At 69.3% G+C, this 55,316-nt stretch carries 55 protein-coding genes and 1 pseudogene (2 of these 56 running past the window's edge); 25 read left to right on the top strand and 31 right to left on the bottom strand.

Going from position 1 to position 55,316, the window contains the following annotated elements; all coding sequences use genetic code 11:
• Positions 1-978, top strand: the 3' portion of a protein-coding gene (locus AMYAL_RS0142505) for an ROK family transcriptional regulator (RefSeq protein WP_051137613.1). The gene continues 204 nt to the left of window position 1, outside the view; 978 of the gene's 1,182 nt are visible here — the last part of the coding sequence; the start codon falls outside the window, past its left edge; it ends in the stop codon at positions 976-978.
• On the opposite strand, the gene AMYAL_RS0142500 is transcribed toward AMYAL_RS0142505, so the two are convergent.
• From AMYAL_RS0142500 to AMYAL_RS50680, 3 genes are all read right to left on the bottom strand, one after another.
• Positions 975-1,574: a TetR/AcrR family transcriptional regulator gene (locus AMYAL_RS0142500; RefSeq protein WP_020637406.1), complete on the bottom strand. Its 600-nt coding sequence runs from the start codon at positions 1,572-1,574 to the stop codon at positions 975-977. The two genes, AMYAL_RS0142505 and AMYAL_RS0142500, sit on opposite strands and share 4 nt — an antisense overlap.
• On the bottom strand, positions 1,555-2,415 hold the full coding sequence (locus AMYAL_RS0142495; RefSeq protein ID WP_020637405.1) for an alpha/beta fold hydrolase: 861 nt from the start codon (positions 2,413-2,415) through the stop codon (positions 1,555-1,557). Before AMYAL_RS0142495 ends, AMYAL_RS0142500 begins: the two co-directional genes overlap by 20 nt.
• 106 nt (positions 2,416-2,521) lie before the next feature.
• Positions 2,522-2,701 carry a DUF7455 domain-containing protein gene (locus tag AMYAL_RS50680; protein ID WP_016332937.1) on the bottom strand — a complete coding sequence of 60 codons (180 nt, stop codon included), beginning with the start codon at positions 2,699-2,701 and terminating at the stop codon, positions 2,522-2,524.
• Between the two features lie 339 nt (positions 2,702-3,040).
• Here AMYAL_RS50680 and AMYAL_RS0142485 point away from each other — a divergent pair, with 339 nt between their 5' ends.
• Genes AMYAL_RS0142485 through AMYAL_RS0142475 form a run of 3 tightly spaced genes read left to right on the top strand, consistent with a single transcriptional unit; the run spans position 3,041 to position 4,951 of the window.
• Positions 3,041-3,835 (top strand): EamA family transporter, encoded by a 795-nt coding sequence (locus AMYAL_RS0142485; protein ID WP_020637404.1) that lies wholly within the window; start codon positions 3,041-3,043, stop codon positions 3,833-3,835.
• Between the two features lie 46 nt (positions 3,836-3,881).
• Entirely contained in the window at positions 3,882-4,298 is a 417-nt protein-coding gene (locus AMYAL_RS0142480; RefSeq protein WP_020637403.1) for a GNAT family N-acetyltransferase, read from the top strand.
• Positions 4,298-4,951, top strand: a complete 654-nt coding sequence (locus AMYAL_RS0142475; RefSeq protein ID WP_020637402.1) for a DUF6885 family protein — start codon at positions 4,298-4,300, stop codon at positions 4,949-4,951. Before AMYAL_RS0142480 ends, AMYAL_RS0142475 begins: the two co-directional genes overlap by 1 nt.
• Here the strand turns inward: AMYAL_RS0142475 and AMYAL_RS0142470 are convergent.
• From AMYAL_RS0142470 to AMYAL_RS0142460, 3 genes are all read right to left on the bottom strand, one after another.
• A complete protein-coding gene (locus AMYAL_RS0142470) occupies positions 4,926-6,365 on the bottom strand; it encodes an APC family permease (RefSeq protein ID WP_039794960.1) in 1,440 nt (479 codons plus the stop codon). The genes AMYAL_RS0142475 and AMYAL_RS0142470 overlap by 26 nt on opposite strands.
• Positions 6,366-6,655: 290 nt before the next feature.
• Complete coding sequence (locus AMYAL_RS0142465) at positions 6,656-7,318, bottom strand: response regulator (protein WP_020637400.1); 663 nt, start codon at positions 7,316-7,318, stop codon at positions 6,656-6,658.
• Complete coding sequence (locus tag AMYAL_RS0142460; protein ID WP_020637399.1) at positions 7,315-8,514, bottom strand: sensor histidine kinase; 1,200 nt, start codon at positions 8,512-8,514, stop codon at positions 7,315-7,317. Before AMYAL_RS0142460 ends, AMYAL_RS0142465 begins: the two co-directional genes overlap by 4 nt.
• 110 nt (positions 8,515-8,624) lie before the next feature.
• Between AMYAL_RS0142460 and AMYAL_RS0142455 the strand changes: the two genes are divergently transcribed.
• The gene (locus AMYAL_RS0142455) at positions 8,625-9,212 is read left to right on the top strand and encodes a hypothetical protein (protein ID WP_026467912.1); all 588 of its coding nucleotides are present in this window, start codon (positions 8,625-8,627) and stop codon (positions 9,210-9,212) included.
• On the top strand, positions 9,209-9,418 hold the full coding sequence (locus tag AMYAL_RS0142450; RefSeq protein WP_020637397.1) for a hypothetical protein: 210 nt from the start codon (positions 9,209-9,211) through the stop codon (positions 9,416-9,418). Before AMYAL_RS0142455 ends, AMYAL_RS0142450 begins: the two co-directional genes overlap by 4 nt.
• Here the strand turns inward: AMYAL_RS0142450 and AMYAL_RS0142445 are convergent.
• Together AMYAL_RS0142445 and AMYAL_RS0142440 are read right to left on the bottom strand one after the other, a co-directional pair.
• A complete protein-coding gene (locus AMYAL_RS0142445; RefSeq protein ID WP_020637396.1) occupies positions 9,410-10,609 on the bottom strand; it encodes a hypothetical protein in 1,200 nt (399 codons plus the stop codon). The two genes, AMYAL_RS0142450 and AMYAL_RS0142445, sit on opposite strands and share 9 nt — an antisense overlap.
• Positions 10,606-11,397: a class I SAM-dependent methyltransferase gene (locus AMYAL_RS0142440; protein WP_020637395.1), complete on the bottom strand. Its 792-nt coding sequence runs from the start codon at positions 11,395-11,397 to the stop codon at positions 10,606-10,608. The genes AMYAL_RS0142445 and AMYAL_RS0142440 overlap by 4 nt, the downstream gene beginning before the upstream one ends.
• Before the next feature lie 63 nt (positions 11,398-11,460).
• Here AMYAL_RS0142440 and AMYAL_RS0142435 point away from each other — a divergent pair, with 63 nt between their 5' ends.
• On the top strand, positions 11,461-11,838 hold the full coding sequence (locus tag AMYAL_RS0142435; protein ID WP_020637394.1) for a hypothetical protein: 378 nt from the start codon (positions 11,461-11,463) through the stop codon (positions 11,836-11,838).
• A gap of 46 nt (positions 11,839-11,884) precedes the next feature.
• A complete protein-coding gene (locus tag AMYAL_RS0142430; RefSeq protein WP_245193349.1) occupies positions 11,885-13,084 on the top strand; it encodes a hypothetical protein in 1,200 nt (399 codons plus the stop codon).
• A gap of 134 nt (positions 13,085-13,218) precedes the next feature.
• Here the strand turns inward: AMYAL_RS0142430 and AMYAL_RS0142425 are convergent, their stop codons facing one another.
• From AMYAL_RS0142425 to ppgK, 3 genes are all read right to left on the bottom strand, one after another.
• Positions 13,219-13,737 (bottom strand): pyridoxamine 5'-phosphate oxidase family protein, encoded by a 519-nt coding sequence (locus AMYAL_RS0142425; RefSeq protein WP_020637392.1) that lies wholly within the window; start codon positions 13,735-13,737, stop codon positions 13,219-13,221.
• 92 nt (positions 13,738-13,829) lie between these two features.
• Positions 13,830-15,230: an RNA polymerase sigma factor gene (locus tag AMYAL_RS0142420; protein ID WP_020637391.1), complete on the bottom strand. Its 1,401-nt coding sequence runs from the start codon at positions 15,228-15,230 to the stop codon at positions 13,830-13,832.
• Between the two features lie 245 nt (positions 15,231-15,475).
• Positions 15,476-16,237 carry a polyphosphate--glucose phosphotransferase gene (ppgK, locus tag AMYAL_RS0142415; protein WP_020637390.1) on the bottom strand — a complete coding sequence of 254 codons (762 nt, stop codon included), beginning with the start codon at positions 16,235-16,237 and terminating at the stop codon, positions 15,476-15,478.
• 67 nt (positions 16,238-16,304) lie between these two features.
• Here ppgK and AMYAL_RS0142410 point away from each other — a divergent pair, with 67 nt between their 5' ends.
• Positions 16,305-17,123: an inositol monophosphatase family protein gene (locus tag AMYAL_RS0142410; RefSeq protein ID WP_020637389.1), complete on the top strand. Its 819-nt coding sequence runs from the start codon at positions 16,305-16,307 to the stop codon at positions 17,121-17,123.
• Positions 17,124-17,126: 3 nt separating this feature from the next.
• Here the strand turns inward: AMYAL_RS0142410 and cei are convergent, their stop codons facing one another.
• Complete coding sequence (gene cei, locus AMYAL_RS0142405) at positions 17,127-17,810, bottom strand: envelope integrity protein Cei (RefSeq protein WP_020637388.1); 684 nt, start codon at positions 17,808-17,810, stop codon at positions 17,127-17,129.
• A 454-nt stretch (positions 17,811-18,264) separates the two neighbouring features.
• Here cei and AMYAL_RS0142400 point away from each other — a divergent pair, with 454 nt between their 5' ends.
• Positions 18,265-18,573 carry a DUF4193 domain-containing protein gene (locus tag AMYAL_RS0142400; RefSeq protein WP_005164528.1) on the top strand — a complete coding sequence of 103 codons (309 nt, stop codon included), beginning with the start codon at positions 18,265-18,267 and terminating at the stop codon, positions 18,571-18,573.
• Between the two features lie 106 nt (positions 18,574-18,679).
• On the opposite strand, the gene AMYAL_RS0142395 is transcribed toward AMYAL_RS0142400, so the two are convergent.
• Entirely contained in the window at positions 18,680-19,174 is a 495-nt protein-coding gene (locus tag AMYAL_RS0142395; protein WP_026467911.1) for a DUF3093 domain-containing protein, read from the bottom strand.
• Positions 19,175-19,198: 24 nt separating this feature from the next.
• Between AMYAL_RS0142395 and dut the strand changes: the two genes are divergently transcribed.
• Together dut and AMYAL_RS0142385 are read left to right on the top strand one after the other, a co-directional pair.
• Positions 19,199-19,681, top strand: a complete 483-nt coding sequence (gene dut, locus AMYAL_RS0142390; protein ID WP_026467910.1) for a dUTP diphosphatase — start codon at positions 19,199-19,201, stop codon at positions 19,679-19,681.
• A complete protein-coding gene (locus AMYAL_RS0142385; protein ID WP_020637385.1) occupies positions 19,681-20,334 on the top strand; it encodes a DUF3710 domain-containing protein in 654 nt (217 codons plus the stop codon). The genes dut and AMYAL_RS0142385 overlap by 1 nt, the downstream gene beginning before the upstream one ends.
• Here AMYAL_RS0142385 and AMYAL_RS0142380 read toward each other — a convergent pair.
• On the bottom strand, positions 20,331-21,038 hold the full coding sequence (locus tag AMYAL_RS0142380) for an alpha/beta fold hydrolase (protein ID WP_209447286.1): 708 nt from the start codon (positions 21,036-21,038) through the stop codon (positions 20,331-20,333). The two genes, AMYAL_RS0142385 and AMYAL_RS0142380, sit on opposite strands and share 4 nt — an antisense overlap.
• A 102-nt stretch (positions 21,039-21,140) precedes the next feature.
• Here AMYAL_RS0142380 and AMYAL_RS0142375 point away from each other — a divergent pair, with 102 nt between their 5' ends.
• Complete coding sequence (locus tag AMYAL_RS0142375; protein WP_020637383.1) at positions 21,141-21,521, top strand: OB-fold nucleic acid binding domain-containing protein; 381 nt, start codon at positions 21,141-21,143, stop codon at positions 21,519-21,521.
• A gap of 9 nt (positions 21,522-21,530) precedes the next feature.
• Positions 21,531-22,274 (top strand): DUF3159 domain-containing protein, encoded by a 744-nt coding sequence (locus tag AMYAL_RS0142370; protein WP_020637382.1) that lies wholly within the window; start codon positions 21,531-21,533, stop codon positions 22,272-22,274.
• A gap of 9 nt (positions 22,275-22,283) precedes the next feature.
• On the opposite strand, the gene AMYAL_RS0142365 is transcribed toward AMYAL_RS0142370, so the two are convergent.
• Both AMYAL_RS0142365 and AMYAL_RS0142360 read right to left on the bottom strand, forming a co-directional pair.
• Positions 22,284-22,940 (bottom strand): potassium channel family protein, encoded by a 657-nt coding sequence (locus AMYAL_RS0142365; protein WP_007033567.1) that lies wholly within the window; start codon positions 22,938-22,940, stop codon positions 22,284-22,286.
• Complete coding sequence (locus AMYAL_RS0142360; RefSeq protein WP_020637381.1) at positions 22,940-23,605, bottom strand: potassium channel family protein; 666 nt, start codon at positions 23,603-23,605, stop codon at positions 22,940-22,942. The genes AMYAL_RS0142365 and AMYAL_RS0142360 overlap by 1 nt, the downstream gene beginning before the upstream one ends.
• 97 nt (positions 23,606-23,702) lie before the next feature.
• Here AMYAL_RS0142360 and AMYAL_RS0142355 point away from each other — a divergent pair, with 97 nt between their 5' ends.
• The 3 genes from AMYAL_RS0142355 to AMYAL_RS0142345 all read left to right on the top strand — a co-directional run bounded on the left by AMYAL_RS0142355 (position 23,703) and on the right by AMYAL_RS0142345 (position 27,602).
• Entirely contained in the window at positions 23,703-25,730 is a 2,028-nt protein-coding gene (locus tag AMYAL_RS0142355; RefSeq protein WP_020637380.1) for an APC family permease, read from the top strand.
• Positions 25,727-26,932 (top strand): class I SAM-dependent RNA methyltransferase, encoded by a 1,206-nt coding sequence (locus AMYAL_RS0142350; RefSeq protein ID WP_020637379.1) that lies wholly within the window; start codon positions 25,727-25,729, stop codon positions 26,930-26,932. Before AMYAL_RS0142355 ends, AMYAL_RS0142350 begins: the two co-directional genes overlap by 4 nt.
• Positions 26,933-27,248: 316 nt before the next feature.
• Positions 27,249-27,602 (top strand): hypothetical protein, encoded by a 354-nt coding sequence (locus AMYAL_RS0142345; RefSeq protein ID WP_245193348.1) that lies wholly within the window; start codon positions 27,249-27,251, stop codon positions 27,600-27,602.
• A gap of 82 nt (positions 27,603-27,684) precedes the next feature.
• Here the strand turns inward: AMYAL_RS0142345 and AMYAL_RS0142340 are convergent, their stop codons facing one another.
• Positions 27,685-28,926 carry an HNH endonuclease signature motif containing protein gene (locus tag AMYAL_RS0142340; protein WP_020637377.1) on the bottom strand — a complete coding sequence of 414 codons (1,242 nt, stop codon included), beginning with the start codon at positions 28,924-28,926 and terminating at the stop codon, positions 27,685-27,687.
• A 281-nt stretch (positions 28,927-29,207) separates the two neighbouring features.
• Here AMYAL_RS0142340 and AMYAL_RS50675 point away from each other — a divergent pair.
• Positions 29,208-29,627, top strand: a pseudogene (locus AMYAL_RS50675) (transposase); the annotation flags it as partial.
• Positions 29,628-29,798: 171 nt separating this feature from the next.
• Here AMYAL_RS50675 and AMYAL_RS50925 read toward each other — a convergent pair.
• From AMYAL_RS50925 to AMYAL_RS0142310, 5 genes are all read right to left on the bottom strand, one after another.
• Positions 29,799-30,746 carry a cold-shock protein gene (locus AMYAL_RS50925; protein WP_026467908.1) on the bottom strand — a complete coding sequence of 316 codons (948 nt, stop codon included), beginning with the start codon at positions 30,744-30,746 and terminating at the stop codon, positions 29,799-29,801.
• A gap of 114 nt (positions 30,747-30,860) precedes the next feature.
• The gene (locus AMYAL_RS0142325; protein WP_020637375.1) at positions 30,861-31,430 is read right to left on the bottom strand and encodes a DUF1062 domain-containing protein; all 570 of its coding nucleotides are present in this window, start codon (positions 31,428-31,430) and stop codon (positions 30,861-30,863) included.
• Positions 31,431-31,650: 220 nt separating this feature from the next.
• Positions 31,651-33,204, bottom strand: coding sequence for a GMC family oxidoreductase (locus AMYAL_RS0142320; RefSeq protein ID WP_020637374.1), 1,554 nt, complete (start codon positions 33,202-33,204; stop codon positions 31,651-31,653).
• Positions 33,201-34,712, bottom strand: a complete 1,512-nt coding sequence (locus AMYAL_RS0142315; RefSeq protein WP_020637373.1) for an APC family permease — start codon at positions 34,710-34,712, stop codon at positions 33,201-33,203. Before AMYAL_RS0142315 ends, AMYAL_RS0142320 begins: the two co-directional genes overlap by 4 nt.
• A 16-nt stretch (positions 34,713-34,728) precedes the next feature.
• Entirely contained in the window at positions 34,729-36,216 is a 1,488-nt protein-coding gene (locus AMYAL_RS0142310; RefSeq protein ID WP_020637372.1) for an aldehyde dehydrogenase family protein, read from the bottom strand.
• 216 nt (positions 36,217-36,432) lie between these two features.
• Here AMYAL_RS0142310 and dxs point away from each other — a divergent pair, with 216 nt between their 5' ends.
• A complete protein-coding gene (gene dxs, locus AMYAL_RS0142305) occupies positions 36,433-38,337 on the top strand; it encodes a 1-deoxy-D-xylulose-5-phosphate synthase (protein WP_020637371.1) in 1,905 nt (634 codons plus the stop codon).
• A 476-nt stretch (positions 38,338-38,813) separates the two neighbouring features.
• Here the strand turns inward: dxs and AMYAL_RS0142300 are convergent, their stop codons facing one another.
• Positions 38,814-39,452, bottom strand: coding sequence for a DJ-1/PfpI family protein (locus tag AMYAL_RS0142300; protein WP_020637370.1), 639 nt, complete (start codon positions 39,450-39,452; stop codon positions 38,814-38,816).
• Positions 39,453-39,530: 78 nt separating this feature from the next.
• The gene (locus AMYAL_RS0142295; RefSeq protein WP_020637369.1) at positions 39,531-40,058 is read right to left on the bottom strand and encodes a TetR family transcriptional regulator; all 528 of its coding nucleotides are present in this window, start codon (positions 40,056-40,058) and stop codon (positions 39,531-39,533) included.
• 91 nt (positions 40,059-40,149) lie between these two features.
• On the opposite strand from AMYAL_RS0142295, the gene AMYAL_RS0142290 reads away from it, so the two are divergent.
• Positions 40,150-40,965 (top strand): oxidoreductase, encoded by an 816-nt coding sequence (locus AMYAL_RS0142290; RefSeq protein ID WP_020637368.1) that lies wholly within the window; start codon positions 40,150-40,152, stop codon positions 40,963-40,965.
• On the opposite strand, the gene AMYAL_RS0142285 is transcribed toward AMYAL_RS0142290, so the two are convergent.
• The 5 genes from AMYAL_RS0142285 to AMYAL_RS0142265 are packed head-to-tail and all read right to left on the bottom strand — an operon-like array spanning position 40,962 to position 47,896.
• Positions 40,962-42,389: a purine-cytosine permease family protein gene (locus AMYAL_RS0142285; RefSeq protein ID WP_020637367.1), complete on the bottom strand. Its 1,428-nt coding sequence runs from the start codon at positions 42,387-42,389 to the stop codon at positions 40,962-40,964. The two genes, AMYAL_RS0142290 and AMYAL_RS0142285, sit on opposite strands and share 4 nt — an antisense overlap.
• 21 nt (positions 42,390-42,410) lie before the next feature.
• The gene (locus AMYAL_RS0142280; protein WP_020637366.1) at positions 42,411-43,817 is read right to left on the bottom strand and encodes an aminobutyraldehyde dehydrogenase; all 1,407 of its coding nucleotides are present in this window, start codon (positions 43,815-43,817) and stop codon (positions 42,411-42,413) included.
• Positions 43,814-45,469 carry a thiamine pyrophosphate-binding protein gene (locus tag AMYAL_RS0142275; RefSeq protein ID WP_020637365.1) on the bottom strand — a complete coding sequence of 552 codons (1,656 nt, stop codon included), beginning with the start codon at positions 45,467-45,469 and terminating at the stop codon, positions 43,814-43,816. Before AMYAL_RS0142275 ends, AMYAL_RS0142280 begins: the two co-directional genes overlap by 4 nt.
• Positions 45,466-46,419, bottom strand: coding sequence for an agmatinase (gene speB / locus AMYAL_RS0142270; RefSeq protein ID WP_020637364.1), 954 nt, complete (start codon positions 46,417-46,419; stop codon positions 45,466-45,468). Before speB ends, AMYAL_RS0142275 begins: the two co-directional genes overlap by 4 nt.
• Before the next feature lie 25 nt (positions 46,420-46,444).
• Positions 46,445-47,896, bottom strand: coding sequence for a sodium:solute symporter family protein (locus tag AMYAL_RS0142265; RefSeq protein WP_020637363.1), 1,452 nt, complete (start codon positions 47,894-47,896; stop codon positions 46,445-46,447).
• A 111-nt stretch (positions 47,897-48,007) separates the two neighbouring features.
• Between AMYAL_RS0142265 and AMYAL_RS0142260 the strand changes: the two genes are divergently transcribed.
• The 4 genes from AMYAL_RS0142260 to AMYAL_RS0142245 all read left to right on the top strand — a co-directional run bounded on the left by AMYAL_RS0142260 (position 48,008) and on the right by AMYAL_RS0142245 (position 52,480).
• The gene (locus tag AMYAL_RS0142260) at positions 48,008-49,489 is read left to right on the top strand and encodes a PucR family transcriptional regulator (protein WP_020637362.1); all 1,482 of its coding nucleotides are present in this window, start codon (positions 48,008-48,010) and stop codon (positions 49,487-49,489) included.
• Positions 49,490-49,839: 350 nt separating this feature from the next.
• Positions 49,840-50,517 (top strand): response regulator transcription factor, encoded by a 678-nt coding sequence (locus tag AMYAL_RS0142255; RefSeq protein ID WP_007033550.1) that lies wholly within the window; start codon positions 49,840-49,842, stop codon positions 50,515-50,517.
• Entirely contained in the window at positions 50,514-51,641 is a 1,128-nt protein-coding gene (locus AMYAL_RS0142250) for a sensor histidine kinase (protein ID WP_020637361.1), read from the top strand. The genes AMYAL_RS0142255 and AMYAL_RS0142250 overlap by 4 nt, the downstream gene beginning before the upstream one ends.
• 14 nt (positions 51,642-51,655) lie before the next feature.
• The gene (locus tag AMYAL_RS0142245) at positions 51,656-52,480 is read left to right on the top strand and encodes an aldo/keto reductase (protein WP_020637360.1); all 825 of its coding nucleotides are present in this window, start codon (positions 51,656-51,658) and stop codon (positions 52,478-52,480) included.
• A 268-nt stretch (positions 52,481-52,748) separates the two neighbouring features.
• On the opposite strand, the gene AMYAL_RS0142240 is transcribed toward AMYAL_RS0142245, so the two are convergent.
• Positions 52,749-54,356, bottom strand: coding sequence for a CehA/McbA family metallohydrolase domain-containing protein (locus AMYAL_RS0142240; RefSeq protein WP_026467906.1), 1,608 nt, complete (start codon positions 54,354-54,356; stop codon positions 52,749-52,751).
• Between the two features lie 151 nt (positions 54,357-54,507).
• Between AMYAL_RS0142240 and AMYAL_RS0142235 the strand changes: the two genes are divergently transcribed.
• On the top strand, positions 54,508-54,828 hold the full coding sequence (locus AMYAL_RS0142235) for a hypothetical protein (protein ID WP_020637358.1): 321 nt from the start codon (positions 54,508-54,510) through the stop codon (positions 54,826-54,828).
• Between the two features lie 199 nt (positions 54,829-55,027).
• Here the strand turns inward: AMYAL_RS0142235 and AMYAL_RS0142230 are convergent, their stop codons facing one another.
• Positions 55,028-55,316: the 3' end of a 3-hydroxyacyl-CoA dehydrogenase NAD-binding domain-containing protein gene (locus tag AMYAL_RS0142230; RefSeq protein ID WP_020637357.1), read on the bottom strand. 1,823 nt of this gene lie beyond the right edge of the window; 289 of the gene's 2,112 nt are visible here — the last part of the coding sequence; its start codon lies off the right edge, out of view; its stop codon occupies positions 55,028-55,030.

The following is a 55,316-nucleotide window of genomic DNA, read 5'->3' as shown; positions in this document are numbered from 1 at the left end:
AGGCCGGGACGAGGGGCGGGCCGCCCCTCGCTCCTGGTCCTGCCGCAGCCGCACGCGGCGGTGGTGCTCGCGGTCGACCTCCAGGTCGAACACGTGGCGATCGCGCTGGTCGGGTTCGGCGGCCAGATCCTCGGGCGCAACAGCTGGAACCTCCGCGGCCGGATGCGGGAGGCCGACGAGGTGATCACGCACGTGATCGAGTCGACCACCGTGCTGGCGGGCGATCTCGGCGTGCAGCCGATCGCCGTGGGGGTGTCCGTGCCCGGCGTCGTCCGCCGGGCGGACGGGCACGTCCACGAGGCGCCCAACCTGCGCTGGACCGACGTGGCGCTCGGGGAACGGCTCGGCGGTGTGCTGCGCGTTCCCGTCCTGGTCGGCAACGACGCCGAACTCGGCGCCATCGCCGAACACCTGCGCGGTGCCGCGCGGGGCTCCTCCGACGCCGTGTACGTCTCCGCCGACGTCGGTGTCGGGGGAGGGATCATCGCGGACGGCTCGTCGCTGCGTGGCGGTGCGGGCTATGTCGGCGAGATCGGGCACATGGCGATCCGGCCGGGCGGCCGTCCCTGCTACTGCGGGTCCAGCGGCTGCTGGGAGACCGAGGTCGGCGAAGCGGCGTTGTGCCGCGCGCTCGACCTGCCCGAGGACACCCCGCGCGGGGCGATCCTGTTCGAGCTGCGTGAGCTGGGCCGCGACCCCCGCGCGGCCGAGGAACGGCTCTCGGAGTTCGCGGAATGGCTGACGCTGGGCCTGGTGAACGTGGTCAACCTGCTCGGCCCGCAGCTGGTCGTGCTGGGCGACCTGCTCACCGTGCTGCCCGATTCGGTCGTGCGGACGGTGGCGGCCGAGGTCCGGCGGCGGAGTCTCGTCAGCCGCGCCGTCGGCGGGACTCAGATCGTGAGCTCGGCGCTCGGCGCGGACGTGAAGCTGCTGGGCGCGGCCGAGGCGGCGTTCGAAATGATCCTGGACACCGTCTAGGTCTTCACCAGACCCGAGAGCAGGGCCACCAGAGCGGCGAGGGACTTCTCCTTCGCCGCTTCGGGGTCTTCGGCGTGCGCGATCATCAGCGCGGCCTCCGCGCAGGCGCTCAGCACCAGCTGCGCCAGTTCCGGGATCGGCCCGTCGATCAGCCGCCCTTCCGCGGCGACGGACTCCAGGAACTCCGTGATCAGGCCCAGTCCGTACCGGTTCTCCAGCTCGCGCCATTCCGGCCAGCCGAGGACGGAGATGGCGTCGGTGAGCGAGATCCGCACCACCTCGGGCCGCAGGCACAGGTCCAGGAAGTGGCCCAGCGCGCCGATGGCCGCCGACCACGGATCGTCCACCGACCGCGCGAACGCCTTGAGCTCCTCGGTGATCTCCGTTTCGATCTGCTCGATCACCGCGCGGAACAGGCCCTGTTTGTCCCCGAAGTGGTGGTACAGCGCGCCACGGGTGACGCCTGCCGCCCGGACGATCTCGTCGGCGGGCACGGCGGCGTAACCGGGGTCGGCGAACAGCTTCCGCGCCGCGGTGATCAACGCGGTCTGCGTCGACCGCGATCGTTCGGTCTGGCTACGTCGTGGCGTGGGCACGCAGGAATTCCACCACCAGGTCGCTCAGCCGCTCCGGCTGGTCCTCCGGCACGAACGTGTACGAGTCCTCGATCGTCTTCAGTTCGGCGTTCGGCAGGACCCCGGCGAGCTTGCGGCCCAGCCACAGCGGGAAGTGCCTGTCCTCGGGCGCCCAGACCAGCAGCACCGGCTTCCCGAACGCGGGGAGGCGCTCGGCCGCGGTCAGCGTGTAGCGCTTGTCGACGCTCGCCATGAAGCGGCACAGATCGTCGCGGATCTCCGGGCTCCGGCGGCTGGGCAGCAGGTACGCGTCAAGGACGTGGTCCGGGACCGGACGTTTGGTCAGCCAGAGGAAGTCCGTCGTCTTCAGCAGCCACCGCCAGCGCAACGCCTGGACCACCACCTGCGTGCCGCCGGGGATCCGCGCCAGCGGGCCCAGCGCCGAGAACGCCGGCGGCAGGAAGTGGTCGAAGCAGTCCGACGGGGTCAGCACGACCCGGCCCACCCGCTCCGGGGCCGTGGTCATGAGCAGCTGCGTGAGCGCGCCGCCGGTGTCGTTCGCGATCAGGGTGACGTCGGTCAGGTCGAGCAGTTCGAGGAACCGCGCGATGAGCGCGGCGCCCCCCGGCGGGGTCAGGTCGGCGCCGGGGACCGGGATCTCGTGCGAGCCCAGCGGCCAGTCCGGGGTCAGGCAGCGGAAGCCCGCGTCGGCGACCGCGGGGGCCACCTTGCGCCAGAGCAGGCCGTTGGTCAGCAGTCCGTGCACGAAGACCACGGGCGGGCCCTCGCCGAGGTCGCGGTAGCGGATGCGGGCGCCGTCGAGGTCCACCTCGTGCGTCTCGCCAAGGATGTCAGTCGTCATGGCCACTAACATACATGCAGTCCGTATGTTTTCGAGAGCGAAAAACAGGGCGGCCGGCTCTCTCCCTGGGGAGTAGCCGGCCGCCGGGTGGTCGTGGACTGGTGGACTACCGCTGAATGTCCGCGGACATTTCTTTGAGCTTCGTTTCGTGTGCGCGGGCGTGGTGACCACAGAAGAGCAACTCGCCACCGGTGCTGAGAATGGCTCGAACCTGGGCTGCAGCTCCACACCGGTCGCATCGGTCGGCAGCGGTCAGTTCGGGGCGGGTGAGCGTCGGTGAAGTCATTGGAGTCTCCCTCCGTCCCGGCACCGGTGACCCGGTGCCATCGATCCAGCTACGACCACTTCGGCACTGATGCCGGAAACGTTCGTTCCCGGCCCCGCCGTGTTCGTGCTTCCACTCTTCCAGACGTTTGGCGGCCCGCAAGTGTTCCCGTGCGGGTGTCTCATTTGTCACTGGTAATTACCTCGGATGTCGTAGCGTAATCACGCAACGTAGGAGAAGACTCCCCGCCGAACCGCCTTTTCCCACGTCAGGCACCATGCGAGGGTGGCTATCGCAGTCGTCCGGAACCGCCTCCCGAGCCTGCCGGCACCGATCTTGTTCGTTCTCAGCGGAATTTCGATGTACGCGGGCGCGGCCATCGCCGTAGGTCTCTTTTCGGTCGCCTCCCCCGCGGGGGTGGCCTGGCTTCGCTGTCTCGGCGCGGCGGTGATCCTCCTCGCGTGGCGCAGGCCACCCCGCTCGGCGTGGACCGGGCGCACGTTCCTGCTCGCGGGCACTTTCGGGATCGTCACCGCCGGGATGAACGTGCTCTTCTACGAGGCGATCGCGCGGCTGCCCCTCGGTACCGCGGTCGCCCTCGAGTTCGCCGGGCCCGTGGTGGTGGCGGCGTTCGGTTCGCGGACCCGGCGTGACGTCTTCGCGCTGCTGCTGGTGGCGGCCGGGGTGCTCGCCATCGCGGACGTCCGGCTCGAAGGCAGCCTGCTCGGCGTGCTTTTCGCACTGGCCGCGGCGGCCGCCTGGGCCGGGTACATCCTGCTCGGGAAGCGGGTCGCGGACGGCGGGAACGGCATCGACGGGCTGGCCGTCGGGTTCGCCGTCGGCACCGTGGTGCTGTCGCCGCTGGCCTTCAGCGTCGGCGCGGTGTGGGGTTCGCCACGTCTGCTGCTGCTCGGCGCCGGAGTGAGTGTGCTCGCGACCGTCGTGCCGTACGCACTCGATCAGGTGGTCCTGCGCAAGGCGGGGCAGACGCGGTTCGCGCTGTTGCTCGCGTTGCTGCCGGTCACGGCCGGGGTGATCGGGTTCCTCTGGCTCGGGCAGGTCCCGGCCCTGCCCGAGGCGCTCGGCACGCTGGCCGTCGTCGCCGGGGTGGCGCTGCGCTCTCCGGTGAAACGTGATGACTCGGCGCCCCTCTGAACGGGATACTGACCAGCCTGTGGCGCTTCGAGCACCGGGAGGACACGTGGCCGAGATCCGGCGGGCCAGTACCGTCGAAGAGGTCGTCGCCGCCGAGCACCTGTTCGACGGGCCCGCGCGGCCTGCGGCGTCCGCGAAGTTCCTCGAGGGGGAGGAGAACCACCTCCTGATCGCCTACGAGGACGGCGAACCCGCGGGGATGATCACCGGCACCGAGGTGACGCATCCGGACAGGGGCACCGAGATGTTCCTCAACGAACTCGACGTCAGCCCGGACTACCAGCGGCGCGGGATCGGCCGCGATCTGGTCGACGCGCTGGCCGGGATCGCGCGGGAGCGCGGCTGCAGCGGGATGTGGGTCGGCGTCGAAACGGACAACGACGCCGCGCTGGCCACCTACGCCGCGGCCGGGGCGGCGAACGAGGGCCCGTTCATCATGCAGTCGTGGACGTTCGAAGACTGATGTCGTCCGGAATCGACGGCGACCGGACGGGTCTGTCCGGTCGCCGCTGGCTGCCCGGCGGCGAGCATCTCGTCGCCGTCGCGCGGGCCGAACTCCCGCAGCAGGACGGGCTCGCCGGGCCGTTCACGGCGCTGGCCGCCCTGCGCGCGGCGGGGTTCGACGTCGCCGGTCAGGACGAGGTCGCGGCACTGGCGGGCGCCACGCCGGAGGGTCTGTCGCGGGCGATCGGGACGCTGTCGGGCGGACGGCTCGTGGCGGTGCCCGCGACCGGTGAGTGGGCGCCGCAGTCGTTGTTCATGCTCCTGGCCGCGCTGTGGCCGCTGCCGAGGGTCGCGGTGATCGCGGAGGTCGACCCGGCCGAGTTCGGCGCGCACGACACACCAGAGCGTGCGCTGCTCGACTACCTCGACACCGGTATCCCGCCGCTGTGGTCGTCCCGCTGGCGGCCGGCCGAGACGCAATTCGTTCTGGTGGCCGGGATGCGGATCGGCACCGAGGGAACTCTGGTGTCCATTATGGATAGTCGGCACGGACTGCACGACCAGCCGGTGGAATGGCTGGCCGCGGCGCTGAAGCGGATGCTGGTCGTGGTGGACGACGGCGACACCGAGTCCGCCGTCGCCGCGATCACGACGGCCGGTCTGTGGAGCTGAGGCCGTCCTTCGCGAAGCGGGAATGCTTACGGCCGTAGAAGACGTAGATCAGCAGACCGAGCAGCAGCCACGCGGCGAACCTCAGCCACGTCATCACGTCCAGGTTGAGCATCAGATAGAAGCACGCCAGCGCCGCCACGATGGGCAGGTACGGCGAGAACGGCACGGTGAACGGGCGCTCCAGATCCGGACGGCGCTTGCGCAGCACCGGGACGGCCACCGCGACGATGATCATCGCCGACAGTGCGCCGATGCTGACCATGTCGGCGAGTTCGGAGATCGGCACGAACGCGGCCAGCACCGCGATCAGCACGGCACCGGCGATGGTCATCCGGTGCGGAGTGCCCCAGCGCGGATGCGCGGTACCGAACTTCTTCGGCAGCAGGCCGTCGCGGCCCATCGCGAACCCGATCCGGCCGATCGTCACCAGTTCCACCATCATCACCGACGTCAGCCCGGTGACCGCGCCGAGCGAGATCAGCGCGCCCACCCAGTGCTGCCCGACCCGGTCGAAGGCGTCGGCGAGCGGGGCGCCCGTGTCGATCTCGGCGAACGGCACCATCCCGGTCAGCACCAGCGAGACCCCGATGTAGAGCAGCGCGCAGACACCGAGCGCGCCGAGGATGCCGACCCGCAGATCGCGTTTCGGGTTCACGGTCTCCTCGCCGAGGTTGGCGAGCGCTTCGAAACCGGTGTAGGCGAAGAAGACGACGGCGGCGGCCGTCACCATCCCGGCGATGCCGTAGACGGATTGTTCGAGTCCGAGCGCGGCTTGCACGATCGGCTGGTGCAGGGTTCCGGCCGTCTCGGTCGGCGGCTGGGCGGGCGGGATGAACGGAGTGAGGTTCTCGCCGCGGATGTAGAACACGCCGACCGCGAGGATCAGCACGCATACCGCGACCTTGACCAGCACGAGCAGATTCGTCACCCGCGCCGACTCCTTGATCCCGATGACGGCGATCACGGTCAGCACGGCGATGATCGCGACCGCGCCTATGTTCACCTTCGCGTCTTCGCCGAACCACTCGGGGGAGAGCCCCATCAGATTCGCGAGATAGCCGGACCAGCCGCGCGACACGACGGCCGCGCCGAGCGCGAACTCCAGCAGCAGATCCCAGCCGATGATCCAGGCGAAGGTCTCGCCGAGGGTGGCGAAAGCGTAGGTGTACGCGCTGCCCGCCGTCGGCACGCTGGAGGCGAGTTCGGCGTAACAGAGGGCGGCCATCCCGGCCACGACGGCGCCGAGCACGAACGACAGCGTGACCGACGGGCCCGCGTGGGACTTCGCCTCGACACCGGCGAGGGTGAAGATCCCGGTGCCGATGATGATGCCGACCCCGAACCCGATCAGGTCGCGCGCTTTGAGGCGGCGTTTCAGCTCACCCGAGTCCTGCCGTTTCAGGACCTCGTCCACGTCCAGAGTTCGCCGCATGAAGGCTCACGCTAGAAGATCGCCGCCCACCTCGCAGATCGGTGGGACTTCAGTCCGTCCAGGACGGGGTGGGCTCAAGACCCACCCCGGTCCAGCGCGCTCCGGCAGTGCCGGGTGTCGCGAAAGCCACTTTCGAGACACTGGACGTCCCGAAAGTGGCTTTCGCGACACCCGGAACCGGCAAACGTGCCGGCAGCCGAGCGCGAAAGCCTGCGGGATGGGGTTGTGAAAGCCACTTTCGCAACCTCGGCTTCCGGTCGCACGAAGGGAGTTCAGCCCTCCAGGACGACGCCGTTCTCCTGCGCCAGGATCGCCGCCTGCACCCGCGACCGCAGTTCCAGTTTCGTCAGCACCCGCGAGACGTGCGTCTTCACCGTGGTCTCGCCGATGTGCAGCCGCGTGCCGATCTGCGCGTTGGACAGTCCGCCGCCCAGGCACGCCAGCACTTCGCGTTCGCGTTCGGTCAGGTCGTCGAGCCCGTCGGGGACGAGGGAGGGTTCGCGGGTCCCCGCGGCGAACGCGGCGATCAGTTTCCGCGTGACCTGCGGCGCGAGCACCCCTTCGCCTGCCGCGACCAGTTTCACCGCCTCGATCAGCCGTGACGCTTCCACCGACTTCAACAGGAACCCGGCCGCGCCCGCCCGCAGCGCGGCGTGGACGTACTCGTCGAGGTCGAAGGTGGTCAGCACGAGGACTTCGCACAGACCCTCCGCGATCAGTTCCCGTGTCGCCGCGATGCCGTCGACGCCGGGCATCCGGACGTCCATCAGCACGACGTCCGGCTTCAGCGCCTTCGCCTGGCGGACGGCGGTGGCGCCGTCCGCGGCCTCGCCGATCACCTCGATGCCCTCGGCGTTGCCGAGGATCATCATCAACCCGGCACGGATCGCGCCGTGGTCGTCGGCGACCAGCACTTTGATGTTCCCGTCGCTCAAGACCCCTCCAGAGGCAGTTCGGCGCGGACCAGCCAGCCACCGCCGGACGGCCCGGCGGCGAGAGTGCCGCCCACCGCGGCGGCGCGTTCCCGCATGTTCAGCAGGCCGAGTCCGGTCCCGCCGTCGTCACCCGAGCCGGAGCCGGGACGAAGATCGTTGCGTACTTCGACGGTGAGTATGCCTCCGCCGGCACGGATGTCGAGTACGGCCCGGCCGCCCGCGGCGTGTTTGGCCGCGTTGGTGAGCGCCTCCTGCGCGATCCGGTACGCGGTCAGGTCGACCGCGGCGGGCAGGTCGCCGGACCGGTCCGGCACGGAACCGATCTCGACCTCCAGCCCGCTCGCCCGCGCCGATTCGACCAGTTTGGACAGTTCGGCGAGCCGGGCGGGCGCGGTCGGTTCGATCTCGGCGTCCCCTGTGGAGGGATCCGCGCGCAGCAGCCCGATCATCGCGCGCATCTCGTCCAGCGCGCTCACACTGTTCTCCCGCACCGATTCCAGGACCTTCCTGGACAGTTGCGGGTCGGCGGTGGCCATCGACAACGCGGCCTCGGACTGGATCGCGATCGCCGAAAGATGCCCGGCGATGACGTCGTGCAGATCCCGCGCCATCTTCGAGCGTTCCCCCGACACGGCGGCCTTCCGGTCCAGTTCGCCGATCGTGGCCAGCTGCACCGCGTTCGCCCGCTCGCTGTCGGCGATGTCCCGCTGCTGGCGCACGTTGGCCGCCCACCACACCGGGGTGACCAGGAACGGCAGGAGGGCGAACGCGGCCAGCACCGCCGTGCGCCACTGGTCGGCGAAGATGAGCGCCACGCAGACCACCGCGATGGTCCCGATCGCGGCGACGCCGATCATCAGCCTGCTGGTGCGCCGCGAACCGTAGAGCGTCGTCGCGTAGAGGAAGTCGGTGAAGACGATGAGGATCGGGAGCGAGGGGCCGAACGTGATGTCCACGGCGAGCACGGCCAGCGCGCAGAGCAGCGCCAGCGGGACCTTGCGGCGCAGCATCTCCAGCCCGCACAGCACGGTCAGCTCGGTCAGCCGGATCCACAGCGGCGTGTCGTCGCGGCCTGCCAGCAGTACCTGCATCCCGCTCACGTAGACCAGCACGCCGAGGACCCACGTGCCGAAGGCGATGACGAGGTCCTGTTTCCATTCGGCGAGGTGGTTCAGGCGCGGGACGAACGTGGGCACCGCCCCATCCCAGCACACCCGGACGCGCGGCGGGGTCCTACTAACTGATGACGGTGATCTCGGTCCGTACGCCGACGCGACGAGGCGCCGGAGTGGGCGAGGCTTACCCGGTGAACAAGATCTGGGACTTCATCGCGGAAAACCCCATGGCGGCCGTGGTCGCCGGCGGGGAGATCGGCTTCTGGGTCGCCATCGTCGCCGGCCTCGTGGCCCGTTACCTGCTCAAGCTGAAGCGGACGAGTGTCCTGCTGCTGCTCCTGACCCCGGTGATCGACCTGGTCGTCCTGGTCGCGACGGTCATCGACCTGCGCAACGGCGCCACGGCGAACTTCGTGCACGGCCTCGCCGCGGTGTACCTGGGCTTCAGCGTGGTGTTCGGCCACTCGATGATCAAGTGGGCCGACGCGCGCTTCGCTCACCGGTTCGCGGGCGGGCCGCCACCGCCGCCCAAGCCGACGGGACGGGCGAAGCTGCGCGCCGAATGGCGTGACTGGTTCAAATGCGTGCTGGCCTGCGGGCTCGCCGCCGGCGTGCTGCTCCTGCTGATCTTCATGGTCGGTGACACCGAACAGGTCGCGCCGCTGTGGGACTGGCTGCCGAGGATGGGGGTCGTGACGGCCATCTGGTTCGCCACCGGACCGCTGTGGCAGGAGTTCTCCAAGAACGACGACCGGGTCAAGGAAGGAGCGCGACGATGATCGAACTGCTGGGAATCCTCCTGCTGGTGCAGGGCGGGGGCGGGCTGATCAACCGGCTGCTGGGCAGCAGCGAACCGAGCTGGTTCGTCCAGCTGCACGTGCTCCCGCCGGGGATGCACGTGATCGCGAGCGCGCTGATGGTGGCCGCGGGCGTCGGGCTGCTGTTCGCCGAACGCTCCCGCAAGCAGCGCCGCCGGTCAGAGTGACACGAGCACCTGCAGGATCCCGAGGACGATGGTGACGACCGTCAGCACGACGGTCACCACGGTGAGCCGCGTGACCCGCGAGCTCACCGTGTTCTCGTAGGCGTACCTGGTCTCTTCGTCCATCGCCTCGGCCTGGCGGTCGAGCTGGGCGATGATCCGCTCCACGCCCATGCTGGTGACCAGGCGGCGCTCCAGAGAATCGACCTCGGGCGGCAGTACGGAATGCAGCATTTCGAGGATGTCGTCGAGTGAGCCCCGGAGCAGCCGGGTGCGGCTCGTGGAGTTCTTCATCGACACCAGCCACTGGTCGGCCAGTGCCATCCGGATCAGGACCCGTTCGAGGATGAAGAGCATCCCGTGGTCGAGCCCGCCGATGTCACTGTCGATGCCGAAGTACGGTTCGGCGGCGCCGAACGGGCCGCTCATCAGCTCGCCCTGCTGCTCGACGTAGTCGGCGTCCTTGCTGTTGAGGCAGACGATCCCGCCCGCCATCGTGTAGGCGGCGACGAAGGAGCGCGTGCCCCACGACGGGCCGAGCGCCTCCCTGGCGACTTCGCGGGGCACGAACCGCCAGCCCTCGTCGCTGGTCGCCATGCCGTAGTACGGCCGGGGATCGGCGGCGACCCGCTGGGCGGGCGGGTGCCCGTCGTGGGACCGCAGTTCGACGCACCAGCCCTTGCGGCCGAGCCCTTCGGTCAGGCCGCAGCCCCTGGTCAGGTCCTCGAAAATGTGGGTGACGGCCTTGAGGAGCGAGGGGAAGGTCTTCTCGCCGTAGCCGCCGTGCAGCCCGTTCGTCCCGCTGGTCGTCTCGCGGCCCTGAAGGCTCTGCAGGACGGCGATGGCGAGATCGAATTCGGCCGCGCCGCCCGCTGCCGGTCCGGTGATCGTGGTGGCGAGGACGAGCGTCATCGCGTGATAGGCCGGATGCCAGGTGACGACGAGTTCGCACGGCAGGCTGACCGCGCCGACGCGGATCGACAACCGGGAACCACCGGTGCGCTTGCGCAGCACCCGGCGCCGTGGCGGGGTCGTGTAGCTGGCGAGGAAGTTCTCCGCGGCCGTCCATTCCTCGCCGAGTTTCCCGTCGAGGTGGGCCAGCAGCCCGCGGTCCCGGCCGCCGTCCAGTACCTTCTCCGCCTCCTGCCCGGACAGCGGGACCGCCCAGGCGAAGGTGAGGAGGACCGCGGTCATGCGCGGCGCAGCAGGGTGATCAGGTCCCGGCCGAGGTGACGGCGCAGCGGGCCGGAGGCGTTGACCAGTTCGTCGCGGTCGATGTGCTCGTCGGCGGGGCCGAGATCGTCAAGGACGTGGTACGTCCACTCCCACTCGGTGCGCCAGCCCGCTTCGGCGGCTTCGGCGGCGACCTCCGCCGGGTCCAGGTAGCGGACCGGGAGCACCGGGCCGCCGTCGCGTAGCGCTTTGTCGAACGTTTCGCGTGACACGCGGCGGGAGCGGACCTCGCCGCCGTCGTCGACGCTGTCGAGGCTGAACGCGCCCCGCCCGATCGGCGACCGGCTGTGGGCCAGCACCAGGACGCCGCCGGGCGCGGTGATCCCGGCAAGCCGCCGCAGGATCGGCGCCACGTCCGGCGTCGGCACGTGCTGGACGACGTGACTGCACAGCACGAGGTCGTACGGTCCGCCGTCCAGTTCGGTGATCGGCGAGACGGTGAAGGAGAACTCGGTGTCCTCGACGGCGGTCTCGCGGGCCTTGGCCAGCCTGTCCGGGTCGGGGTCCGCGGCGGTGACGTCCGCGGAGAACCGGGCGAGCCAGGGGAGGAGGCGGCCTTCGCCGCAGCCCGCGTCGAGTGCCTTGACCTTCTCGCGCGGGCCGAGGATCGCGGTGAGCTGTCCGGCGACCTTGCCGAGAGCGCGGTCTTCGCTGGCCGTCCAGTAGCCGTCGTAGGGCTCGTGCCGTCGGATGAACATCCCGGTGACGTGGTCGCCGGTGTCCGGGTAGCGATAGCTCTCGGTCAGCACAGTCGCGAATATAGCCCGGATTCGCGGGTTCTCCGGTGCTCCGCTCGGGGATTACCATGAGTCATGGCCATCGGGCCGGTCGCGCTGTACACCGTTGTCGCCGTGGCGCCGTCGGTGCTCTTCTGGTGCGCGCTGAAGGTGCCCGCCGTCCTGCGCCGATGGCGCCGCCGCCGCGAACCGGAGATGCCCGCCGGGCCGCCCATCGAGAAGCTCGCCGCCGACCTGCGCCGGGTGCACCGGCTGCTGGCGGAACTGCCTTCCGGCGCTTCCGCGGTCAAGCGGCACGGCACCAGGCAGGCGTACGACGCGCTGCTCGTCCAGGCCTGCCGGGAGGTCGAAGTCGACCATCGGCTGGACGAACTGCCGGAGGGTTTCGACCGCGGGATCGAACGGCTGCGCGTCGAGGAATCCTTGGCCGAGCGTGGAGTTTCCGTGTCCTGACAAGGTTTGTATCGAACTTATGCGCGCGGCGGGGAACCTCGCGGGCATGAAGAGGCTGGGACTGCTCGCTTCGCTGCTGCTGGTGTTCGCCCTCATCCCCGGAGTCGCCTCCGCCGCGGCCGCCTTCCCCCGGATGGACGCGGCCACGGTCGACGGCTTCCGCTGGACGTCCGGGACGACCTTCGACGTCTACGGCGCGCGGATCGCCGCACTGGAGAAGAAGCTCCCGGCGCGTGGCCTGCCGGAGATCCTGTCGACGGCGAACCGGAAGGCGCGGCCGCTGTGCCACGGCACGTATCTCGCGGCGGCGCTGAAACCGGCGGGATTCTGCTGGGAGGACGCCAATGACGACAAGACCAACGACTGGATCCCGCAGGGACTGACCGGGTCCGGCGACGCCGACGCGGCGACCGGGAAGGTCGGCGGCAAACGGGTCGTCGCGACGTCGTGGCACACCCCCGGCGACACCATGGTCCGGCTGTCCTTTGTGGACGCGACCGGGCTGGGCTACCGGCACGTGCTGCTCGTCGAGCCGACGTCGGACGACAACTTCGCCGTCGTGCAGGGACACGGGCACGGCATGACCTGGATCGGGAACCGGCTGTTCGTCGCGACCACCGGCGGTGTGGTGCGGGTCTTCGACACGACGCATTTCTGGAAGGTCGACGACAGCTCCGGCGTCGTCGGGAAGGGCCCGGACGGCAAGTACCACGCGGCGTTCTACGACTACGCCATGCCGCAGATCGGCGCGTACTGGTACCCCGGCGGCGGGTCCTGCACCAACGCGCCGGGGCCGCGGCCGTGCCTGTCGACGATGTCCTTCGACCACGGTGACGGCTCGATCGTGACTTCCGAGCACATTTCCAACGCGGCCGGGAGCCGGGTGCTGCGCTGGCCCTTCGACCGCGCGACCGGCCTGCCCAAGGTGTCGGCCGACGGGACCGTGCACGCGAAGGAAGGGTTCGTGTCGCCGGTGTGGGGCATGCAGGGAGCGGTGGCGCGCAACGGATACTTCGTGATGACCGGGGTGTGCCCCGAGTACGCCGGGGTGGCGGGCGACCACCCGTCGTGCCTGCACGGCGGGGTCGGCGGCACCTCGACGTCGCGGCTGAGCGGCCAGGCGCCGGTGAACTCGCAGAACCTGTCGTACTGGCCCGCGACGGGGGAGCTGTGGCTGATGAACGAGCAGCTCCGGGAACGGGTGACCGTGCACGTCCCCTGGACCACCTTGACCGGCCGCGCGTGATCGGAGCCGTGACTCGCGTGCTTGAAGGCGGAACTCGTGTGATCAGAGGCGGAACTCGCGTGACTGGCTGCCGCACACCCGAGTTCCGTCTCCAAGCACGCGAGTTACGTGCCTGATCACGCGAGTCGCGGGAGTCAGGGGGCGAAGTCCCAGCGGGTGGCGCCGTGCGGTTCGGCGCCCGCGACGCCGATGGCGCGGTGCAGGGTGAGGCGGTACAGGTGCCAGGGCGGCGGGCCCGCGCTGGGCGCGCTGAAAGGAGCCGTGAGCGCGTCACCCTCCACCGTCGCGGGCCAGCCGCCGGTCCGGTAGACCGCCGCCACCTTCTCCAGGGTCGCGGCGTCGGTGACGCGGTGCGCCTCGCCCTCCAGCGTGAGGTCGATACCCCGTAGCCGCACCGAAACGGCGCACGCCGGGTTCACCGCCAGGTTCCGGGAGCGTCGGGTGCCGGGCCCGCCCTTGAAATACAGGGCGCCGTCCACCCAGACCGCCCCGACACCCGCCGAGTGCGGACGACCGTCGGGTCGCACGGTCGTCACGAAGAAGGTCAGGTCGGCGGTCGGCGTGTCCTCGGCGAGGATGTCGCGCGGGCGGCTCCACGGCAGTTCCGCGGAGCCGTAACGGTCGAGGTTCTTGGTCGCGTGAGGTTTCGTCATACCCACGCGTCGAACGGGAAGGCCGCGTTTCGACACCGGACGCAGAAAACCCCGCCACCGAAAGGGTGACGGGGTCTTTCGCGAACTAAAACTCAGTCCAGGTAGTCGCGCAGCACTTGCGAACGCGACGGGTGACGCAGCTTCGACATCGTCTTCGACTCGATCTGCCGGATGCGCTCACGGGTCACCCCGTACACCTGGCCGATCTCGTCGAGCGTGCGCGGCTGGCCGTCGGTGAGGCCGAACCGCAGCCGCACCACTCCCGCCTCACGTTCGGACAGGGTCTGCAGCACCGACTGGAGCTGGTCCTGCAGCAGCGTGAACGACACCGCGTCGACCGCGACGACGGCCTCGGAGTCCTCGATGAAGTCACCGAGCTGCGAGTCGCCCTCGTCGCCGATGGTCTGGTCGAGCGAGATCGGCTCGCGGGCGTACTGCTGGATCTCGAGGACCTTCTCCGGGGAGATGTCCATTTCCTTCGCGAGCTCTTCGGGAGTGGGCTCGCGACCGAGGTCCTGCAACAGCTCACGCTGTATACGGCCGAGCTTGTTGATGACCTCGACCATGTGCACCGGGATACGGATGGTGCGGGCCTGGTCGGCCATCGCGCGGGTGATCGCCTGCCGGATCCACCAGGTGGCGTACGTGGAGAACTTGTAGCCCTTGGTGTAGTCGAACTTCTCGACCGCGCGGATCAGACCGAGGTTGCCTTCCTGGATCAGGTCCAGGAACGCCATGCCACGGCCGGTGTAGCGCTTGGCCAGCGAGACCACGAGCCGGAGGTTCGCCTCCAGGAGGTGGTTCTTCGCCCGCTCACCGTCGCGCACGATCCACTTGAGGTCGCGCCGCATCTGGGTGACGAGCTTCTCGCCCTCCTCCTCGGCGTTGCGGACGCGTTCGGCGGCGTAGAGCCCGGCCTCGATGCGCTTGGCGAGCTCCACCTCCTCCTCGGCGTTCAGCAGGGCGACCTTGCCGATCTGCTTGAGGTACGCGCGGACCGAGTCGGCCGAAGCGGTGAGCTCGGCGTCCTTGCGGGCCTGGCGCAGCGCCTCGGACTCTTCCTCGTCCCAGACGAAGTCCGGGTTGTCGGAGGTCTTTCCGGCGTTCTTGTCGGTCGACGTGCGGCGTCCGCGGGCGGGCGTCTCTTCGACGTCCTCCTCGGACTCCGCGTCCTCTTCCGTCTCCTCGGTGACCGTCGCGTCGACGACGTCCACCTCGACCTCTTCGAGGTCCGATAGATCCGGGGTTTCGAGGTCGGCTTCGTCGAGCTCGCCGGGACCGTCTTCCGGGTCGCCGTCTTCGGTCTTGGCACCCTTGGTGGTGGGTTTCTTGGCCGGAGCCTTCTTCGCCGGGGCCTTCTTCGCGCCTGCCGCCTTGGCGGCGGTCTTGCGCGCAGCGGGCTTCGCCTCGCCGGTGGCTGCCTCGTCGGCCGGCTCGCCGGTTGCGGTCGCTGTCTTCGTCCCGCTTCGGGTTGCGGTTCTTGCGGCTGCCACTTACGCCCTTTCGCAGCGGTCGATCATGACGAGCCGAGGCGTGATGGTCTCGGCTGCCTCAAACTTCGGGGAACACCCTCGGCCTGCGGTTTCCCTCGTTCTCGTGGGTGCCGCCGCCGTGGGCCGTGTTCCATTGTAACGACGATACGTGACAGCGTCGCGGCGCGGACCACCACCCGGCGGGCGCGACACGCCGTCCGACCCGCCGAAGTGACATCCATGGCGCGGATGTCAACCCGGTCGCGTCAGTGCTCGATGCCCTCCGCGGCGGCGGCCGCCGCGCCGACGATGCCCGCGTTGTTCTGCAAGGACGCGACGAGCACCGGCGTGCGGATCTCCAGCAGCGGGACCCACTTGTGCGACTTCTTGCTGACGCCGCCGCCGACGATGAACAGATCCGGCCAGATCAGGTTTTCCAGCACGGAGAGATACCTGTTCACCCGTTCCGCCCATTGGGGATACGAGAGTTCCTCGTTGTCCTTCACCGACGCGGCGGCTTTCTTCTCCGCGTCGAACCCGTCGACCTCGATGTGGCCGAACTCGGTGTTGGGCACGAGTTTGCCGTCCTGGAAGACCGCGCTGCCGATGCCGGTGCCGAAGGTCAGCAGCGCCGTCACGCCGCGCCGCGCGACCGGGTCGCCCCAGCGGATCTCGGCCATTCCGGCGGCGTCCGCGTCGTTGAGCATCGCGATCTGGTCCACGCCGCGGCCGAGCCGTTTGGCGAACAGGGCGTCGGCGTCGGTGCCGATCCACTTGCGGTCGATGTTGGCCGCGGTGTGCGCGACCCCCTTCTTGACGACCGCGGGCAGGGTGACCCCCACCGGGCCGTCCCAGCCCGCCTGGCCGGTGATCTCCGCGACCACGTCCGCCACCGCCTCGGGCGTCGACGGCTTCGGCGTGTCGATCCGGATCCGGTCGCCGATCAGCTGTCCCTGCATCAGGTCGACCAGCGCCCCCTTGATCCCGCTGCCGCCGATGTCGATACCGAAACCTCGGGTCGCCTCCACCACGGACGTGGTCCCTTCTCGCACGATTCAGAAGCCTGCCTCGGAGACTTTAACCGGATGTGGTGACATGGCGGACGTGGGAGTTGACGAGACGTTGCTGAAGAGTGTCGCCGAGCGTGTCGCGGGCGAGGCCGCCGAGCTGGTCCACGAGGCCTGGACCGGGATGAACGCGGGCCGCGAGGTGCGGGTGGACACCAAGTCCGCCGACACCGACGTGGTGACCGCGGTGGACCACGAGTCGGAACGGCTGGTGCGCGCCCGGCTCGCGGAGCTCCGGCCGGACGACGCCGTGCTGGGCGAGGAGGGCGGCGGGAGCGCCGGTGACGGGGTGACCTGGGTGGTCGACCCGATCGACGGGACGGTGAACTTCCTGTACGGGCTGCCGTGGTTCGCCGTGTCGGTGGCCGCGCAGGTCGGCGGGGTGTCGGTGGCGGGCGCCGTCGTCGAACCGGTCAGCGGACGCCGCTGGAGCGCCGCGCGCGGGCAGGGCGCGTTCCTCGACGGGCGGCGGCTGTCGGTCAACGCCCCCGAACGGCTCGACCTGACCCTCGTCGGCACCGGGTTCGCCTACAAGGTGGAACGGCGGGCGAAACAGGCCCGGTTCGTCGCCGGACTGGCGACCAGGGTGCGGGACGTCCGGCGCAACGGGGCCGCCTCACTGGACCTGTGCGCGGTCGCGGCGGGCTGGCTGGACGCCTACGTCGAGCACGGCCTCGGACAGTGGGACTGGGCCGCAGGCGCGCTCATCGCCGCCGAAGCGGGAGCACTGGTGTCGCTGCCGGGGGAGGACATCGAACTCGGGCCGGACGCGACCTTCGCGGTGGCGCCGTCGATCGCGGCTCCGCTGCGTCAGGCGCTCATCGACTCGGGAGCGGCCTCCATCTGAGGATCAGCAGGGCGCTTCGCGGGCGGCCTTCAGCAGTGCCTGGTCGATGACCGGGGCACCGCCGCCCGCGGACTGCTCGCCGCCGCCGCTGCCCTGCTGCGCCTTCGACCACTGGGTGAGCTGCTCGAGGACCTTGCGGGCCTCCGTCTTCGGGCGGATGTCGCCGAGCAGGGTGCCGGTGGTGAGCGTGACCGAAGCGTCCTTGCGGTTGTCCTTGACCAGTTCGGCGCATGGGATCACGAGGCTCAGCGTGCGGGCCGCGGCCGCGCCGTTCTCTCCGAAGCGGATCTGGCCGCGGCACTTGGCTTCCGCGTTCTTGTAGGCCGGGTCGCTGGCGGGTTCGAGAATCTGGGTGAAGCCCAGCTCCCGGAGCGTGTTGGTGGCGATGCCGCCCTGGCCGCGGACCTGGGAGCCGTTGAGCACCTGGACGGCGACCTTGTCCGGCGGCACCGGCGCGCGGTCGTCGAGACCGTCGTGCGCCAGCGGCGTGTAGGTGACACCTTGCTGCGGGACGGGCGGCGGATCGCAGCGGACCTTGGCGTCGACGTCGGCGCCGCTCGCCACGACGTTCACCCAGACGATCACCGCGCCGAGCGCCAGCACCCCGATCACGATGAGAGCGGGCAGCGGCTTGTGCTTGCGATACGGCCTCGCCCCGCGGTCCCCGATGCCGTTCCCCGACGCCACCTGCCAGTCCCTTCCCCAAAGCCCGGATCCCCGGACGGTGCGTTATCTCACCGTCGTGTCCGATCAGCCTATGCGTTGCGGCGGAGGCGATCGGCGCGGGCCTCCGGATAGCACCACGTGATGGCCACTCCGGGCAAGCGGCCGGGCCCAAGGGGTGAGGTACCCGACGTGGGGGCAACCCATTCGGACGACAGGCGTCTTGACAGCAGGGTTCCCCCTGTTGGGTGACGTAATCGCAGCTATGTCTGACTCGTTGCAGAGCCGGTATCGACGTGAGCTACCCTTCGCGGGCTCAGGCGGCAGTAAGAGGCGCAAAAGAGAGACCTCGCTCACTGCCCAGCCGGGCACAAACAGGGGCGCTGGGACGTTAACCAGCGGCACGAAGGACTCACGAGCCGCGCGCTCGCGGGTCCGGGCCATCTGACATCGAAAGCATCGCAGGGGTGAGGGACTAATGGCGACCGACTACGACGCTCCGCGCCGCAGCGAAGCCGACGAGCTGGCCGAAGACTCGTTGGAAGAGCTGAAGGCACGGCGCAACGAAAACCAGTCCGGCGTCGTGGACGTCGACGAGGACGCGACCGCCGAAAACTTCGAACTGCCGGGCGCGGACCTCTCCGGACTTTCCGGTGAGGACCTGACCGTGAAGGTCGTGCCCAAGCAGGCCGACGAGTTCACCTGCTCCGTCTGCTTCCTGGTGCATCACCGCAGCAGGCTGGCCGAGGAGAGTGGCGGACGGCTCATCTGCCGCGACTGCGCCTGAGCCTACGGGCACAGGGGACGGCGCGACAGGGGTTTCGGGGACTGAACAGGAATAAGGGGGCCGGCCACAGTGGCCGGCCCCCTTTCCGTCGTCCAGGGCTTGTCGTCTAGGGCTTGGAGGCGGGCTGACGGAGCAGCGCCGCCACCTTCTCCGGATGCCGGGTGCTGAACAGCCAGTACGGCGTCGGGTCCTCCGGGTCGGTGAGCCAGACCCGCACCACCGGGCCGACCCAGCCCCGGTGCAGCACGAAGGCGGCCGGATCGGCGTCGCGGCCGAGCGCCTTGCGCTTCGCTTCCTTGTCGATGACCTCGACGTCGCCGACGAACTTCACCGGCAGATGCGCGTCGCGCAGCCACAGCTCCGGCTCGGCGCCACCGGTCACCCGGACACGGGACCGGCCGAGGGAGACCATCAGCGCGATCACCGCGGGGATCAGCACCACGTACGGCAGCCAGCCGCGGAGACCCGGATAGCCCATGTCGATCTCCGCCGACAGCAGCCCACCGCCCAGCAGCGGCAGCGGCCAGCCCCACCACGGGACGTAGAGCCGCTCTGAATGCTTGACGGCGGCGCCTTCGGCCGTGTTCACGCTTTCACCCACGTGTTCAGGGTAGTCTCGCCGCCCGTGTCCACCGTTCAGGTACTGCTTTCCCGGATCGATCCATCGGTCCCCCTCCCCGCCTACGCGCGCCCCGGCGACGCGGGCGCAGACCTCGTCACCACTTCGGATCTCGTCCTCGCGCCCGGCGAACGCGGCGTGGTCGGGACAGGCGTCGCGATCGCGCTGCCGCCCGGCTACGCGGGCTTCGTCCATCCGCGCTCGGGTCTCGCGGCCCGTGTCGGCCTCTCGGTCGTCAACACCCCTGGCACGATCGATTCCGGGTACCGCGGTGAGATCCGCGTCTGCCTGATCAACCATGATCTCTCCGAGAAGGTCGTGCTCACCCGCGGCGACCGGATCGCGCAGCTGGTCGTGCAACGGGTCGAACAGGCCGAGTTCGTCGAGGTCGCCGAACTCGAGTCGTCCGAGCGCGGCGAGGGAGGGTATGGCTCCACGGGCGGACACGCCACACTGGGAGCCGGAGCCAGGGAAGGAACGGAGAACTAGTGGGGATTTTCGGACGCAAGCGCGAGGCCAAGCCGAGCGGACGGCACGCCGCGCCCGAGGTCGAGGAGCGCACCGGGGACGACGGCGCCGAGGAGATCGAGCCGCAGCTGTCGGAGACCGCGGACGGCCCGTTCGACCTCGCCGACGCGCCCGAGGACGGCATCCCGCGGATCGACCTCGGTTCGGTGAAGGTGCCGGTGCCCGACGGTTCCCAGGTCCAGGTAGAGATGGACCCCGACAGTGGCGGCGTCCGCGCGGTGCACGTCGTCACGGAACAGGGCCAGATCACCGTCAGCGGCTACGCGGCGCCCCGGTCCGGCGGCCTGTGGAAGGACGTCAGCACCGAGCTCACCGAGCAGCTGCGGGCCGACGGCGCCAAGGTCTCGGTCGGCATGGGGGAGTGGGGACTGGAGCTGTCCGCGATCGTCGGCGACGTCGCGTTGCGGTTCGTCGGGGTCGACGGCCCGCGCTGGATGCTCCGCGGCGTCATCGCCGGGCCGCAGTCGCAGGCGTCGCAGGCGCCCGCGGTGCTGCGCGAGATCGTGCGGCACACCATCGTCGACCGCGGTGACGCGCCGATGCCGGTCCGCACCCCGCTGACGATCACGCTGCCCGACGCCGTCGCGCAGCACATCGCGGAGCAGCAGGGCTAAAGAGCCCGCAGCCAGGCCAGCACGGTCGCCCGGCCCAGGGATTCCCGGTCCGCGCCGAGGGCGGTGAGCGTCGACTCGCCGACCTCGGCGCGGGGCAGGGCGGCCGCCCACGCGCGGGCGACCTCCGCCGGGTGGATCGGATCGTCCGCACACGCGCCGATCCCCGCGGGCACGTCGAGCCCCGCGAGGTCCTCCAGCGCCGGGGCGGGACGGGACGCGGCCGTGCGCAGACTCGCCGCCAGTCCGTCGCCGTGCCGTCGCCACGCCCGGCCGAGTTCGGCCGAAAGCCACTCGGGGACGCCGTCCGACGATTTCGCCAGCGCCCCGTCGACCCCGTTTTCGGCCACCAGATCCGCTGACAGCCGCGCGGCGAGCGACGCGGGTGCTCGCCCGGCCGGGCCGTTCCAGGCCGGGAGCGCGGCCAGCAGGCCCGTGCAGCGGCCGGGATTGCGTGACGCCCACTCCGCCGAGAGGTGCGCGCCGAACGAGATGCCGCCGACGAGCAGCGGACCGTGCTCGCCGGACAGCCTGTCCAGCTCTTCGAGGAAGCCGTCCGCGAGCCGGTCTCCCGGAGGCGGCGGCGGGGCGAGCAACCGGATGCCGAGTGCCCGCAGCGGGCCGGAGAACACGCTGCGCACGAACACTTCGTCGGACCCGGTGCCGGGGAGTACTACTGCCGTCGTAGGCGGAATAGCGGAGGTCACGTTGCGATCTTCTCCCAAACAGGTTGTCCTGGTCCGGACACAGTTACGCTGGATCACGCACGGGCCGTTCAGTCGGGGGCCCCGGAGCACAGGAGCACCGTTATGCCCGCCAAAGACGGCGGCTACTTCAGCCGGTTGGTTCGCAAGCTGACCAGCGACGTCGAGGATCTCGACGCCGACGACCTGTCCGAAAAGTCCGAGGCGGGCGGCGCGCAGCGCGCCTGCGACTGCCGGTCGGGCGAAGAGGTGACGGTGCTCGGCAGACTCCGCAGCGTGGAGCTCTGCCCGACCAACGAAGCGGCGACACTGCAGGCCGAGCTGTTCGACGGCACCCAGGGTGTGACGCTAATCTGGCTCGGACGCCGCCGGATCCCCGGAATCGAACCCGGACGAACCATCAAGGTGCGCGGCCGGATGGCCGAACGTGATGGTCAGAAGGTGCTTTACAACCCCTATTACGAACTTCAGAGCCCTGTGAGTTGATCCCGCATCGTGACTGAACCCGCCGGCGGCGAACAGAAGAAGACCGGGGAACCGGACGAGGACAAGCCGCAGCCCACCCTGCTGGAACAGATGGGCGGGCTGTCGGGACTTTTCTACTCCTCGCTGCCGGTCATCGTGTTCGTGATCGCGAACGCCATCTTCGGACTGACGGTCGGCATCTGGGCCGCGGTCGGCAGCGCGGTGGCGATCACCGTGCTGCGGGTCGTGCGCAAGGAGCCGCTGCAGCCCGCCATCTCCGGATTCTTCGGCGTGGCGATCGCGGCGTTCATCGCCTACCGGACAGGCTCGGCCAAGGGCTTCTTCCTGTTCGGCATCTGGACGAGCCTGGTCTACTTCGGCGTCTTCGTGCTGTCGATCGTCGTGCGCTGGCCGCTCGCCGGTGTGGTGTGGAACGCGCTCAACGGCAGCGGCCAGGCCTGGCGCAAGGACAAGAAGTCGCTGGTCGCCTATTCGATCGCGACCGGCGCCATGGCGCTGATCTTCGGCGCCCGGTTCATCGTGCAGCGCTGGCTCTACGACGAGGACTCCACCGGCTGGCTGGCCTTCGCGAAGATCGCGATGGGCTACCCGCTGTACGCGCTCGGCCTGCTCACCGTCGTCTGGGCGGTGCGCCGATCGGACAAGCACCTCAAGGCCCTCGCGGAAGAGGCGCCCGCCGAGGAGACCGACGAAGAGGCCGAGGCACGCCTGCGCGCGAAGTACGCGCAGGCGCCCGTCACGGAGAACCAGTAACCCCCGCTTCTAATATCCCAGCGCGGTCCGGATCTCCGGCTCCACGTCCGACGTCGCCACGAACAGCAGCTCGTCACCCGGCTCCAGCGGGTCCTCGGGCTGCGGCACGATCACCCGGTCACCGCGCAGGATCGTCACCAGCGCCGCGTCCCTCGGCAGGTTGATCTCGCTGACGGCCTTGCCCGCCAGCGGGGTCTCCTCCGGGAGGGTGAGTTCGACGAGGTTGGCCTGGCTCTGCCGGAACGTCATCAGCCGCACCAGATCGCCGACGCTCACCGCCTCCTCGACCATCGCCGCGAGCATCCGCGGGGTCGACACGGCGACGTCGACGCCCCAGGCGTCGTTGAACAGCCACTCGTTGGCCGGGTTGTTCACCCGCGCCACCACCCGGCGCACCGCGAACTCGGTCTTCGCCAGCAGCGACACCACCAGGTTCGCCTTGTCGTCGCCGGTCGCGGCGATCACGACGTCGCACTGCTCGATCCCGGACTCCTCCAGGATCGACACCTCGCACGCGTCGCCGAGCACCCAGTCCGCCTGCTCCACGGTGTGCGGCTCGAACTGGTCGGCCTCGCGTTCGATGAGCATCACCTGGTGGCGCCCGTCGATCAGCTCCGCGGCGATCGACCGGCCCACCGCGCCGGCCCCGGCAATCGCGACCCGCATCAGTTCTCCTCTTCCGGTTCGCGAGCGGCGACGCTGGTCACGTCGCTGACAGTGCCTGATTTCGCGGCGACGTACACGACGTCGTCCGCCTGGATCACGGCCTTGGTGTCGGGCAGGACCGCGGTGCCGAACCGCATGATGAACGCGACCCGCGCGCCGGTGGTGTCCTGCAGGTCGCGCACGCTGTGCCCGACCCAGCTCTCGTGCAACGGGAGCTGCAGGAGCGCCACGCTGCCCGAGGGGTCCCGCCACTCCGAGGCGACGCCGTCGGGCAGCAGGGTGCGCAGGAACCGGTCGGTCGTCCACGGCACGGTCGCCACGGTCGGGATGCCGAGCCGTTCGTAGACCGCCGCGCGCTTGTGGTCGTAGATCCTGGCGACGACCTTGTCGATGCCGAAGTTCTCCCTGGCCACCCGCGCCGAGATGATGTTGGAGTTGTCGCCGCTGGACACCGCCGCGAAGGCACCCGCGCGTTCGATCCCGGCCTCGATCAGCACCTGCCGGTCGAATCCGACGCCGACCACCTGCTGACCGTGGAAGTCACTGCCGAGCCGCCGGAACGCCTGCCTGCTCTTGTCGATGACGGCGACGTCGTGCCCCAGCCGCTCCAGCGCCGCGGCCAGGGATGCGCCGACCCGGCCGCATCCCATGATCACCACGTGCACGCCCTGCCTCCTTAGTTTTCGGACGTTCACCCGTCCGCAGGTACCCAGACATACCAGCGCCGAACCTACCGTGGGGGTCGCCCGTTAGTCTTCTGCGGTGTCGAAGTTCCCGACCGTATTGAAGCGGCTCGTCCTCGGACGTCCATTCCGGAGTGACCGCCTCTCGCATACGCTGCTGCCGAAGCGCATCGCGCTGCCGATTTTCGCGTCCGACGCGTTGTCGAGCGTCGCCTACGCGCCTGAGGAAATCTTTCTGACCCTCAGCGTCGCGGGCTTGTCCGCGTACGCGTTCGCGCCGTGGATCGGCGTCGCCGTCGCGCTCGTCATGCTGGTCGTCGTCGCGTCGTACCGGCAGAACGTGCACGCCTATCCCAGCGGCGGCGGTGACTACGAAGTCGCCAACACCAACCTCGGCGGCAAATTCGGGCTCACCGTTGCCAGTGCGCTGCTGGTGGATTACGTGCTCACCGTGGCGGTTTCGACGTCGTCCGGCGTGGCGAACATCGGTTCGGCCATCCCGTGGGTGTCGCAGCACAAGGTGATCGTCGCGGTCGTCATCGTGGTCGTGCTGACCGCGCTGAACCTGCGCGGAGTGCGCGAATCGGGCAAAACCTTCGCCATCCCGGTCTACGGGTTCATCCTCGGCATTCTCGGCATGGTGATCTGGGGGCTGATCGAGGCGGCGTCCGGCGCCGACATGCGTGCCGAAAGCTCCACCTTCGAATTGCACGAAGAAGCCTCTTTGACCGGTTTCGCGTTCTTCTTCCTGCTCCTGCGGACCTTTTCCTCCGGTGCCGCGGCGCTGACCGGGGTCGAGGCGATCAGCAACGGAGTCCCCGCGTTCCAGAAGCCGAAATCGAAGAACGCGGCCACCACGCTGCTGATGATGGGCGTGCTCGCGGTGACGATGCTGGTCGGCATCATCACGCTGGCGATCATCACCGACGTCAAATTCGCCGAGCATCCGGAAACCCAGCTCACGGGCACCCCGGCGGGCTACGAGCAGAAGACGATCGTCGCGCAGATCGCGCAGGCGGTGTTCGCCGACTTCACCCCGGCGTTCTACTACATCTCCTTCGTCACCGGCATCATCCTGCTGCTGGCCGCGAACACCGCGTTCAACGGCTTCCCGGTGCTCGGTTCGATCCTCGCGCAGGATCGCTACCTGCCGCGTCAGCTGCACACGCGGGGCGACAGGCTGGCGTTCTCCAACGGCATCCTGTTCCTCGCCGCGTTCGCCCTGGTGCTGATCATCGCGTTCGACGCCGAGGTCACGAAGCTCATCCAGCTCTACATCGTGGGGGTGTTCGTCTCCTTCACGATCAGCCAGGCCGGCATGATCCGGCATTGGAATCGCTTGCTGGCCAGGGAAACCGACCCGACTGTGCGGCGCCGGATGCGGCGTTCGCAGACGGTCAACGCCGTCGGCCTCACCATGACCGGCACCGTGCTGGTCATCGTGCTGATCACGAAGTTCCTGCTCGGCGCCTGGATCGCGATCGCGGCGATGGTGGCGATCTACATCCTGATGACGGCGATCCGGAAGCATTACGACCGGGTCGCCGAGGAATTGCGCGAGATGGAGCGGAAGCCCGCCGTATTGCCTTCCCGCAACCACGCGATCGTGCTGATTTCGAAACTGCACCTGCCGACCTTGCGGGCGCTTTCCTACGCCAAGGCCGTGCGGCCCGACGTCCTCGAAGCCGTCACCGTGAACGTCGACGACATGGAGACGCGCAAACTCGTCCAGGACTGGGACGACCACAATTTCAAGGTGCCGCTGAAGGTGATCGAGTCGCCGTATCGCGAGATCACCAAGCCCGTGCTGGACTACGTGAAACGTGTCCGCGGCGACAATCCGCGCAACGTGGTGACCGTGTTCATCCCCGAGTACGTGGTCGGGCACTGGTGGGAGCAGGTCCTGCACAACCAGAGCGCGCTGCGGCTCAAGGGACGGCTCCTGTTCCAGCCCGGTGTCATGGTGACCAGCGTGCCGTGGCAGCTCGAATCGTCGGAAAAGGCGATCAAACGCGACCGGAAGGCGCGTCCGGCGGCAGGCGACGTGCGGCGCGGATTCTCCCCGGTGGCCAAGCAACCCGAGAAAGCGAAGGACAAAGCAGAATGAGTGTGGACGCGTCGACCGGCACATGGCTCGGACGGACGATCGAGCTGGAGGTCGGCGCGGTGGCGCACGGCGGGCACTGCGTCGCGCGGGCGGAGGGCCGGGTCGTGTTCGTGCGGCACGCGCTGCCCGGCGAGCGGGTCCTGGCCTCGGTCACCGAGGACAAGGGCGGCTCGTTCTGCCGCGCCGACGCGATCGAGGTCCTGCAAGCGTCCCCGGAACGGGTGGAACCGCCGTGCGCGCTCGCGGCGCCGGGGGAGTGCGGCGGCTGCGACTGGCAGCACGCCGCCCCCGGATATCAGCGTGAACTCAAGGCCGCGGTGGTCATGGAGCAGCTGAAGAGGCTGGCCGGAATCGAACGCGAGGTCGTCGTCGAGGCGCTCGACGGCGGGCCGCTGGACTGGCGCAGCCGCGTCCGGCTCGTCGCGGGCAAGGACGGCCGCGCGGGTTTCCGGGCGCACCACAGTCACCGCGTGATCGCGGTCGACGACTGCCCGATCACCGTCCCCGGCGCGCTCGACGACGTCGTGTCGCGGAACTGGCGGCCCGGCAGCGAAATCGAGGTCACCAAGGACGGCGAAGGCCACGTGCACCTGCGCGATCTGTCGACGGTCCACGGGAAGACCAAGTCGCGGCAGCTCGCGGGCGGTCTCGCCGTCCAGCACGCCGCCGGCCGCGACTGGCGCATGGACGCCCACGGCTTCTGGCAGGTCCACCCGGCCGCCGCGGACACGCTCGCCGCCGTCGTCGCGGAGTGGGCCGAGGCGCCGCGTGGCGGCGTGGCGTGGGACCTCTACGCCGGTGTCGGTCTCTTCGCGTCCGTGCTCGCTTCGCAGGTCGGCCCGCGCGGCCGCGTCCTGGCCGTCGAATCCGGCCGCCGCGCCGTGTCGGACGGCGAGGAGAACCTGGCCGACCTCCCGCAGGTCCGCTGGCGCTCCGGCCGCGTCGAGCACCTGCTGGCAGACGCCCCGAAACCGGTCGACGTCGTCGTCCTCGACCCGCCCCGCAAGGGCGCCGGGAAGGCCGTCGTCGAGTCCATTGTGGATGGATCGCCGGACCGGATCGTCTACGTGGCGTGCGACCCGGCGGCGCTGGCCAGGGACATCGCGCTGTTCGCCGGGCACGGATACGGTTTGGTCGATCTGCGTGCTTTCGACGCTTTCCCGATGACTCAGCACGTCGAATGTGTTGCATTGTTGCAATAACGGTGTATTTGTAGACCGTCGGAATGGATTGGCTTCGTTCGGCTTGTCCAGGTGCCGGAGTGCTCGCTAACTTGAGTTTCGTGTTCATCGGATAACGCGGGTGCCGCGAACACTTTCCTGAGGGCGTGGAATTCTTTTTACCTTGGTGTGTTCCAAGGTCTGTTTCGCGACCCTTGACGGGCTTTCGACGCGAATGGGTTTCGGATTATGGACTATCTTACTTCGGTATGCGGAGATTGTGACGGCAAAGGCTGTGTCGGTTGCGACGGACATGGCACGATCACCATCGTGGAGGACTGAGCGAGTGCTTCCGTCGATGCTTCCTCCCGGTGTCACGGCGCAGGAAATCAGTTATCGGAACGGCCGGAAACAGGTCATCTACACGGCGCCGTACCAATCCGAAGGGCCGGTGCTCGTACGGGACGTGATGGGCAGGCAAGCCTGGATGTTCATGTACGCCCATTTCGTCTTCACCTGGGTGGAAGGCGCGGTCCGGGTTCAGGTCAGCCACGGAACGCTGAACGGGCCGAAAATGCCACTGTGGTCGGGAATCAGGATTCCCGCTTATTGGTCGGGGCCCGCGCTGGCCGAGTTCGGGCAGGCGTGGGCGCTGGACCAGATAGCGGGAAATCGCGGCACTCCGGCCGTCATCCGGGAATCGGTTCCCTGAGCTGGCGGGTGCGGAGTTGTCGAGGGGCATGCCGAGGGGCCCGTCGCCGGTGTGGCTGGCGGGCTCCTCGGTGATGCGGGGGTCAGGTGACGTGGTGGAGGGTGTTGCGCCGGGGATGTCGCAAGGGGTCGAGGTATTGGGGTGGTAGGAATTCGGGTATGCCGTCTCCGGCGATCCGGACCTGCCAGTCGCCGTGGTGGATCAGCCGGTGGTGAAACGAGCAGAGCAGGACGAGGTTGCGGAGGTCGGTGGGTCCGCCGTCTGCCCAGTGCTGAATATGGTGTGCGTGACAGTGTTTCGGCGCCCGGTGGCAGCCGGGGAACGCGCAGCCGCCGTCGCGGATGTTGAGTGCTCGGCGTTGGCCGGGGGTGACGAAGCGTCGCATCCGCCCGACGTCGAGGGGTTCACCGGCGGTGCTGAGGACGGCGGGGATCATGAGGCAGTCGCAGGCCATCAGGCGGGCTTCGCGGGCGGTGATGGTGCCGACGAAGTCCAGGCACGCGGTCCCGAGCCCGGTTTTCAGGGCGTCGAGGCCGACGGTGACGTGCACCAGCGTGCGGTAGCCGGCAGTGCCGGGCTGGTCGGGGCAGGCGGTGGCGAGGTCGAGGACGTCGGCCCAGGCATCGCCGTAGCGTTGGGGCATGGTCCGGTGGTCGGCCTGGCCGGACTCATCGACCGGCCGCCGTGCCCCATGGGCGTCCAGGATGGCCGCGGTGCGGGCCCCGGTCTCGGGGTCCAGCAGACCGGAGAGTTTCCAGAACCCGTCTCCGCGGCGCTCGACGAACACCTCCCGCCGTGGCGGGGCGGGTTCGGGGTCCTTCGGTTCGTTCCCGTCGGGGTCCAGGTGCGCGAGAAGGTTCGCGCCGGCTTCGGCGAGTTCTCTGGGTCCGGCGTGGCGGGCAAGGCCGGCGAGGATCTTGTCCGCGCCCTCCCGCTCACCGGCGGGGATTTTCCGGAGGATGTCCAGGATGAGGTCGATGTGCTGGTCCCCGATCGCGCCGTCCTCGGCCGCGGCGGCGGTCGCGGGCGCGAACACCGCCGTCTCGCCACCGGCCACGGGGGCGGGGTTCAGGGCCAGGGCCCGGTTCACCGTGTCCCGCGCGTCACCCAGCGAAATCCGGGCGATCTCGGCGAACCACGAGGCCGCGTTCCCGTGACCGAACAGGTCTTCCGCGCCCCGTGTCTCGACCTCCGCCAGATACATCCCCAGGCAGGCGGACGCGACCCGGATCACCTGCACCAGATGCGTCGCGCCATGGGCAAGCTCCAGCTTGCCGGCACGCCACAGCTCCTGCGGCAGTTCGGGAATGAGAGTCTCGGACACCCCTCCACAATACCGAAATACGACCATTAAGTGTTCGTAATTTTAAGCGACAACGCTCATTGCATATTGACCACTGAAGGGTGAAACCGCACTACAAGGCCGGCAACGCAGAGCGCATGGATTTGGCCAGGAATTCATACAGGGCCGCGTGACCGGTCCGGTCGCGACGGGGTGTGTGGAAATAGGGACGTTGAATGTCCCTATTTCCACACACCTCTCACCGGTTAAGGCCTGGTCTCAAAACTTGAGGGTGTCACCGCGTAACCTGCCGGTCCTGGTCCCAGCTCGGATGCGGTTCCGGGCACGCCGCGTGGCGGCGGTTACGTGAGTGGCAGGACGCCGCGTGTGGGACCGGCTGCATCGACGCGGTGTCGGTGCGGTCGAAAAGGGGGCGAGCTGACCGGGGTAAAGCCGGCTCCGAGTACCACGTTCTGTGCGACGCGAACGGGCTACCGCTGCACATCATGGTGTCGGCGGCAAACACCCACGACAGCATGATGTTCGAGCCGCTGCTGGACACGAACCCGACCGTGCGCGGCCACCACGGCCGGGTCCGCTGGGTCGTCGAATGCACCATCTCCTGGCTGCTGCGGTTCAACCGCCTCGGGCTGCGCTACGACCGGACCGAACGCGCCACTCTGGCCTGCACCGTGATCAACGTCCGCCGACTCATGAAGATCGAGCCCTGCGACCAGGTCTAACGCATCCATTCACTCGTTTGGGAGCTTCTGAGCGCGGAGCAGGGGCCCCCGTCACCACGAGGGAGATCGATCTCCTGGAGGAGGCTGCGGCCGCGTTGATGACGGCACCATCGACGGGGATGAACGAGCACTCCCGCCGGGAAGTGATCAGCCATCGGTGGGGCCGTCTCTTCAGAGGCGTTCGATGCGGTCGGCCTGCGGGCCCCGGTCGCTCTGACGCACCGTGTACCGGACCCGGTCACCTTTCTGCAGCGGCTCCGACCCCATGATCACGGACACGTGGGCGAAGAGATCGTCGCCGCCTGCGTCCGGGGTGATGAAGCCGAAGCCGCGGTCGTCGTCGTAGCGCGCGACGACACCCTCGCCGCCGCGTACGGGCACGTCCCGCGCCGCCGGCCCTGCGGCCGCGGCAGGTGCCGACCGCTGCGGCGCCGCCTGGGGCTCGGCGCCCCGGACCAGGTGCACGTCGCGGGCCTGCGGGCCCTTGTCTCCACTGGTCACCTCGTAGGCGACGCGGTCGCCCTCCGCGAGCCACGTCAGCCCCTCGGCCAGGGCACGGGCGTGCACGAAGACGTCCCCGGCGCCGGAGTCGGGGTTGATGAAGCCGAAGCCCTTGTCCTCGTCGTACCAGGCCACCGTGCCGTCGGCACCGTCCGCGCTACCGGCCGCAGCGGGTGAGCCTGCCCCTGCTCCCAGCGGGATCACGTGCCCGGCCTGCGGGCCGCGCTCGCCTTCGACGATCAGGAAGGCCACCCGCTGCCCCTCGGTGACCACGCCGCCGGTCACGATGGCGGAGCTGTGCACGAAGATGTCGGCGCCGCCGCCGTCCGGCGACGCGAAGCCGTACCCCTTGCCCGGCTCGTACCAGTTGACGGTGCCGAGCAGGCCCACGGCGCTGCCGGTGGCCGCATCGGCGGTGACGCGAACGCGCAGCGCCTGGGGCCCGCGGTCGTTCTCGCCGACCTCGAACACGACGGCCTGGCCCTCGCGGAGCATTTTCGCGCCGCTGTCCCCGACGATCTCGGAGGCGTGCACGAACACGTCCGGCGAGCCGTCCTCGGGCGCGAGGAAGCCGAAACCTCGTTCGGCGTCGAACCAACGGACGGTCCCTTGCGGCATCAAAGACTCCAGGTCGAGAGGGCGGGCAATGGCCCCCAGTCTCCCTGACAGACCTCCGGTCCGTCGGGCCGGGCCCACCGGCGGGCGGTGCGGAGCCAGGGGCGGGCCGTTGGTTCACCTAGCGACACGCCGAGTTTTGAGACCAGGTCCAAGCGTGAAGGTGAAGTCGCCAGAGACCTTTCCGCTCAACCGCACCGCCGAAACGACCTTCCCTTCCGCGAGGAGGCTCTCGACCTCGGCCCGCGAAAGACCGCACCCTTCGGCGATCAGCCGCACCGGCCGGACCGGGATCCGCGCCGCGAAGTGAACCGAGACTTCGAGCGGGTCCCCGAGAACCGACCCGCCGGTGTCGAGACGCCAGGCGCCGCCCCAATCGAGGGCGACGTGGTTACGGCGAAGCACGGTCGGATCGGCGAGGAGTTCCGCCGCCAGTCCGGGGTCGTTCTCGTGCAGCCGGTTCAGCAGTTCAGGTCGCACGGAGCGCACGTTGACCCGCTCCAGGATCGCGAGTTTCGCGGTGTTCCCGCATCCGGTGCAGAGCACGAGGAGCCAGGCGTCGAGGAGCTTGTGGTTGGCGTTGACCCGGAATTTGCCGTTCGCCCGGAATCGTCCGGAGGCGCAGGCAGGGCACCGGCGCAGGACCATAGGCAGGCAGGTGGGTTCGACCACCCAGGTTTCGAGCACAGGAATACACCCGTTTCAGTGAGAAGTCCGCAGCAAAAGGACGCGCGGCGCGCAGGCGCGACACGCGACGAGTCGGGGGTCTCACAGGGTGTACAACGGCAGGCCTTCGGCTGGACGACGTGGTCCGGCAGCACGGTAATGGCATCCCAGCGGCCGTTCCACTGGCTTTCGGGCAAAGCGAAGGCCCCCTGACCGAAGCCAGGGGGCCTTCAGGACGAAGCTAAGCGCGCGCGTCCTCCTTCAGCATGTCCGCGCACTTCTCGCCGATCGCCATCGTCGTGATGCACGGGTTCACCGCGACCAGGAACGGCATCGCCGAACCGTCGGCGACCCGCAGGCCTTCGACGCCGCGTACCCGCAGCCGGGAGTCCAGCACGGCCAGCGGATCGTCGTCGCCGCCCATTTTCGCGGTGCACGAGGGGTGATAGACCGTGTTGTGCGTCTTGCGCAGGTAGTCCGCGATCTCGTCGTCGGTCTTGACGTCCCGGCCGGGCGCCAGTTCCGTGCCCGCCCATTCGTCCAGCGCGGGCTGTTCGGCGATCTTGCGGGCCAGTTTGATGCCGTGGGTCATCACGCGCATGTCGTGCTCGTCGCTGAAGTAGCGCGGATCCACCTTCGGTTTGTCCCGGTAGTCACGGCTGCGCAGCCGCACGGTGCCGGTGGACCGCGACCGCGTGACGTTCGGCGTCAGGCAGAAGCCGTTCTCCGTCGTCGGGTAGCCGTGCCGCAGGGTGTTCATGTCGAACGGCACGGAACCGTAGTGGAACATCAGGTCCGGCCGGTCGAGGCCGTCCTCCGTGGTGGTGAAGATGCCGATTTCCCACCATTGCGTGGATTCGGTGGTCATCGGCTGCAGCGCGTCCCACTGGATGACGCCTTCCGGGTGATCCTGCAGGTTCTCGCCGACGCCGGGGGAGTCCACCAGGACGTCCACGCCGACCTCGCGCAGCTGCGCTGCCGGGCCGATTCCGGACAGCATCAGGAGTTTCGGCGTGTCGATCGCGCCCGAGGACAGGATGACCTCGCGACGCGTGCGCAACTGGACCCCGTGGATCAGGTCGTCGGCGAGGTATTCCGCGCCGGTGCAGCGTTTGCCGTCGAACAGCAGCCGCTTGACCCTCGCGCCGGTGATGATCTCCAGGTTCGGCCGCTTGCCGATGATCGGGTGCAGATAGGACACCGACGCCGACGAGCGCGTGCCGTCCTCGCGCGCGTTGATCTGAAACCAGTTCGCGCCGTGCGTCACGGTCTTGCCGGAGTTGAACTCCGTCCGCGGGATACCCGCCTGCTCGCACGCCTGCAGCAGCGCGACGCCGGTCGGGTCGTTCGGCGGCACCGAGCGGATGGTCACCGGACCCGAGCGGCCGTGGTGGTCGCCGGGGCCGTCGTTGGTCTCAAGACGTTTGTACAGCGGGAAGATGTCCTGGGCCGACCAGCCGGGCAAGCCGAGCGACGACCATTCGTCGAGGTCTTCCGCGGGCGCCCAGAACGCGATGCACGAGTTGTGCGACGAGCAGCCGCCGAGCACCCGCGCGCGGGCGTGACGCAGGAAGGAGTTGCCGGATTCCTGCGGTTCGACCAGGTAGTCCCAGTCGTAGCCGGATTCCAGCAGGCCCATCCATTTGGTCAGTTCCAGCACCGCCGGATCGTCCACATCGGACGGCCCGGCTTCCAGGAGGGCCACGGTGACGTCCGGGTCTTCCGAGAGTCTCGCCGCGACCACCGAACCCGCCGTCCCGCCGCCGACGACGATGTAGTCGAACTCTCCGGTCACTGTGCTGCCTCCTCGGGATGTGCTTCCGCGGCGTGATCGGCCAGGACGCCGCTCTTGTGCCGCAGGACGAACCAGTAATACGCGAAACCGACGACCGCCACCGCGCCGACGAACAGCACGGCCCCCCATTCGAGGTACCAGTGATACGGCTCGGTGGCGTTGTAGACCTCGCGCCGCGGCCACGCCAGGTTCACCACGATCGCGCCACCCCACAGCACGCCGACGATGTTGACCGGAAGCCCCAGTTTGCCGAGGGAGAAGTACTTGGCGCCCTCGACCTTCGGCGGCGGCCACTGCCCGCGGAGACGCTTGATGAGCATCGGGATGGTGACCAGCAGGTACGCCAGGTAGATCATGATGATGCCGATGCTGGTGATCACCGTGAAGATCTGCGGCTGGCCGACGTTGACCACCAGGATCAGCACCGCGATGATCCCGGACACGATCGCGGGGACCACCGGCGTCTTCGTCTTCGGCGAGACCCGCGCCAGATGCTTGCCCGCGGGCAGGTTGTTGTCGCGGCCCATCGCGAACATCATCCGGATCGAGGCCGACTGCACGGCCAGGTTGCATACGGTGATCGCGATGACCACGGCCAGCAGGAAGATCGTGCCGACGGTGCTGCCGAGCACGTCGAGGACGATGAACTGCAGGCCGCCGGTGGAGATCTGCGGGTCGTTGATGTCGCCGACGGCCATCAGCGCCAGCAGCAGGATGAGCCCGCCGATGACGAACGACGCGATCAGCGCGCGCAGGATCGCCTTGGGCGCGTTCTTGCGCGGGTCGTGGCTCTCCTCGCCGAGCGAGCTGGCGGTGTCGAAGCCGTACATGACGTAGGTCGACGCGAGCGAGGCGACCAGGAACGCCCCGAAGTAGCCCCAGGGCTGGTCGGCGCCGGTGTTGTTGGTCTGCATCACGACGTCGGGGCCGCGCGTGATGTTCACCGCGAGCGCCACGATCAGCAGGACCGCGGCGACCAGTTCGATGAACACCCCGGCGCTGTTGATCCGCGCCATCAGCTTCACGCCCCAGGCGTTCACCAGCGTGGTGAACAGGATCAGGGCGGTGCCGAGGATGACCGCGTTCACCGCGCTGTCGCCGGAGAAGGAGAAGAACGACGAGATCTGGGGGAGCGTGATCTGATACGCCAGCGCCACGGCCGCGATGCTGACGATCGACGCGGTGAGCATCATCCAGCCCGCCAGCCACGCCACGTGCGGGCTGCCGAGCCGTTTCGACCAGTTGTAGATCGAACCGGCGACGGGGTAGTGCGCGGCCAGTTCGGCGAAGGACAGCGCGACCATCAGCTGGCCGACGAACACCATCGGCCACGACCACCAGTAGGCGGGCCCGCCGAAGCTGAAGCCGAAGTAGAACAGCTGGAAGGTGCCGGTCAGGATCGAGATGTAGCTGATCCCGGCGGCGAAGGTGTGGAAGTTGCCGAGTGTTCTTTCGAGTTCCTGTTTGTAGCCGAAACCGGCCAGGCCGTCATCGGAAGGAGTGCTCATCGGCAGTTTCCCGTCTTTAGTCGGATGCTGCGGGCTCCCCGGAGAACCAGCGCTGTGGTGCGGGCCGAAGGTTCTGATAGATGTGCTTCGCCTCGACGTATTCGGCGAGTCCGGTCGGGCCGAGCTCACGCCCGAAGCCGGACTGCTTGTAGCCGCCCCATTCCGCCTGCGGCAGATACGGGTGGAAGTCGTTGATCCAGATCGTGCCGTGCCGCAGCCGGTTCGCGACCCGCTGCGCGCGGGAGGCGTCCGACGTGAACACCGCGCCCGCGAGGCCGTAGTGCGTGTCGTTGGCGATGCGGACGGCGTCGTCCTCGTCGGTGAAGGTCTCGACGGTGAGCACCGGGCCGAACGATTCGTCGACGACGGCGCTGCTGCCCTGCTTCACGTTGTCGAGGATGGTCGGCAGGTAGTAGTGCCCCTTGGCGAGTCCGCCATCGTCCGGGCGTTTGCCGCCGGTGCGCAGGACGGCGCCCTCTTCCAGGGCCCTCGCGACGTAACGTTCGATCTTTTCCAGATGGGCCGCCGAGATCAACGGACCGGTTTCAGCCTTCGGGTCGAAAGGTCCACCCAGTCGGATCAATTCGGCGCGCCGGACGAGTTCGTCGACGAACTTCCCGTGCCACTTCTCCTGGACGATCAGGCGTGCGCCCGCCGAACAGACCTGCCCGGAGTGCAGGAACACCGCGGTCAGCGCGTAGTCGACGGCGGTGTCGAAGTCCGAGTCGGCGAAGACGACGTTCGGGTTCTTGCCGCCCAGTTCCAGCGCGACCTTCTTGATCGTGGCGGCGGCGGAGGCGGCGATGACCTTCCCGGTCACGAGGCCGCCGGTGAAGGAGACGAGGTCGACGTCCGGATGCTCGGACAGCGGCGCCCCGGCCTGCGCGCCGGCGCCGAGCACCAGGTTCGCGACCCCGGCGGGGAGCCCGGCCTCGGTCAGCAGCTTCATCAGCATGATCGAGGTGTGCGGGGTCAGTTCGCTGGGCTTGAGGACGAAGGTGTTGCCCGCCGCGAGCGCGGGGGCGACCTTCCAGATGGTCTGCAGCAGCGGGTAGTTCCACGGCGTGATCAGCCCGCAGACGCCGACCGGCTCGTGCACGATGCGGCTGAACGCGTCCGGGTTACCGGTGTCGACCACGCGGCCCGCGTCGTTCGCGGCGAGTTTGCCGAAGTAGCGCAGGCACGCGGCGATGTCGGCCATGTCGTACTCGCTCTCGACCAGCCGTTTCCCGGTGTCGAGCGACTCGGCACGCGCGAAGGCCGCGGCGTCACGATCGAGCAGGTCGGCGGCCTTCAGCAGCAGGTCACCGCGTTCGGGAGCGGGCGTGGCGGGCCACGGACCGGTGTCGAACGCCTTCCTCGCGGCGGCGATGGCCGCTTCGGTGTCTTCACGGGTGCCTTCGGCGACCTCCGCGACCAACGACCCGTCCGCGGGGCAGCGGATCTCCCGGCGACCACCGCCGACCGCGTCGACCCATTCGCCACCGATGAAAAAGTCCGCCATCAAGCCCTCCGAACCGGCTCCTGCTCAACCGTCGATCAGCGATTATCGCGGGCACCCGACGTGACCGCTACTTGGCAAAAGAGACCATGTTCACACCGTCGGGTGTGGTGTGGTGATTTTCTGACATGTGACCCGTGACGCGGGGGACGGAAGACTCTCAGCCGCCCTCCGTAGACTGGCCGGAACGGCGGAAGAGGAACCAGGCGAGGTGGGAGAGTGACGTTGCTCGAGTCCGTGCACGGGCCGGCCGACTTGAAGCGGATGGACCAGGGACAGCTCGGCGAGCTGGCCGCGGAGATCCGGGACTTCCTCGTCGAAAAGGTGCGGCTCGCCGGTGGTCACCTCGGCCCGAACCTCGGGGTGGTCGAGCTGACGATGGCGCTGCACCGGGTCTTCGACTCGCCGAGCGACGCCATCGTGTGGGACGTCGGCCACCAGGCGTACGTGCACAAGATCGTCACCGGCCGTCATGACGGCTTCGACAAGCTGCGCCAGCTCGGCGGCCTCACCGGCTACCCGGCGCGCGGCGAGAGCGAGCACGACCTCGTCGAGAACAGCCATGCGTCGACCGCGCTGTCCTATGTGGACGGTCTGGCGAAGGCGTTCGAACTCGGCGGTGGCGGCAGGCACGCGATCGCGGTCGTCGGCGACGGCGCGCTGACCGGCGGCATGTGCTGGGAGGCGCTCAACAACATCGCCGCGAACCCGCGCCGCCCGGTCGTCATCGTCATCAACGACAACGGCCGCTCGTACTCGCCGACCATCGGCGGCGTCGCGGACCACCTCGCGTCGCTGCGGCTCAAGCCGGGCTACGAGCGCGTTCTGGACCGCGGCAAGGAAATGCTGCGGCACACGCCCATCGTCGGCAAGCCGATCTACGCGGCGCTGCACGCGGCGAAGGCCGGGCTCAAGGACGCGCTGAGCCCGCAGATGATGTTCTCCGACCTCGGCCTGAAGTACCTCGGCCCGGTCGACGGGCACGACCTCGTGGCGCTGGAGAAGGCGTTCCAGAGCGCCCGCGACTTCGGCGGCGCGGTCATCGTGCACGTGGTCACCGAGAAGGGGCACGGTTACGAGCCCGCGGTGACGAATCAGGCCGACCAGATGCACCAGACCGATCCGATCGACCCGGAAACCGGCCTGCCGCCGGTCAAGGGCCCGAGCTGGACCGGGGTGTTCGCCGACGAACTGGTCAAGATCGGCGCGGACCGCGAGGACGTCGTCGCGATCACCGCCGCCATGCTGCGTTCGACAGGGCTGCACAAGTTCGCCGAGGCGTATCCCGATCGCTGGTACGACGTCGGTATCGCCGAACAGCACGCGGTGACCTCGGCCGCCGGTCTCGCGATGGGCGGGAAGCACCCCGTCGTCGCCGTCTACTCGACGTTCCTGAACCGGGCTTTCGATCAGCTCCTGATGGACGTCGCGCTGCACCGTCAGCCGGTGACGCTGGTACTGGACCGCGCCGGGATCACCGGACCGGACGGGCCGAGTCACCACGGCATGTGGGACCTGTCGCTGCTGGGCATGGTGCCGGGCATGCGGGTCGCCGCGCCGCGCGACGCGGGCACACTGCGCGAGGAACTGCGGGAGGCTGTCGCGGTGGAGGACGGGCCGACGGCGCTGCGGTTCTCCAAGGGCGGTGTCATCGACTCCGTGCCCGCCGTGGAACGCGTCGGCGTGGTGGACGTGCTGCGCAAGCCGACCGGTGACGCCGACGTCCTGCTCGTCGCGGTGGGCGCGTTCGCGATGCTCGGGCTCGCCGCCGCGGACCGGCTGGCCGACCAGGGCATCGGCGTGACCGTGGTGGACCCGCGCTGGGTCGTCCCGGCGCCCGCCGAACTGGTCGCGCTGGCCGAGCAGCACAAGCTCGTCGTGACCGTCGAGGACAGCGGGCGGCACGGTGGTTTCGGCTCCGCGCTGTCGGCGTTGTTCCGCGACGCCGAATGCGACGTCCCGCTGCGGGATCTCGCGGTGCCGCAGGTGTTCCACGACCACGGTTCGCGCGAAGAGGTGCTGGCCCGGATCGGGCTGACCGCGCAGGACGTGGCGCGGCGGGTGACCGAGTGGTCGGCGAAGCTGTCCAGCGGGACGCCGGCGCCGGAGGACACGCGCCGCTGATTCTGGTCGCGGTTGGCCACGCGTCCGCCGCGTGTCGTCCCCTGCCGTCACGTGAGTCCGCAGCCGTGGTGTCCCGAAAGCCACTTTCGGGACGCCTGGTGTCCCGAAAGTGGCTTTCGCGACACCACGGCCCAGCCTCACTCAGCACGAGGGGTCAGCCGGGTGGGGCTGTGAGCGAACCAGAGTGCACGGTGTCTTGAAGGCCCCCTTTGAGACGTTGAGCGTCCTCAAGGGGGCCTTCAAGACACCGGGACCACTTTCGTTGCCCGAGACCGTGATGACCTGTCGGAGGCGATGCGACACGCGGCTTACGCGACCATCAGGGCGGCAATCTGCCGCCATGGGGATTTCGCAGCGGCAGATCGCTCGGGCAAACCGCATGAGCCAAGCTACGGTGAGCCGAATTCTTGCTCGGCAAGCCCAGGCGGGCGAGCCCGGCTAGCTGACAAGTGCGATGAAAAGTCCTTCAGCACCCGCTAGGCGCGCCAGACGGTGCCGCGCCGCTCGTACTCCAGCACGACTTCGGCCCGCTGAGCCGCCTTCGCGCCCAGGAAGCGCTCCACGAGCCAGAGCGAAACCTCCAGCCCCGCGGTGATCCCGCCGCCGGTGATCAGGTCGCCGTCGTCGACGACACGCGCGTCGATCACCTTCGCGCCCTGCGCGGCCAGATCCGCCTTCGCGCCGTTGTGCGTCGTCGCGTTGCGGCCCTTCGTGAGGCCCGCCGCGGACAGCACCATCGTCCCGGTGCAGATCCCGACCGGCAGCGCCCGCGACGCGGCGAGACGGCGCAGGAAACCCTTGTCCGCGTTGAGCCGGTGCACACCGGGGCCGTTCCGATCGGTGTAGCCGCCGCCCGGCACCACCAGGACGTCGCAGGGCGACCAGGCTCGCGGGACTTCGACGGTCGTGCCGTAGGTGCAGCGCACCGGACCCGGCCGTACGGCCACGAGCGAAGAGACCACGGCGCCGCCGGTGAGTTTCCCGGCCAGCCCGAGTACTTCGACGGGCGCGACGAAGTCCTGTTCTTCCACGCCGTCGTACATCAGGATCTGCACCCGCAACGGGGTGGCGGCGGACGCGGCGGGCGCGGTGACGCCCGCCAGACCGGCGGACAAGGCTGAAGCACGCAGAAAAGTTCGACGCTGCAAGACGACCTCCCAGGTGATGTACCCAGTGGTCGCGCGAAAAGGCCCTCAGGTTCCCGTGAGCCGGGCGACCGAGCGGACGACGAGGTCACGGGTCGCGGCGGGGGAGGAGAATCCCAGGATCGACAGGTGCACGACGAGGCTCAGCAGTTCCTCGGCGTCGAAGTGGTCCGGCACGGAACCCGAACGCTGCGCGGCCTGGATCGCGGCGACCTTGTCCGCGTGCGCCCGCACCTCGGCCTCCGGGGCGGCGTCGAAGCCGTTCTCCAGCCGCAGCCAGCCCATGAGGCGGAGGACTTCGGGGTGTTCGAGGTACCGGTCGAACAGCCGCCCCGCGTAGCCGGGCAGGTCGTCGGGGGTGATCGGGACCGCCTTGATCGCCGCGTCGACCTGCTCCTGCACGACCGTCTCGAATAGGTACTCCTTGCTGCAGAAATAGGCGTAGATCAGCGCCTTGTTGGCGCCGGCGTTCTTCGCGATGCGGTCCACCCGCGCGCCCGCGATGCCGTACGTCGCGAACTCGGTCGTCGCCGCGTTCAGCAGCTTCCGCTTGGTCGCTTCCTTGTCCCTGACCATGTGACCCAGTCTAACTAACTGGTTGGTTGACAGCCAGTCCGGGCGCGTGGCACGCTGAGTTGGCAACCAACCAGTTAGTTAGGAGCGGGACATGAAGGTCGCACTGGTCACGGGCGCTTCCGCGGGAATCGGCGAAGCCACGGCCCTCGCGCTGCGGGACGCGGGCTACACGGTCTACGGCGCCGCGAGGCGCGTCGAGCGGATGGCGGGGCTCGCCGAACGCGGGGTCAAAGTCCTCGAGATGGACGTCACCGACGACGCGTCGATGGTCGCGGGCATCGAGCGGATCATCGAGGAGTCCGGCCGCATCGACGTCCTGGTCAACAATGCGGGTTATGGCTCGTATGGCGCCTTCGAGGACGTGCCGCTCTCGGAGGGGAAGTACCAGTTCGAGGTCAACCTGTTCGGTCTCGCGCGGCTCGTCCAGCTGACCACGCCGCACATGCGAGCCCAGGGCTCCGGCAAGATCGTGAACGTCTCGTCGATCGGCGGCAAGATCTACGAACCGCTCGGCGGCTGGTACCACTCGACCAAGTTCGCGGTCGAGGGCCTGAGCGACTCACTGCGGCTGGAACTCAAGCCGTTCGGCATCGACGTCGTGGTGATCGAGCCCGGCGCCATCAAGACCGAGTGGGGCGGCATTGCCGTCGAGAACCTGCTCAAGACCTCGGGCGACACTGCTTACGCGTCGCAGGCGAAGGCGCTGGCGAAGCTCTTCGGGCAGGCCGCGCGCGGCTCCCATCCGAAGGTGATCGCGGACGTCGTCCTGAAGGCTGTCCGGGCCCGGCGCCCGAAGACCCGCTACGCCGCGGGTCTCGGGGCGAAGCCGATCCTGTTCGTGCGCCGGGTGCTCCCGGACCGCGCCTTCGACGCGTTGTTCCTCGGGGCGCTGCGCCGCTTCGCCTAGACCGCGACGGGTTCCGCGTACGCGTAAACCTCTTGTGGCTCGGGGAAGAGCTTGACCAGCACCGGGTACGCGATCGCCGCCGTGCACAGCGTCACCACCATGCTGATGTCGACGCCGCCCGCGATGTCCTTGAACGGCCCAGCGATCATCGGGGTGTTGGCGGTCAGCAGGCCCAGCGTCGTCGCCGGGATCCACGCCGCCATCGCGCGCCAGTTCACGCCGCGGGTGAACCAGTAGCGCCCGCCCTTGCGGCCCTGGTTGAACACCTGGAGGTCGTCCGGGTCGTAGAACCCGCGCCGCAGCACGAACCCGATCATCATGATCACCATCCACGGCGAAGTGCACAGCACGATCAGCGTGGCGAAGGCGTTGATGCTGGAGACCATGTCCAGCACGAAGTTGCCGACGAAGATGAACACCACACTGAGCGAGCCGATCAGCAGCGTCGCCTGGACCCGGCTCAGCTTCACGAAGATCGAACTGAAGTCCAGCCCGGTCCCGTAGAGCGACGTCGTGCCCGTCGACAGCCCGCCGATCAGCGCGACCACGATCAGCGGGATCGCGTACCAGAGTGGGGAGATCGCGGTCAGGCCGGTGATGTAGTCGGCCGGATCCGCGACCAGGGTCGCGGTGGCGATGCCGAACCCGAACGGCAGCAACGTCGCCACCTGCGCCAGGAACGGCGCCGCCAGCAGGGAACGGCGGCTGTGGCGCGCGGGGATGTAGCGCGTCCAGTCGCCGAGGAAGGCGCCGAACGAGATCGGGTTCGCCATCGTGGTGAGCGCGGCGAGGATCCAGGTCGGCCAGAAGTCGCCGAGCGCGTAGGTGCCGGTGCCGGCGAAACCGGGGTCGAACGTGCCGCCGTAGGCGATGATCCCGAGCAGCATGATCGCCGTGCCCAGCACCACGGCGACCCGGTTCACCAGCAGCATGAACCGGTAGCCGTAGATGCACACCACCAGCGTCGCGATCGCGATGACGCCGTACGCGACACCGCGGAGCACTTCGCCGCCGTCGAAACCGAAAAGCCGTTGTGCCGCACCGGCGACGGCGTCGCCGCTCACCCAGACCGAGATGGCGAAGAAGGTGATCGCCGTCAGCAGGGAGAGGAAGGAGCCGACACAGCGGCCGACGACGCCGAAGTGCGCGCCGGAGGAGACCGCGTTGTTGGTCCGGGTGAGCGGGCCGAACAGCGACATCGGCGAGAGCACCAGCGCGCCGACGACCACGCCCGCGACCGTCGCCGCCACGGCCGCCCGGAAGCTCAGGCCGAAGGCGATCGGGAGGGTCCCGAGGATGATGGTGGCGAAGGTGTTCGCGCCGCCGAACGCCATGCGGAACAGGTCGCGCGGACGCGAAGTCTGTTCCTCGGGCGGGATCGGCGCGATGCCGTGCTGCTCGACTTCGGTGACCTTGTCACCCATGGGGACCTCCGGCTAAAAGCTTCAGGCGAAGCGGGTCATGACGTGCTTGACGCGGGTGTACTCGGCGAAGGAGTAGGACGAGAGGTCCTTCCCGTGGCCCGAGTGCCCGAAGCCGCCATGGGGCATTTCCGAGACCAGCGGCCCGTGGGTGTTGACCCAGACGCAGCCGAAGTCGAGTTCGCCCGAAACGCGGGTCGCGCGTGACAGGTCGTGGGTCCAGATCGACGACGCCAGCCCGTACGGGACGCCGTTGGCCAGGCGCACCGCCTCGTCCTCGTCCACAAAGGACTGGACGGTGACGACCGGGCCGAAGACCTCCTCCTGCACGATCTCGTCGTCCTGCTTCAGGCCCGAGATGACGGTGGGGGAGAAGAAGAACCCGCGGTCGCCGGCGGGGGTGCCGCCGGTCTCCACGCGGGCGTGCGACGGCAGCCGTTCGACGAGCCCGCGGACCCGGCCGAACTGTGCCTCGCTGTTGAGCGGGCCGAAGTCCGCGCCGGGCTTCTGCGCGGCGGCGGCCTTGGTCAGCTCCGTGACGAACTCGTCGTGGATCGCCGCGTCCACCAGCACCCGGCTGCCCGCGGTGCAGTCCTGCCCGGCGTTGTAGAACGCCGCGCCGACGATGCCCTCGGCCGCCTCGGCGAGGTTCACGTCGCCGAACACCAGCAGTGGCGCGTTCCCGCCGAGCTCCAGATGCGTGCGCTTGAGGTCGGCCGCCGCGACGGTGGCGACGTCGATGCCGGCGCGGGTCGACCCGGTGATCGACACCAGTTCGGTGATCGGGTGTTTCACCAGCGCGCGGCCGGTGTCGCGGTCGCCGCACAGCACGTTGAAAGCGCCCTGCGGCAGGAATTCCGCCGCGACCTTCGCCAGCAGGATGGCCGTCGACGGCGTGGTCTCCGCGGGCTTCAGCACGACGGTGTTGCCCGCCGCCAGCGCCGGGGCGATCTTCCAGACCCCCATCATCAGCGGGTAGTTCCACGGCGCGATCTGCGCGCAGACGCCGACCGGTTCACGGCGGATCGCCGACGTGTGTCCCTCCAGGTACTCGCCGGACGCGGTGCCTTCGAGCTGCCGCGCCGCGCCCGCGAAGAACCGCAGCGCGCTGACACACTCCGGGATCTCCTCCTCCAGCACGACGGCCCGGATCTTGCCGGTCTCGCGGATTTCGGCTTCGGCGAACTCGTCCGCGCGCGCCTCCACGGCGTCGGCGATCTTCAGCAGCGCGAGCTGACGCTGGGCCGGAGTGCTCTTGCGCCATACCTTGAACGCGCGTTCGGCGGCCTCCAGTGCGGCGTCCACATCGGACTGCTCGGACAGCACGCTGGTGCCGAAGACCTCGCCGGTGGCGGGATCCACCAGATCGAGGGTTCCCGAGCCCGCCGCCGAAACCTCGGCGCCGTCGACGAAATTCAGGACCTGAGTCATTTCTTCTCCAGGTGGGTCGGCTCGAACATCTTGAGCAGAGCAGGAAGGACGACCACCGACGGGCCGGGCGTGCCCAGCGCGTCGGCCAGGTCCTTCCCGACGGTGTCCAAAGAGGACACGGTGGCACTGACGCCGAAAGACTTGGCCAGCGCGGCGAAATCGGGCCGTGCGAGCTCGGTGGCGGTGGACTGGCCGAAGGCGCCGGTCAGGTACTCGCGCAGGATGCCGTAACCGCCGTCGTCGATCACGAGCCACGTGACGTCCAGCCCGTGCTGGACCGCCGTGGCCAGTTCCGCGACGCCGTACATCGCGCCGCCGTCGCCGGACACCGCGAGCGTCGGGCCGCCGGTCGCCGCGGCGCCGCCGAGCGCGCCGGGCAGGCCGTAGCCGAGCCCGCCCGCGCCCTGCGCGGTGTGGATCGGCGCGCCATCGGGGTTCCACGCCGACCAGGCCCAGTAGGCCGCGATCGTCATGTCCCAGAACGTCTGTGTGCCTTCGGGCACCGCCGCGCGGATGTCGTCGATGAGCTTGCGCTCGACTTCGAGGGGCTGGCTGTCAAGGCGTTCGCGCACCTTGGCCAGCAGATCCGCCACGGCTGCTTCGGCCACGCCGTCGGCCTGGCGGAACGGCACCTGCTCCAGAAGCGCCTGCAGGGCGAGCCGGACGTCGGCGTGGATGCCCAGCGCCGGGTAGTTCGACTCCAGCTTCCCGAGATCGGCCTCGACCTGGATCAGCCTGCCGCGCGGGGCGAATTCGCGGTAGTTGCTGGACAGCTCGCCGAGCCCGGAACCCAGCACCAGCAGCACATCCGCGTCCGACAGGAACTCGGTGCTGTGCCAGTCTTCGAGCCAGGACTGCCCGGACAGTTCGTGGTCCCAGCCGAAGACGCCCTTGCCGCCGAACGTCGACAGCACCGGCGCGCGCAAGGCCTCCGCGAGCGCCTTCAGCTCGGCCCGCGCGCCCGAGCGCAGGGCGCCGCCACCGGCGAGGATCACCGGCTTCTTCGCCGCGCCAAGGAGATTCGCGGCTTCGGTGACGAGTTCCGGCAACGGCGCGAGCGGCGCGGGCTGCGCCGTAACCGAGGTGATTCGCGGCAGCTCGGTCCGCGCCAGCAGGATGTCCTGCGGGATCTCGACCCAGACCGGGCCGTACGGCGCTGTCGCCGCCGATTCCCACGCCTCGCGCAGCGCCGTCGGGATCTGGCTGACGGTGCGCACCACGTGCACCGACTTCACCACATCGCGGAAACTGGCCTGCTGATCGGGCAGTTCGTGCAGGTACCCGTGCCGTCCGCCGCCGAGCCCGGCGACCGGGATCTGGCTGGAGATCCCGAGCACCGGGACCGACGCCGCACGGGATTCCTGCAACGAAGCCAAAGTCAGCAGCGCGCCGGGACCGGTCGACACGATCATCGGTGTCACCGGGACCGGGCCCTCGGGGTCCGCCGCGAGCCGGGCACGGGCGTGCCCGTCGGCCGCGAACGCCAGGTTGTTCTCCACCCGCGAGCTGATGACGCGCAGGTCGTCCGTGCGCCGCAGCGCTTCGAACAGGCCGAGCGCGTGCTGGCCCGGCAGGCCGAACACGGTGTCCGCGCCGAGCGCGTGGAGGGTTTCGACGACTACGTCGCCGCCTATCCGTTCAGTGCTGGTCATGCGCCCTTCCCCAAACTGAGCAGGCTCACCAGGTCGTAGGCGACGTGGGAAGCCGCGATGGCGGTGATCTCGGCATGATCGTAAGCCGGGGCCAGTTCGACGACATCCGCTCCGATGAGGTTGCAGTCGCGCAGCCCACGCAGGATCTCCAGCAGTTCGCGGCTGGTCATCCCGCCCGCTTCGGGGGTGCCGGTGCCCGGCGCGTGGGCCGGGTCGAGCACGTCGATGTCGACCGAGATGTAGAGCGGGCGGCCGCCGATGCGCTGGCGCAGCGCGTCGACGGTCTCGGCGACCCCGCGGCGCATGACGTCGCCGGAGGTGACGATGCCGAATCCGAGGCGGCGGTCCTCTTCCAGATCCCGCTTGCCGTACAGCGGGCCGCGCGTGCCGACGTGGGACAGCGCTTCGGTGTCGAGGAGGCCTTCCTCGGACGCCCGCCGGAACGGGGTGCCGTGCGTGTACGGCTCGCCGAAGTAGGTGTCCCAGGTGTCGAGGTGCGCGTCGAAATGCAGCAGTGCCACCGGTCCGTGCTTCTTCGCCGCCGCCCGCAGCAGCGGCAGCGCGATCGTGTGGTCGCCGCCGACGGTCACCAGCCGCGTCCCGCCCGCGGTCAGCGCCTCGGCCTCGTCCTGCAGGGTCTCGATCGCCTCGCCGATGTTGAACGGGTTGAGCGCGATGTCGCCGGCGTCGACCACCTGCGTTTCGGCGAACGGCGAAACGTCGAGTTCCGGGTGATACGGGCGAAGGAGACGGCTGGCCTCACGGAGCGCGGCGGGGCCGAACCGCGCGCCGGGGCGGTAGGACACCCCGGCGTCGAACGGCACCCCGACGACGGCGACGTCGGCGCGCTCGACCTGATCGAGCCGCGGCAGCCTCGCGAAGGTCGCGAAACCGGCGAACCGGGGCACCCTCGAAGAGTCGACGGGTCCGATCGGGCTTTGCTCAGCCACGGTATCTCCTTGGTGTGAAGGGGTTTCAGGACTGCGAAGAAGCGAGTTTCGCCTCTTCTTCTTCGGCGGCCGCGCTGCCGTTCAGGCGGCGGGTCCACACGGTGAGGATTTCGTCCGAGGTGCGCGGGGTGAGGAAGCTGACCACCAGGTACACCGCCAGGCTCGAGCCGAGGCCCCAGTAGATCGGGCTGTTGGCCTCGACGCCGTCGACGAACATGAACGTGATGACCACGACGGTACCGACGACCATCGACGCGAGCGCGCCCTGACGGGTGCCGCGCTTCCAGGCCAGCCCGCCGATGATCGCGACCAGCAGGCCGCCGACGAGGATGTCGTAGGCGATGGTCAGCGCGTTGACGACGTCGTCCACGACCATGGCGATGCCGATCGCGACCAGGCCGAGGATCAGGGTGGTGACGCGGTTCCTCGCGACCTCGTTGACGGCCTTCTTGAGGCCCAGCTTGGAAAGCAGGTCCGAGGTGCTGACCGTGGAGCAGGCGATGAGCGCACCGCTCGCGGTCGACATCATCGCCGACAGCGCCGCCGCGAGCACCAGGCCGCGGATCCCGGCGGGCAGCTGCTCCTCGACGATGGTCGCGAACGCGTCCTGCGCGCTGGCGAGATTCGGGTACAGCGCCTTGGCCGCGGTGCCGATCAGCGCGCCGGCGAGGCCGTAGACCAGGCAGTAGACGCCGGAGATCACGCCGCCGCCGGTCGCGATGCCCGGCGTGCGCGCGGTGAACACGCGCTGCCAGATGTCCTGGCCGATCAGCAGCCCGAAGCTGTAGATGAGGAAGTAGGTGAAGATCGTGTCGCCGCCGATGGCGGTCAGCTCGAAGTAGCTCTCGTCGAGCCGCGCGGCCATCCCGTCGAAACCACCGGCCGACACGATCGAGACCGGCAGCAGGATCAGCAGGATGCCGATGGTCTTGATGACGAACTGGACGATGTCGGTCAGCGTGATCGACCACATGCCGCCGAGCACCGAGTAGAGCACCACGATCGACCCGCCGATGGCGATACCCGCCCAGCTCGGGACGTTGAAGAGGACCTTGAAGATGGTGGCGAACGCCAGCGTCGAGGTGACGGTCAGCATCAGCGTGTAGCCCCACATGACGACGCCGGAGATGGCGCTGGTGGAGCCGCCGTAGCGCAGGTCGAGCATCTCGCCGACGGTGTAGACGCGCAGTTTCACCAGCCGCCGCGCGAACAGCGTGTGCAGGACCAGGATGCCGACGCCGATCGCGATCACGAGCCAGGCGCCGGAGATGCCGTAGGTGTAGCCGAGCTTCACCCCGCCGACCGTCGAAGCGCCGCCGAGGACGACCGCGGACATCGTGCCCGAGTACATGAACCAGCCGAGGCGACGGCCCGCGACCAGGTAGTCGGATTTGGTCTTGGCGAGCCGCAGACCGAACCAGCCGACCCCGAGCATGCCCGCTATGTAGAGCGCGATCACCGCGTAATCACCGGCCACGGTGTCCTCCTTGCTTCGGCGCTGTTCGCGTTGTTCGGGTCACCGTAGGTTCGTTCGCACCTTGAACGACATGGGATGATCCAGCCAAAGTCTCGCTTGAATGAGGATGGAATGACCCAAACCCGCGATCCGCTCGACTCGGAAGTGAATGTCCCGTTACGGGCCGTGGTCGGCAACCCGGAACTGGCACTCGACCCGGTCGTGGAGTCCCTGCGGCCGGGCGCGCTCGACGCGCCGGTCCGCTGGGCGCACGTCAGTGAGCTGCGGGATCCCGCGCCGTACTTGCTCGGGGCGGAACTGCTGCTCACCGCCGGGGTGAACCTGCCCGTCGAGCCGTCCGAGATCGATCGGTACGTCCGGCGGCTGGCCGACAGCGGGATCTCCGCGCTGGGGTTCGGGCTCACCCCCGGCACTCACGAGACGCTGCCGCCGCCGCTGCGGGAGGCGTGCGTCCGGCACGGGCTCCCGCTGCTGATCGTCCGGCCGCGGACGCCGTTCCTGGCGATCAGCCGGGCGGTGTCGGTCGCGCTCGCGGAGGCCGGGCAGCGGGAACAGCGGCGGATCGCGGTCGCGCGCGAGGCGCTGACCAGGGCCGCCGGTGACGGGCTCGGCGAACTGGCGAGCGCGCTGGCCGGACGGCTGCGGGCGTGGGTGGCGCTGGTCGGTGTCGGCGACGTCCTCGCCGCCGACCACGGCGCGCCGTCACCGCTGCCCGCCGAGGTCCGGGAACTGGTCACCACGCTGCGGGCAGGCCGGGGGATCCGCAGCGCGACGACGGAACTGGCCGACGGCACGCACGTCGTCGCGCAACCGGTGTACCCGCAGGCGACGGCGTCGCATCTGGTCGTGGTCGGCCGCGTCGCGCGGTTCGACGGCGCGGACCGCGCGATCCTTTCGGTCGGGGCGGCGCTGCTCGGGCTGGCGGGCCGCGCGGGTTCGGACGCGGCGGGACTGGGCGCCACCGCCACGGCGTTGCTGCTGGGGGAGACCGGCGCGGTCGGCGGGGAGGAACGCCGTCTGGTCGCCGGGATCGCCTACCGGCGCGGCCCGAGCGAGGCCGCCGCGCGCTACGACTGGCTGCGCGCCCGGCTCGACACCCCGCTCGTGCGGCTGCTGCCCGGACCGCGGTTCACCGCGATCGTCCGCGAGGCTCCGGAGATCGGCGACCTCGACCGGCTCCGCGCCGACGGCTGGCTCGCGGTCGTCGGCTCACCCGTGCCACCCGATCGGCTGCCCGAGGCGGCGGGCGAAGTCGAGTTGCTGCTGGCGCGGGCCGGCGCGCTGGGACGGCCGGTGGTGGCGGAAGGCTCTTCAGGGCTGGACGCGCTGATCGCACCGGACGCGGCGGCCGGGTTCGCCGCCCAGGAGCTGGCGCCGCTGCGCGAACTCGACCGGAAGGGTGACCGGGAACTGGTCGAGACGCTGCGGATCTGGCTCGCGCACCACGGCGGCTGGGACCGGACGGCCGCCGAACTGGGCGTGCACCGCAACAGTGTCCGGCACCGGATCGGGCAGATCGAACGAGCGCTGGGGGTGGAGCTGGCGGATCCGGAGATCCGGATGCGGCTGTGGTTCGCGTTGCGCTGGTCGTGAGTGGCGAGTGGCGTTCTAACGGACCGGTATTTGGTTACCTGCTGGGTCCGTCACGTCGTCTGCCGCTGGACGTGACGGGACGGCCTTGATCAGTCCGGCACGGGTTGTGAAAGCCACTTTCGCAACCTTCAACGTTGCGAAAGTGGCTTTCACAACACGAGCACCCCGACCCTGCGGTCCCGGCGGTATCGAGCGTCGCGAAAGCCACTTTCGGGACACTCGACGTCCTGAAAGTGGCTTTCGCGACACGGCGCAGTGCGTCCCCTGAATGCCTCGGCCACTCACGACCAGCTGTACCGACGCGATACTCCGATCAGGTCACTCTCAGGAAGGTGTGGCAACGTAGTGTCGTGCGGATTCTGGTAGTCGAAGACGAAGAACCCCTCGCCGACGCGATCGCACGCGGCCTGCGGCGCGAGGGGATGGCGGTGGACATCGCGCTCACCGGTGACGACGGGCACGAGAAAGCCGCCGTCACCCGGTACGACGTGGTGCTGCTCGACCGCGACCTGCCCGGTATGTCCGGTGACGACCTGTGCCGCGAAATCGTCGCGTCCGGCGAACTGACCCGCGTGCTGATGCTCACCGCGAGCAGTTCCGTTTCGGACCGCGTCGACGGGCTTTCCCTCGGCGCCGACGACTATCTCGCCAAGCCGTTCGCCTTCCCCGAACTCGTCGCGCGGGTGCGCGCACTGGGCCGTCGCGCGACCCCGGCCGCGCCGCCGCTGCTGACTTCGGGCGACGTCGAGCTGGACCCGGCGAGGCGGACCGTCCGTCGCGCGAGCGGTCCCGTCGAGCTGACCCGCAAGGAGTTCGGCGTGCTGGAGGTGCTGCTGTCGGCCGCAGGTTCGGTGGTCAGCAGCGAGGAATTGCTCGAACGCGTGTGGGACGAGAACGCCGACCCGTTCACCACCACCGTCCGGGTCACCGTGATGACGCTGCGGAAGAAGCTCGGCGAGCCGGGGATCATCGAAACCGTCGTCGGCTCCGGTTACCGGGTGCCGGAGCAGGGGACCGCGCGCGGGTGAACCTGACCGGTGCCCGCAGCCTGCGCGCGCGGGTCACGTTGCTCGCGACCGGGCTGGTGGCGCTGGTCAGCGTCCTGTTGCTCTGGCTGACCTGGAACCTCGTCGGGGACGCCGTTTCCGCCGTTCCGCAGCTGCCGCCCGGCACCACGGTGCGGGTCGACGGTGTCGACGTCGACGCCTCCGCCGTCACCGAGCATCTGCGGGTGTACGCCAGGAACCGGGTGCTGTTGTTCGGCGCGGTCGCGTTCTGTTTCGTCGTGCTGGCGGCGGGGATCCTCGCGTGGACGTTCACCGCGCGGGTCCTGCAGCCGCTGCGCGAGATCACCGGGACCGCCCGGCGCCTGTCGATCGAATCGATGGGGGAGCGGATCGGCGAGGTCCGCACCAAGGACGAACTCGCCGAACTGGCCGAGACCTTCGACGACATGCTGGACAGGCTGCAGGCCGCGTTCGACGCGCAACGGCATTTCGTCGCGAACGCCAGCCACGAACTGCGGACGCCGCTCGCGGTCATCCGCACCGAACTCGACGTCACCCTTGCCGACGAGCAGGCCGACGAAGCCGAACTGCGGCGGATGGCGGCCGTGGTCCGTGACGCGACCGAACGGGCCGAGCGGCTGGTCGGTTCGCTGCTGCTGCTCGCGCGCACGGACGGCGCGGGCCTGGTGGCCAGGGAACCCGTCGATCTCGCGGTGATCGTCGCGAGCGCGTGGCGCGCGGTGCGGACGGAAGCGGAGAAACGCGGCCTCCGTGTCGAATTCGCGACCGCGGGGGCGCCGACGTTCGGCGATCCCGCGCTGCTGGAGCGGATCGCGGGCAACCTGCTGGAGAACGCCGTGCGGCACAACGTCGACGGCGGCTGGCTGGACGTCGTCACCCAGGCCGGTCCACAGTGGTCGGTGCTGCGGGTGCGGTCGTCCGGCGGGCTGCTCGACCCGGCGGCCGTCCCCGAACTGTTCGAACCGTTCCGCCGCGCAGGGGTGGCCAGGACCGCCCGCACCGGCGCCGGGCTGGGACTCTCGATCGTGCGGGCCGCCGTCCAGGCCCACAGTGGCACGGTGTCGGCGGAACCCGTTGTGGGCGGCGGCCTTTCGGTGACCGTGCACCTCCCCGCGCTGCCCTGAGTTACGGTGCAAGGATGGTGACCGATATTCGGCTGAACAACGGAACGTCTCTGCCCCAGCTCGGGTTCGGGGTGTACAAGATCGGCGATGACGAGGTCGTCGGCGCGGTCCGCACCGCCATCGAGGCGGGTTATCGCGCCATCGACACGGCGACCCTCTACGCCAACGAACGCGGCGTCGGCGAGGCCGTCCGCACCAGCGGGCTGCCGCGTGAGGACCTGTTCGTCACCACGAAACTGTGGAACACCGAACACGGCTACGACTCGGCGTTGCGCGCCTTCGACACCAGCATGGGCGAACTCGGCCTCGAGTACGTCGACCTGTACCTCATCCACTGGCCGCTGCCGTCGCAGGACAAGTACGTGAAAACGTGGCGGGCACTGGAAAAGATCGCCTCAGACGGCCGCGCGAAGGCCATCGGTGTCTCGAACTTCCAGATCCCGCACCTGGAACGGCTGATCGAGGAGACCGGGACCGTCCCCGCCGTGAACCAGATCGAATGCCACCCGTGGCTGCAACAGCCGCTGCTGCGGGAGTTCCACGACAAGCACGGGATCGTCACCGAGGCGTGGGGTCCGCTGGCACGCGGCGGGGACCTGCTCGCCGACGAGAAGATCCGCACGATCGCGGAGAAGCACGGCAAGACCCCGGCGCAGGTCGTGCTGCGCTGGCATATCGAGATGAACCACCTGGTGATCCCGAAGTCCGTCACGCCGGAGCGGATCAAGGCGAACATGGACGTCTTCGACTTCGCCCTCGACGCGCACGACGGCGCCGCGATCGCGACGCTGGAGCAGGGGAAGCGACTGGGCCCGGACCCGGACACTCTCGGCTCGTAAGCCGTGTCGTCCATCCAGTCACGCGTGACGTCCGTCTGATCACGCGCGACGTCCGATCAGTCACGCGAAACCACCCGGCTCGGTCCAGATGGCCGTGAGCGGCGATGCCGGCCGGCAGCCGGCCGAAGGCGCGACTCGCGTGATCAGAGACGGAACGCGCGTGTTCGCCGCCTTGCCGGAACAGGCCGTCTTGTCCTGGCCCAGGTGACCGGGTTCGTGAGTGGCTAGGACGGTTAGAACCGGCCTAGCCACTCACGAGGCCCGAGGGTTACCGCACGTCCACGAAGATCGGGTTCCCGTACAGCCACAGGTCTTCGAACGGGTTCGACTGCCCGATCACGTCGGCGCTCGGCTCGATCCCGCCCGCCACGTGCTTCTTGCCGTCCGTCCCGCGCGTCCGCACGTAGAACGGCTCGCGCACGTTGCGGAAGGTGTGCCGGAAGGCGACCCGCCGCCCCGGCGTCCACCGCGGTTCGAAGGACCGCACCACGCGCGTGCCAGGGGCGGTCTGCGTGTCACGGTCGGCGGCCGGGCCGGTCACCGGTCCCGAAACGAGGTCGAGCCGCGCGAGCCGCGGGATCGTGCCGCCGCCGTTGGGGCGGGCCGCCAGCTTCGCCGAGACGACGACCGTGACGTCGTCGCCGCGCCGGACCCGGAGCCTGCCGCCCATCGTGGCCGAGCTCCAGCCGCTGTACGCGCCGAACTCCAGCTCCTGCGCGAGCCCGCCGTGCACCACCCAGACACGTCCCGCACGCAGGCCTTCCAGCACGCCTTCGTGGCTCCGGCGGGTCACGCCGACAACGGTCCGGCTGAACTCCGCGGGTGCGAAGTCCGCGTACGGGGGCAGAGTCTGCGGGACGCCGGTGTCGATCGGGTCCGGGTACGCGCCGTGCTCGTCGTAGTAGCCGTCGGGGACACCGGGCCGGACGAAGGTGGAGCCACGGTTGTAGTGCGAGTCGGAGTTGCTGGTGATCCACCACGGCTTTCCTTCGGCCAGCAGCGAATCCCACAGGCCGCCGACGGTCGCGGTGCTCCAGTCGAACCCGCCGTAGGTGCGGTAGGCCGGCTCCGGGAAGCCCGGCCACGAGTTCGAACCGGGGGAGTTGCCGTAGCCGCCGCGCGCGCCACCGCCGCTCCCGAGCGGCTTGGGGAAGCCGTCGGCCTGCGCTCCCGGCGCGCCTTCCATGCCGATGACGATGCCGGGCGCGGCGTCGCGCAGCGCGCGGATCTCGTGCGGGGCGACCCGGCCGTTGCGCAGCGGATGATTGATCACCACCACCGGCGCGTGGATCCGGCGGGCCCGCTCTTCGGCGGCCAGCCAGCGGATCGCCTTGACGGCCAGCGCCTCGTTGTCCGGGGTGCCCGGTTCGGTCCCGGTCAGCCGCCAGTCGAAGGCGCGCTCGAACTCACGCAGTTTCGCGGCCTGGTCCGCGCCCGCCTGGAAGAACAGCGTCGCGTGCTCGGCACCCGGCACGTTCCACTCCATGCCTTGCCACAGCAGGAGATCGGGGTGCTCGCGCTGCGCGGCCCTGATCGCGGCGTTCGTGCGCTCCACCGACGACTTCTCGTGCGACGCGTGGCCGTGGTCGGTGATCACCGCCCACTCCGCCCCGTGCCGCCGGGCGCCGTCGGCGATTCCGTCCACTGTGTACATCGCGTCGTAGGAGTACTGCGTGTGGATGTGGTGATCGCCCACCAGCCACCGGTAGCGGTCCCGGCCGAAGAGCCAGGAGAGGTCGATGCCGAGGTCGAGGTTCAGATCGAGGGCTTCCGCCGGGGCGGTGGCGGCGAGCGGCGCACCGGCAGCCGCCGCGGACACGAGGCCCGCGCGTTTGAGGAATCCGCGGCGGTCCACGCCCGGTTTTTCGCTGTTCACCGGCGGCACGCTAAAGAGCCTCGCTGAACGGGCGGTGTCCGGACGGCCAACGATCAGCGCTGTGTGACGATCGTCCCTGTGGAGGAAGACGTGAGCGGACCCCAGGCGTCCAACCGGTTGCTCTGAGTACTCGGCGCCGTCGCCGCGGGACATGGTGCCCGCGCCGCTGGGCAAGCGGGAACTCTGCGGGATCCAGCTGGTCGTCTACATCGAGACCGACGAAGGAATGACCCTCGCCGCGCAGGCTCTCCGGGACGACCCGAAGGCCCGCCGTGTGCTGACCGAAACCAAGGCGGAGGCGTACGAGCGCTTCAAGAAGATCTTCGCGGACCGGCCGGAACTGGTGAAGCTGGTGCATCTCGTGCCCGTCGCGGGAACCGATCCCGAAGCGTGGGCGACGAGCTGCGGCAGCGATTCCCCGAGTCGAAGAAGGTCGACATCCTCGACCCCGCGGGGGTCGCGGCCAAGATGAAGACCACGCCCCCGCCCTGTCCGCCTTCCGGGGAACGCTGACAGCCCGTCTCCCAGGGGGATGGCCGGGGAGACGAACTTTTCCCGTACCAGGCCAAGGATTTCACGAAAACGCAGCCGATCGCCACAAAACTCACGAAAAGCGCAGAAAGCCACCGCCTGCGATCAGCGGATCGCCGACGGTGGCCTTCTGTCTTGGCTCAGGAGAGCGGCACGCTCGCCACACCCGCGGCCAGGAACGGCTTGCCGTTGACCTTTTCGGACACGCCCGCCCGGTCCAGGTACGGCGTGATGCCGCCCAGCCAGAACGGCCAGCCCGCACCGAGGATCAGGCACAGGTCGATGTCCTGCGCCTCGGCCACCACGCCCTCGTCGAGCATGATCCGGATCTCCTCGGCGATCGCCGCCAGCGCGCGATCACGCACCTGCTCGGACGTCGACGGCGAGTCGCCGCGCTGCCAGAGCTCGTCGACCTCGGGGTCGACGGTG

It is taken from the genome of Amycolatopsis alba DSM 44262, from assembly GCF_000384215.1.
Lineage (GTDB): Bacteria > Actinomycetota > Actinomycetes > Mycobacteriales > Pseudonocardiaceae > Amycolatopsis > Amycolatopsis alba.
Note: the sequence above shows the minus strand (reverse complement) of the source record. Positions and strands in the feature narration are given on the sequence as shown.

What these genes read in the sequence shown, in the direction of transcription:
- AMYAL_RS0142495 (WP_020637405.1), bottom strand. Translation starts at nt 2,415, where the DNA reads ATGACGACTGACATCCTTGGCGAGACGCACGAGGTGGACCTCGACGGC.
- AMYAL_RS50680 (WP_016332937.1), bottom strand. Translation starts at nt 2,701, where the DNA reads ATGACTTCACCGACGCTCACCCGCCCCGAACTGACCGCTGCCGACCGA.
- AMYAL_RS0142485 (WP_020637404.1), top strand. Translation starts at nt 3,041, where the DNA reads ATGTACGCGGGCGCGGCCATCGCCGTAGGTCTCTTTTCGGTCGCCTCC.
- AMYAL_RS0142475 (WP_020637402.1), top strand. Translation starts at nt 4,298, where the DNA reads ATGTCGTCCGGAATCGACGGCGACCGGACGGGTCTGTCCGGTCGCCGC.
- AMYAL_RS0142450 (WP_020637397.1), top strand. Translation starts at nt 9,209, where the DNA reads ATGATCGAACTGCTGGGAATCCTCCTGCTGGTGCAGGGCGGGGGCGGG.
- AMYAL_RS0142445 (WP_020637396.1), bottom strand. Translation starts at nt 10,609, where the DNA reads ATGACCGCGGTCCTCCTCACCTTCGCCTGGGCGGTCCCGCTGTCCGGG.
- AMYAL_RS0142435 (WP_020637394.1), top strand. Translation starts at nt 11,461, where the DNA reads ATGGCCATCGGGCCGGTCGCGCTGTACACCGTTGTCGCCGTGGCGCCG.
- AMYAL_RS0142430 (WP_245193349.1), top strand. Translation starts at nt 11,885, where the DNA reads ATGAAGAGGCTGGGACTGCTCGCTTCGCTGCTGCTGGTGTTCGCCCTC.
- AMYAL_RS0142425 (WP_020637392.1), bottom strand. Translation starts at nt 13,737, where the DNA reads ATGACGAAACCTCACGCGACCAAGAACCTCGACCGTTACGGCTCCGCG.
- AMYAL_RS0142410 (WP_020637389.1), top strand. Translation starts at nt 16,305, where the DNA reads ATGGCGGACGTGGGAGTTGACGAGACGTTGCTGAAGAGTGTCGCCGAG.
- AMYAL_RS0142400 (WP_005164528.1), top strand. Translation starts at nt 18,265, where the DNA reads ATGGCGACCGACTACGACGCTCCGCGCCGCAGCGAAGCCGACGAGCTG.
- AMYAL_RS0142375 (WP_020637383.1), top strand. Translation starts at nt 21,141, where the DNA reads ATGCCCGCCAAAGACGGCGGCTACTTCAGCCGGTTGGTTCGCAAGCTG.
- AMYAL_RS0142365 (WP_007033567.1), bottom strand. Translation starts at nt 22,940, where the DNA reads ATGCGGGTCGCGATTGCCGGGGCCGGCGCGGTGGGCCGGTCGATCGCC.
- AMYAL_RS0142350 (WP_020637379.1), top strand. Translation starts at nt 25,727, where the DNA reads ATGAGTGTGGACGCGTCGACCGGCACATGGCTCGGACGGACGATCGAG.
- AMYAL_RS0142345 (WP_245193348.1), top strand. Translation starts at nt 27,249, where the DNA reads ATGCTTCCTCCCGGTGTCACGGCGCAGGAAATCAGTTATCGGAACGGC.
- AMYAL_RS50925 (WP_026467908.1), bottom strand. Translation starts at nt 30,746, where the DNA reads ATGCCGCAAGGGACCGTCCGTTGGTTCGACGCCGAACGAGGTTTCGGC.
- AMYAL_RS0142315 (WP_020637373.1), bottom strand. Translation starts at nt 34,712, where the DNA reads ATGAGCACTCCTTCCGATGACGGCCTGGCCGGTTTCGGCTACAAACAG.
- AMYAL_RS0142310 (WP_020637372.1), bottom strand. Translation starts at nt 36,216, where the DNA reads ATGGCGGACTTTTTCATCGGTGGCGAATGGGTCGACGCGGTCGGCGGT.
- AMYAL_RS0142295 (WP_020637369.1), bottom strand. Translation starts at nt 40,058, where the DNA reads ATGGTCAGGGACAAGGAAGCGACCAAGCGGAAGCTGCTGAACGCGGCG.
- AMYAL_RS0142290 (WP_020637368.1), top strand. Translation starts at nt 40,150, where the DNA reads ATGAAGGTCGCACTGGTCACGGGCGCTTCCGCGGGAATCGGCGAAGCC.
- AMYAL_RS0142285 (WP_020637367.1), bottom strand. Translation starts at nt 42,389, where the DNA reads ATGGGTGACAAGGTCACCGAAGTCGAGCAGCACGGCATCGCGCCGATC.
- AMYAL_RS0142280 (WP_020637366.1), bottom strand. Translation starts at nt 43,817, where the DNA reads ATGACTCAGGTCCTGAATTTCGTCGACGGCGCCGAGGTTTCGGCGGCG.
- AMYAL_RS0142275 (WP_020637365.1), bottom strand. Translation starts at nt 45,469, where the DNA reads ATGACCAGCACTGAACGGATAGGCGGCGACGTAGTCGTCGAAACCCTC.
- AMYAL_RS0142260 (WP_020637362.1), top strand. Translation starts at nt 48,008, where the DNA reads ATGACCCAAACCCGCGATCCGCTCGACTCGGAAGTGAATGTCCCGTTA.
- AMYAL_RS0142245 (WP_020637360.1), top strand. Translation starts at nt 51,656, where the DNA reads ATGGTGACCGATATTCGGCTGAACAACGGAACGTCTCTGCCCCAGCTC.
- AMYAL_RS0142235 (WP_020637358.1), top strand. Translation starts at nt 54,508, where the DNA reads ATGGTGCCCGCGCCGCTGGGCAAGCGGGAACTCTGCGGGATCCAGCTG.